The organism is Streptomyces sp. NPDC055103 (assembly GCF_053607625.1).
In genome coordinates, this window is the sequence record NZ_JBSGTX010000008.1 from 60,314 (window position 1) to 117,108 (window position 56,795).

Annotated in this window: 49 protein-coding genes and 1 pseudogene; 25 read left to right on the forward strand and 25 right to left on the reverse strand. The window is 72.7% G+C overall.

All coding sequences use genetic code 11. The annotated features are described in order from the left end of the window. The 3 genes and pseudogenes from ACWFR1_RS07855 to ACWFR1_RS07865 all read right to left on the reverse strand — a co-directional run. Nucleotides 1-434: pseudogene (locus tag ACWFR1_RS07855) on the reverse strand (transporter); the annotation flags it as partial. Further along, nucleotides 431-1,327 carry an ABC transporter ATP-binding protein gene (locus tag ACWFR1_RS07860; protein ID WP_453547740.1) on the reverse strand — a complete coding sequence of 299 codons (897 nt, stop codon included), beginning with the start codon at nucleotides 1,325-1,327 and terminating at the stop codon, nucleotides 431-433. The pseudogene ACWFR1_RS07855 and the gene ACWFR1_RS07860, both read right to left, overlap by 4 nt. Further along, nucleotides 1,324-1,728: a GntR family transcriptional regulator gene (locus ACWFR1_RS07865; RefSeq protein WP_453547742.1), complete on the reverse strand. Its 405-nt coding sequence runs from the start codon at nucleotides 1,726-1,728 to the stop codon at nucleotides 1,324-1,326. Before ACWFR1_RS07865 ends, ACWFR1_RS07860 begins: the two co-directional genes overlap by 4 nt. 188 nt (nucleotides 1,729-1,916) lie before the next feature. Between ACWFR1_RS07865 and arfA the strand changes: the two genes are divergently transcribed. The 7 genes from arfA (at nucleotide 1,917) to ACWFR1_RS07900 (ending at nucleotide 11,490) form a co-directional block, all read left to right on the forward strand. Continuing rightward, a complete protein-coding gene (arfA, locus tag ACWFR1_RS07870; protein ID WP_453547744.1) occupies nucleotides 1,917-3,440 on the forward strand; it encodes an arabinosylfuranosidase ArfA in 1,524 nt (507 codons plus the stop codon). A 195-nt stretch (nucleotides 3,441-3,635) separates the two neighbouring features. Further along, a complete protein-coding gene (locus tag ACWFR1_RS07875; RefSeq protein WP_453547747.1) occupies nucleotides 3,636-4,886 on the forward strand; it encodes an ABC transporter substrate-binding protein in 1,251 nt (416 codons plus the stop codon). Continuing rightward, the gene (locus tag ACWFR1_RS07880) at nucleotides 4,886-5,914 is read left to right on the forward strand and encodes a carbohydrate ABC transporter permease (protein WP_453547749.1); all 1,029 of its coding nucleotides are present in this window, start codon (nucleotides 4,886-4,888) and stop codon (nucleotides 5,912-5,914) included. The genes ACWFR1_RS07875 and ACWFR1_RS07880 overlap by 1 nt, the downstream gene beginning before the upstream one ends. Continuing rightward, complete coding sequence (locus tag ACWFR1_RS07885) at nucleotides 5,911-6,822, forward strand: carbohydrate ABC transporter permease (protein WP_453547751.1); 912 nt, start codon at nucleotides 5,911-5,913, stop codon at nucleotides 6,820-6,822. Before ACWFR1_RS07880 ends, ACWFR1_RS07885 begins: the two co-directional genes overlap by 4 nt. Continuing rightward, entirely contained in the window at nucleotides 6,819-7,409 is a 591-nt protein-coding gene (locus ACWFR1_RS07890) for a hypothetical protein (RefSeq protein ID WP_453547754.1), read from the forward strand. Before ACWFR1_RS07885 ends, ACWFR1_RS07890 begins: the two co-directional genes overlap by 4 nt. A gap of 251 nt (nucleotides 7,410-7,660) precedes the next feature. After that, entirely contained in the window at nucleotides 7,661-10,417 is a 2,757-nt protein-coding gene (locus ACWFR1_RS07895) for an exo-rhamnogalacturonan lyase family protein (protein ID WP_453547757.1), read from the forward strand. Between the two features lie 20 nt (nucleotides 10,418-10,437). After that, on the forward strand, nucleotides 10,438-11,490 hold the full coding sequence (locus ACWFR1_RS07900) for a rhamnogalacturonan acetylesterase (protein WP_453547759.1): 1,053 nt from the start codon (nucleotides 10,438-10,440) through the stop codon (nucleotides 11,488-11,490). On the opposite strand, the gene ACWFR1_RS07905 is transcribed toward ACWFR1_RS07900, so the two are convergent. Beyond that, complete coding sequence (locus ACWFR1_RS07905; RefSeq protein ID WP_453547761.1) at nucleotides 11,487-14,420, reverse strand: glycoside hydrolase family 2 TIM barrel-domain containing protein; 2,934 nt, start codon at nucleotides 14,418-14,420, stop codon at nucleotides 11,487-11,489. The two genes, ACWFR1_RS07900 and ACWFR1_RS07905, sit on opposite strands and share 4 nt — an antisense overlap. A 269-nt stretch (nucleotides 14,421-14,689) precedes the next feature. Here ACWFR1_RS07905 and ACWFR1_RS07910 point away from each other — a divergent pair, with 269 nt between their 5' ends. The 3 genes from ACWFR1_RS07910 to ACWFR1_RS07920 are packed head-to-tail and all read left to right on the forward strand — an operon-like array spanning nucleotide 14,690 to nucleotide 17,056. Then, a complete protein-coding gene (locus ACWFR1_RS07910) occupies nucleotides 14,690-15,829 on the forward strand; it encodes a LacI family DNA-binding transcriptional regulator (RefSeq protein WP_453547763.1) in 1,140 nt (379 codons plus the stop codon). After that, nucleotides 15,819-16,355, forward strand: a complete 537-nt coding sequence (locus ACWFR1_RS07915; RefSeq protein ID WP_453547766.1) for a SigE family RNA polymerase sigma factor — start codon at nucleotides 15,819-15,821, stop codon at nucleotides 16,353-16,355. Before ACWFR1_RS07910 ends, ACWFR1_RS07915 begins: the two co-directional genes overlap by 11 nt. Further along, entirely contained in the window at nucleotides 16,355-17,056 is a 702-nt protein-coding gene (locus tag ACWFR1_RS07920) for a hypothetical protein (protein WP_453547768.1), read from the forward strand. Before ACWFR1_RS07915 ends, ACWFR1_RS07920 begins: the two co-directional genes overlap by 1 nt. Before the next feature lie 44 nt (nucleotides 17,057-17,100). On the opposite strand, the gene ACWFR1_RS07925 is transcribed toward ACWFR1_RS07920, so the two are convergent. Continuing rightward, on the reverse strand, nucleotides 17,101-17,580 hold the full coding sequence (locus ACWFR1_RS07925) for a hypothetical protein (protein WP_453547770.1): 480 nt from the start codon (nucleotides 17,578-17,580) through the stop codon (nucleotides 17,101-17,103). Nucleotides 17,581-17,679: 99 nt separating this feature from the next. On the opposite strand from ACWFR1_RS07925, the gene ACWFR1_RS07930 reads away from it, so the two are divergent. The 3 genes from ACWFR1_RS07930 (at nucleotide 17,680) to ACWFR1_RS07940 (ending at nucleotide 20,543) form a co-directional block, all read left to right on the forward strand. Beyond that, a complete protein-coding gene (locus tag ACWFR1_RS07930; protein ID WP_453547772.1) occupies nucleotides 17,680-18,024 on the forward strand; it encodes a PadR family transcriptional regulator in 345 nt (114 codons plus the stop codon). After that, nucleotides 18,021-18,749 carry a permease prefix domain 1-containing protein gene (locus ACWFR1_RS07935; protein WP_453547774.1) on the forward strand — a complete coding sequence of 243 codons (729 nt, stop codon included), beginning with the start codon at nucleotides 18,021-18,023 and terminating at the stop codon, nucleotides 18,747-18,749. The genes ACWFR1_RS07930 and ACWFR1_RS07935 overlap by 4 nt, the downstream gene beginning before the upstream one ends. Before the next feature lie 99 nt (nucleotides 18,750-18,848). Further along, nucleotides 18,849-20,543 (forward strand): rhamnogalacturonan lyase B N-terminal domain-containing protein, encoded by a 1,695-nt coding sequence (locus ACWFR1_RS07940; protein ID WP_453547776.1) that lies wholly within the window; start codon nucleotides 18,849-18,851, stop codon nucleotides 20,541-20,543. Here the strand turns inward: ACWFR1_RS07940 and ACWFR1_RS07945 are convergent. From ACWFR1_RS07945 to ACWFR1_RS08010, 14 genes are all read right to left on the reverse strand, one after another. Then, the gene (locus tag ACWFR1_RS07945) at nucleotides 20,536-21,669 is read right to left on the reverse strand and encodes a pectinesterase family protein (protein ID WP_453547778.1); all 1,134 of its coding nucleotides are present in this window, start codon (nucleotides 21,667-21,669) and stop codon (nucleotides 20,536-20,538) included. The two genes, ACWFR1_RS07940 and ACWFR1_RS07945, sit on opposite strands and share 8 nt — an antisense overlap. Nucleotides 21,670-21,768: 99 nt before the next feature. Further along, a complete protein-coding gene (locus ACWFR1_RS07950) occupies nucleotides 21,769-23,064 on the reverse strand; it encodes a pectate lyase family protein (protein ID WP_453547780.1) in 1,296 nt (431 codons plus the stop codon). After that, complete coding sequence (locus ACWFR1_RS07955) at nucleotides 23,061-23,903, reverse strand: rhamnogalacturonan acetylesterase (protein ID WP_453547782.1); 843 nt, start codon at nucleotides 23,901-23,903, stop codon at nucleotides 23,061-23,063. The genes ACWFR1_RS07950 and ACWFR1_RS07955 overlap by 4 nt, the downstream gene beginning before the upstream one ends. Next, nucleotides 23,900-25,240 carry an ABC transporter substrate-binding protein gene (locus ACWFR1_RS07960; RefSeq protein WP_453547785.1) on the reverse strand — a complete coding sequence of 447 codons (1,341 nt, stop codon included), beginning with the start codon at nucleotides 25,238-25,240 and terminating at the stop codon, nucleotides 23,900-23,902. Before ACWFR1_RS07960 ends, ACWFR1_RS07955 begins: the two co-directional genes overlap by 4 nt. Before the next feature lie 117 nt (nucleotides 25,241-25,357). Further along, nucleotides 25,358-26,938 carry a family 43 glycosylhydrolase gene (locus ACWFR1_RS07965; protein ID WP_453547788.1) on the reverse strand — a complete coding sequence of 527 codons (1,581 nt, stop codon included), beginning with the start codon at nucleotides 26,936-26,938 and terminating at the stop codon, nucleotides 25,358-25,360. Beyond that, the gene (locus ACWFR1_RS07970) at nucleotides 26,935-27,780 is read right to left on the reverse strand and encodes a DUF6807 domain-containing protein (protein ID WP_453547790.1); all 846 of its coding nucleotides are present in this window, start codon (nucleotides 27,778-27,780) and stop codon (nucleotides 26,935-26,937) included. The genes ACWFR1_RS07965 and ACWFR1_RS07970 overlap by 4 nt, the downstream gene beginning before the upstream one ends. Further along, complete coding sequence (locus ACWFR1_RS07975) at nucleotides 27,777-28,976, reverse strand: Gfo/Idh/MocA family protein (RefSeq protein WP_453547792.1); 1,200 nt, start codon at nucleotides 28,974-28,976, stop codon at nucleotides 27,777-27,779. The genes ACWFR1_RS07970 and ACWFR1_RS07975 overlap by 4 nt, the downstream gene beginning before the upstream one ends. Next, nucleotides 28,973-29,890: a carbohydrate ABC transporter permease gene (locus ACWFR1_RS07980; RefSeq protein WP_453547795.1), complete on the reverse strand. Its 918-nt coding sequence runs from the start codon at nucleotides 29,888-29,890 to the stop codon at nucleotides 28,973-28,975. Before ACWFR1_RS07980 ends, ACWFR1_RS07975 begins: the two co-directional genes overlap by 4 nt. Beyond that, nucleotides 29,887-30,825: a carbohydrate ABC transporter permease gene (locus ACWFR1_RS07985; RefSeq protein WP_453547797.1), complete on the reverse strand. Its 939-nt coding sequence runs from the start codon at nucleotides 30,823-30,825 to the stop codon at nucleotides 29,887-29,889. Before ACWFR1_RS07985 ends, ACWFR1_RS07980 begins: the two co-directional genes overlap by 4 nt. Before the next feature lie 122 nt (nucleotides 30,826-30,947). Continuing rightward, nucleotides 30,948-32,729 carry an L-arabinonate dehydratase gene (gene araD, locus ACWFR1_RS07990; protein WP_453547947.1) on the reverse strand — a complete coding sequence of 594 codons (1,782 nt, stop codon included), beginning with the start codon at nucleotides 32,727-32,729 and terminating at the stop codon, nucleotides 30,948-30,950. Nucleotides 32,730-32,806: 77 nt separating this feature from the next. Beyond that, complete coding sequence (locus ACWFR1_RS07995) at nucleotides 32,807-33,709, reverse strand: dihydrodipicolinate synthase family protein (RefSeq protein ID WP_453547800.1); 903 nt, start codon at nucleotides 33,707-33,709, stop codon at nucleotides 32,807-32,809. A 17-nt stretch (nucleotides 33,710-33,726) separates the two neighbouring features. Continuing rightward, entirely contained in the window at nucleotides 33,727-34,377 is a 651-nt protein-coding gene (locus ACWFR1_RS08000) for a GntR family transcriptional regulator (RefSeq protein ID WP_453547802.1), read from the reverse strand. Nucleotides 34,378-34,516: 139 nt separating this feature from the next. Continuing rightward, nucleotides 34,517-34,774, reverse strand: coding sequence for a hypothetical protein (locus ACWFR1_RS08005; protein ID WP_453547804.1), 258 nt, complete (start codon nucleotides 34,772-34,774; stop codon nucleotides 34,517-34,519). Continuing rightward, entirely contained in the window at nucleotides 34,771-35,229 is a 459-nt protein-coding gene (locus ACWFR1_RS08010; RefSeq protein WP_453547806.1) for a hypothetical protein, read from the reverse strand. Before ACWFR1_RS08010 ends, ACWFR1_RS08005 begins: the two co-directional genes overlap by 4 nt. Nucleotides 35,230-35,323: 94 nt before the next feature. On the opposite strand from ACWFR1_RS08010, the gene ACWFR1_RS08015 reads away from it, so the two are divergent. Further along, nucleotides 35,324-36,163 carry a helix-turn-helix domain-containing protein gene (locus ACWFR1_RS08015; RefSeq protein ID WP_453547808.1) on the forward strand — a complete coding sequence of 280 codons (840 nt, stop codon included), beginning with the start codon at nucleotides 35,324-35,326 and terminating at the stop codon, nucleotides 36,161-36,163. Further along, complete coding sequence (locus ACWFR1_RS08020; protein ID WP_453547809.1) at nucleotides 36,160-36,366, forward strand: DUF397 domain-containing protein; 207 nt, start codon at nucleotides 36,160-36,162, stop codon at nucleotides 36,364-36,366. The genes ACWFR1_RS08015 and ACWFR1_RS08020 overlap by 4 nt, the downstream gene beginning before the upstream one ends. A gap of 33 nt (nucleotides 36,367-36,399) precedes the next feature. Here the strand turns inward: ACWFR1_RS08020 and ACWFR1_RS08025 are convergent, their stop codons facing one another. Then, a complete protein-coding gene (locus ACWFR1_RS08025) occupies nucleotides 36,400-36,837 on the reverse strand; it encodes a hypothetical protein (RefSeq protein ID WP_453547812.1) in 438 nt (145 codons plus the stop codon). A 96-nt stretch (nucleotides 36,838-36,933) separates the two neighbouring features. Next, nucleotides 36,934-39,837 carry a glycoside hydrolase family 3 C-terminal domain-containing protein gene (locus tag ACWFR1_RS08030; protein ID WP_453547814.1) on the reverse strand — a complete coding sequence of 968 codons (2,904 nt, stop codon included), beginning with the start codon at nucleotides 39,835-39,837 and terminating at the stop codon, nucleotides 36,934-36,936. Between the two features lie 312 nt (nucleotides 39,838-40,149). Between ACWFR1_RS08030 and ACWFR1_RS08035 the strand changes: the two genes are divergently transcribed. The 4 genes from ACWFR1_RS08035 (at nucleotide 40,150) to ACWFR1_RS08050 (ending at nucleotide 46,167) form a co-directional block, all read left to right on the forward strand. Continuing rightward, nucleotides 40,150-41,850, forward strand: coding sequence for a Tat pathway signal sequence domain protein (locus ACWFR1_RS08035; protein ID WP_453547817.1), 1,701 nt, complete (start codon nucleotides 40,150-40,152; stop codon nucleotides 41,848-41,850). A gap of 2 nt (nucleotides 41,851-41,852) precedes the next feature. After that, complete coding sequence (locus ACWFR1_RS08040; protein WP_453547819.1) at nucleotides 41,853-42,908, forward strand: ABC transporter permease; 1,056 nt, start codon at nucleotides 41,853-41,855, stop codon at nucleotides 42,906-42,908. Continuing rightward, nucleotides 42,905-43,843 carry a carbohydrate ABC transporter permease gene (locus ACWFR1_RS08045; RefSeq protein ID WP_453547821.1) on the forward strand — a complete coding sequence of 313 codons (939 nt, stop codon included), beginning with the start codon at nucleotides 42,905-42,907 and terminating at the stop codon, nucleotides 43,841-43,843. The genes ACWFR1_RS08040 and ACWFR1_RS08045 overlap by 4 nt, the downstream gene beginning before the upstream one ends. Nucleotides 43,844-43,965: 122 nt before the next feature. Next, on the forward strand, nucleotides 43,966-46,167 hold the full coding sequence (locus ACWFR1_RS08050) for a glycosyl hydrolase family 95 catalytic domain-containing protein (RefSeq protein WP_453547823.1): 2,202 nt from the start codon (nucleotides 43,966-43,968) through the stop codon (nucleotides 46,165-46,167). Here the strand turns inward: ACWFR1_RS08050 and ACWFR1_RS08055 are convergent. The 3 genes from ACWFR1_RS08055 to ACWFR1_RS08065 all read right to left on the reverse strand — a co-directional run bounded on the left by ACWFR1_RS08055 (nucleotide 46,157) and on the right by ACWFR1_RS08065 (nucleotide 49,576). Next, on the reverse strand, nucleotides 46,157-47,227 hold the full coding sequence (locus tag ACWFR1_RS08055; protein ID WP_453547825.1) for a LacI family DNA-binding transcriptional regulator: 1,071 nt from the start codon (nucleotides 47,225-47,227) through the stop codon (nucleotides 46,157-46,159). The genes ACWFR1_RS08050 and ACWFR1_RS08055 overlap by 11 nt on opposite strands. Before the next feature lie 166 nt (nucleotides 47,228-47,393). Next, nucleotides 47,394-48,425 (reverse strand): zinc-dependent alcohol dehydrogenase, encoded by a 1,032-nt coding sequence (locus ACWFR1_RS08060; RefSeq protein WP_453547829.1) that lies wholly within the window; start codon nucleotides 48,423-48,425, stop codon nucleotides 47,394-47,396. Further along, nucleotides 48,422-49,576, reverse strand: a complete 1,155-nt coding sequence (locus ACWFR1_RS08065; protein WP_453547831.1) for a mandelate racemase/muconate lactonizing enzyme family protein — start codon at nucleotides 49,574-49,576, stop codon at nucleotides 48,422-48,424. The genes ACWFR1_RS08060 and ACWFR1_RS08065 overlap by 4 nt, the downstream gene beginning before the upstream one ends. A 160-nt stretch (nucleotides 49,577-49,736) precedes the next feature. On the opposite strand from ACWFR1_RS08065, the gene ACWFR1_RS08070 reads away from it, so the two are divergent. Continuing rightward, complete coding sequence (locus ACWFR1_RS08070; RefSeq protein WP_453547833.1) at nucleotides 49,737-50,522, forward strand: IclR family transcriptional regulator; 786 nt, start codon at nucleotides 49,737-49,739, stop codon at nucleotides 50,520-50,522. Between the two features lie 22 nt (nucleotides 50,523-50,544). Here ACWFR1_RS08070 and ACWFR1_RS08075 read toward each other — a convergent pair whose 3' ends face one another. Further along, the gene (locus tag ACWFR1_RS08075; RefSeq protein WP_453547835.1) at nucleotides 50,545-51,822 is read right to left on the reverse strand and encodes an ROK family protein; all 1,278 of its coding nucleotides are present in this window, start codon (nucleotides 51,820-51,822) and stop codon (nucleotides 50,545-50,547) included. 130 nt (nucleotides 51,823-51,952) lie between these two features. On the opposite strand from ACWFR1_RS08075, the gene ACWFR1_RS08080 reads away from it, so the two are divergent. The 5 genes from ACWFR1_RS08080 (at nucleotide 51,953) to dgoD (ending at nucleotide 56,700) form a co-directional block, all read left to right on the forward strand. Continuing rightward, complete coding sequence (locus tag ACWFR1_RS08080; protein WP_453547837.1) at nucleotides 51,953-52,858, forward strand: SMP-30/gluconolactonase/LRE family protein; 906 nt, start codon at nucleotides 51,953-51,955, stop codon at nucleotides 52,856-52,858. Nucleotides 52,859-53,097: 239 nt separating this feature from the next. Then, nucleotides 53,098-53,763, forward strand: coding sequence for a bifunctional 4-hydroxy-2-oxoglutarate aldolase/2-dehydro-3-deoxy-phosphogluconate aldolase (locus ACWFR1_RS08085; RefSeq protein ID WP_453547840.1), 666 nt, complete (start codon nucleotides 53,098-53,100; stop codon nucleotides 53,761-53,763). Beyond that, a complete protein-coding gene (locus ACWFR1_RS08090) occupies nucleotides 53,760-54,743 on the forward strand; it encodes a sugar kinase (RefSeq protein WP_453547842.1) in 984 nt (327 codons plus the stop codon). Before ACWFR1_RS08085 ends, ACWFR1_RS08090 begins: the two co-directional genes overlap by 4 nt. A 62-nt stretch (nucleotides 54,744-54,805) precedes the next feature. Then, nucleotides 54,806-55,558 (forward strand): SDR family NAD(P)-dependent oxidoreductase, encoded by a 753-nt coding sequence (locus ACWFR1_RS08095; protein ID WP_453547844.1) that lies wholly within the window; start codon nucleotides 54,806-54,808, stop codon nucleotides 55,556-55,558. Beyond that, nucleotides 55,555-56,700 carry a galactonate dehydratase gene (dgoD, locus tag ACWFR1_RS08100; protein ID WP_453547846.1) on the forward strand — a complete coding sequence of 382 codons (1,146 nt, stop codon included), beginning with the start codon at nucleotides 55,555-55,557 and terminating at the stop codon, nucleotides 56,698-56,700. The genes ACWFR1_RS08095 and dgoD overlap by 4 nt, the downstream gene beginning before the upstream one ends. Nucleotides 56,701-56,795 lie beyond the last annotated feature (95 nt).

Genomic DNA, 56,795 nt, shown 5'->3' on the forward strand with positions numbered 1-56,795 from the left:
TCGGGGCCCGTCGCGCCCCCGCCGTTGCCGGCCGGGTCGTGGGGGCTGCTCCCCATGCTCACCGCGTGGGAGACCTGGCGGGGGGCCGCCTGGGCGCCCGCCGCACCGAGGCCCAGCTTGGTCGTCAGCCAGCGCGTTCGGGTGACGCCCTGGTTCCACGCGAGGTAGTGGGTGCCGGTCTCCAGTTCGCGGGCGATCAGCGGTGCGCCCCAGAACATTCCGATGACCGCGGGCACGCCGAGCACGGTCAGCAGTCCGGTGTAGTAGAGGGACTTGTCCGTACTGGAGACCTGGTCCACCAGGCTGCTGCCGACCGTTCGGTAGAACTCCGCCAGCTGCGGGCCGGTGACCGCGAGGGCGGCGGCGAGCGCGGCCACCGCGGCGAACATCACGGCGGCCTGGGTGCGGAACTGGCGCCAGGTCAGCCAGATCATCGGAGTACCTCCAGAGCGGGCCGGGTGTCGCGCACCGTATCGGCGGGCCGGGCCATGTAGGCCAGGACGATGTCTTCCAGACCGAGCGGGCTGACGGTCCAGGACGGATCGTGGACCGCCGTGTCGGTGCGCACCAGGAGGGTGGTCTGCCGGTCGGTGTGGCTGGCGGTGATGACGTGCTGACCGGACGGGAGCGTGGCCGGGTCCCGGCGCGGTCCGGTGAGCCGGTAGTGGCAGGCGACCAGGTCGTCGATGTCGCCGGCCACCTGCACCCGGGAGTCGACCAGGACGATGACGTAGTCGCAGGTCCGCTCCACGTCGGAGACCAGGTGGGAGGAGAGCACGACGCTCAGCTCGTGCTCGGCGACGGCCTCCATCAGGTCCTGCATGAACTCCCGTCGGGCGAGCGGGTCCAGGGCCGCGACCGGCTCGTCCAGGATGAGCAGTTCCGGGCTTTTGGCGATGCCCAGGGTGAGGGCGAGTTGCGCGCGCTGGCCGCCGGACAGCTTGCCTGCCCGCTGCTTGGGGTCCAGTCCGAGGCGACGGATCCGGTCGCGCGCCAGGGCGTCGTCCCAGTTCGGGTTGAGACGCCGGCCGAGGTCGAGGTGGTCGGCGACGCTCAGCGCGGAGTAGGTCGGGGTGTCCTGGGCGACGAAGCCGACCTTGGCCAGCTGTTCCACACCCTCGGCGGGACGGCCACCGCACACCTCGATGGTGCCGGCCGTCGGGGTCAGCATGCCGGAGGCCAGTTTCAGCAAGGTCGACTTGCCGGCGCCGTTGGGTCCGACCAGGCCGACCACCCGGCCGGCGGGGACGTCCAGGTCGCAGTTCTGCAGCGCCCAGCGCTGCTTGTACTTCTTGCCCAGGCCCTGGGCTCGCAAGACCGTGCTCACGCTACGTCCTCTCCGGCGGCGTTGCGAAACGTGTTGAGGAACAGCGCCTCGATGCTCTCTTCGTCGAGCCCTGCCAGGCGGGCCTTGGTCAGCCAGCGCTGCAGGTCCTTCTGGAGCGGACCGTGCGCGGCGAGAGAGGCGTCGGCCAGCGTCCGGGTCACGAACGTCCCGACGCCGGGACGAGCGGACACCAGACCGTCGTGCTCCAGCTCCCGGTACGCCTTGAGCACGGTGTTCGGGTTGACCGCCATCTGCTTCGCCACCTCCTTGACCGTCGGCAGCCGGTCGCCCTCCTTCAGCAGGCCCAGGCGCAGCGCGTGCCGCACCTGCTGGACCAGCTGTTGGTACGGGGACAGGCCGGACCGGCTGTTCAGATGGAACTCAATCACCGGTTCCTCCATTTAGCTAGTTGTCTAGCACTATAGGTCTCTGAGTTAGCGGTTTGGCAAGGTGCGCGCTGCGGACTCCCCGCCGTCTCCGCTTGCCGCCGCGGAGGTTCATTGACGCGCGCGAGCTCCGCTCCTACGTTCTCGTTCGGACATACGGCCGTTGGTCGGTATCTCGAACAACCCGAACGAGAGGGAATCGCGTGTCGCACACCGAACGCACCACCCGCACCGCCCGCTTCACCCTCGACCCCGACTTCACCATCGCCCCCGTCGCCCCCCGCCTCTTCGGCTCCTTCGTGGAGCACCTCGGGCGCTGCGTCTACACCGGCATCCACGAGCCCGGTCATCCGGCCGCCGACGAGGACGGTCTGCGCACCGACGTCCTGGACCTCGTCCGCGAGCTGGGCGTCACCGCGATCCGCTACCCCGGCGGCAACTTCGTCTCCGGCTACCGCTGGGAGGACGGCGTCGGCCCGGTCGAGGAGCGGCCGCGCCGGCTCGACGTCGCCTGGCGGTCCACCGAGACCAACCGCTTCGGCCTCAGCGAGTTCATGACCTTCCTGCGGAAGGCAGGCGCCGAGGCCGAGCCGATGATGGCGCTCAACCTCGGCACCCGCGGCATCGCCGAGGCCATGGACCTCGTCGAGTACGCCAACCACCCCGGCGGCACCGAGCTCTCCGACCGCCGCGTCGCCCATGGCGACAAGGACCCCTTCGGCATCCGCCTGTGGTGCCTGGGCAACGAGATGGACGGCCCCTGGCAGACCGGCCAGAAGACCGCCGAGGAGTACGGCAGGCTCGCCGCGCAGACCGCGCGCGCCCTGCGGAGCGTCGATCCCGGGCTCGAACTCGTCGCCTGCGGCAGCTCCGGGCGCGGGCTCCCGACCTTCGCCGCCTGGGAGGCGACGGTCCTCGCGGAGACGTACGAAGTCGTCGACCACGTCTCGCTGCACGCCTACTACGAGGAGGTGGACGGCGACCGGGACTCCTTCCTCGCCTCCGCCGTCGACATGGAGGCCTTCATCGAGGAGGTCGTCGCCACCTGCGACCACGTCGGCGCCCGGCTGAAGTCGTCGAAGAAGCTCACCCTCTCCTTCGACGAGTGGAACGTCTGGTACCAGCGCCGGCCCAACCCGCATCCGGTGGAGGACTGGCAGGAGGCCCCGCGTCTCCTGGAGGACGTCTACACCGTCACCGACGCCGTCGTCTTCGGCAGCCTCGTGATCACGCTGCTGCGTCATGCCGACCGGATCGCGGTGGCCTGTCTCGCCCAGCTCGTCAACGTGATCGCCCCGATCATGACCGAGCCCGGCGGCCCCGCCTGGCGCCAGACCACCTTCTTTCCCTTCGCCCAGGCCTCCCGGTACGGCCGCGGCACCGTCCTCGATGTCCGCGTCGACTCGCCCGTCCACCCCACGGCGGCGTACGGGGAGGTGCCCCTGCTGCACGCCACGGCCGTACGCGCCGAGGACGGGACCGTGACCGTCTTCGCCGTCAACCGCGACCGGCATGGCGCCCTGCCGCTGGAGGTGACCCTGCGCGGCCTCGGTCTCGACCGGGTCGTCGAGCACAGCGCGCTCGCCGACGCGGACCCCGAGGCCCGCAACACGCTGGACGAGCCGGAGCGGGTCCTGCCCCATCCGGTGGACGGGACGACGCTCGACGACGGGCGGCTGCGGGCGGTCCTGGAGCCGATGTCCTGGAACGTCATCCGGCTGGCCTGACCGGCCTGTTGTTGAATCCTTTCACCGGGACCCTTCCAGCGCGCGGTTCGAAGCGCTTCGAAAGATCCCGGTCCGAAGCGTTGACGTGGCTGGCCGACGACCCTACCTTGTCCCAGCAAGCGCTTTCCTGAAACGTTCCATTAACGCGCGGAGGACGAAACTGTGCGTACTCACGGCACTGTTGACCGGCGGAGCATGCTGAAGGTCGCCGGCGGCTCCCTTGCGGCTCTCGGCCTGACCGCGGCGGGCTGCGGATCCGGCTCGGGCTCCGGAGACGGCACCGTCACCATTCGGTACACGTGGTGGGGTTCCGACGACCGGGCCAAGCGGATCAACCAGTCGATCGCCCTCTTCGAGAAGAAGTTCCCGAAGATCAAGGTCAAGACCGACTTCCAGCCCTACGCCGACTTCTGGAAGAAGTTCAACACCCAGGCGTCGGGCGGAAACGCGCCGGACGTCTTCCAGAACGCCATCGGCTTCCTGCGCAAGTACGACGCGAAGAACGTCCTCCTGGACCTGCGCGAGCAGGCCGAGGCGGGGAACCTCCGCCTCGACGGCTTCCGGGCCGGTCTGGAGAAGTTCGGCGAGGTCGACGGCAAACTGCTCGGCGTCCCCGTCGGCAGCAACTCGATGGCCCTCGTCGTCGACCGGACCGTCTTCACCAAGGCCGGCGTCACCCCGAAGCCGGGCTGGACCTGGGACGAGTACCACGCGGCCCTCGCCAAGGTCCGGGAGACCCAGGGCCGGGCCGGCGACGCGGGCCCGTACGGGATCATGTACCTGTACGACCTCTACCTGCGCCAGCACGGCAAGGCCTTCTTCACCACCTCCGGACTCGGCTTCACCGAGGCGGACCTGACGGACTGGTGGACCAAGGCGTTCGAGCGGGTGAAGTCGGGCGTCTACGCCGACCCGCGGAAGACCATCCAGGCGAAGCCCAAGTCCGCGGTCACCGCCGAACTCGCCGGCTCCGAGTTCACCTGGGACAACTTCGCCGTCCGCTACACCTCCGAGGGCAAGAGCCAGTACGGCCTCGCCCCCATACCCACCACCGACGGCCGCAAGACCGGCCAGTACCTCGGCTCCCTCATGCTCAGCGCCTCCAAGCGCACCAAGCACCCCAAGGAGGCAGCCCAGTTCATCGACTTCATGGTGCACGACCCCGAGGTCGGGAAGATCATGGGGTACGACCGGGGCGTCCCGGCCACCGAGGCCCAGTACCAGGCCTACGTGCCGGCCGACGAGGTCGGCAAGCAGATCGCCGCCTACGAGAAGCAGCTCGTCGAGTCCCGCGTCCTGGAGCCGATCACCCCGCACCCGGCCGGCGCAGACGTCTGCGAGGCCGCCTTCCTGCGGCTCTCCGAGGAGATGTCCCTGGGCGAGCGACCGGTCGCGGACGCGGTGAAGCAGTACTTCACCGAGGCGAAGACGGCGCTCTCCTCCTGATGGGCGCCGCCGTGACCTCCGCACCGACTCCCGCACAACCCGCGCGGGCCGGCCGCCAGGACGGGGAGACCGCACCCGCGGGCTCCCCGCCCGGCGGCGGGCGCCCGCCCCGGACGGCGGGCCGCTCCCGCCCTCGCGGGGCCCGCCGCGAGAACCTCGCCGGCTACCTCTTCATGTCCCCCTGGATCGCGGGCTTCCTCCTGCTGACCGCGGGGCCCATGGTGGCCTCCCTCTACTTCGCCTTCACCGACTACAACCTCTTCGACGCCCCGCGCTGGATCGGCCTCGACAACTTCACCGAGATGTTCGGCGACCCCCGCTGGCGCACCTCGGTCGAGATCACCGGCTGGTACGTGGTGATCGGCACCCCGCTGAAACTGGCCGCCGCGCTCGGCGTCGCCCTGCTCCTCAACCAGAGCAGGCGCGGCCAGGGCTTCTACCGGGCAGCGTTCTACGCGCCCTCCCTCATCGGGGCCAGCGTCTCGATCGCCATCGTCTGGCGCGCGATCTTCTCCGACGGCGCCGCCGTCGACCGCACGCAGCAGCTCTTCGGCATGGACGCCGGAGGCTGGATCGGCGACCCCGACCGCATCATCTACGCCCTGGTCGCCCTGACCGTCTGGCAGTTCGGCGCGCCGATGGTCATCTTCCTCGCCGGACTCAAGCAGGTCCCACGGGAGTTGTACGAGGCGGCCGAGGTCGACGGGGCGAGCCCGTGGCGGCGGTTCTGGCACATCACGCTGCCGATGATCTCCCCGGTGCTCTTCTTCAACGTGCTCCTGGAGACCATCCACTCCTTCCAGATCTTCGGCTCCGCCTACATCATCGGCAGCCAGGGCAACGCCTGCGGGCCGGCCGACGGCACGCTCGTCTACACCTGCTACCTCTACATCCAGGGCTTCGAGAACAGTCGCATGGGTCTCGCCTCGGCGATGGCCTGGATGCTGCTGCTCGCCGTCGGCCTGGTCACGGCGGTGCTGTTCTGGTCCCAGCGACGCTGGGTGCACTACGAGGAGGGAGGCCGATGAGCCTCGTACGCACCGGCAGGGGCCCGAGGGGCCTCGCACGCACCGGGACACGCACCGGGACACGGACCGGCAGGCCGCGCACGGCGGGCTCCATCGCCTGGCACCTGGGTTCCCTGGCCGTGCTCGCCGTCATCCTCTACCCCGTGGTGTGGGTGATCGGCGGCTCCTTCAAGCCGAACGACGAGATCGTCGGCAGCCTGACCCTCTTCCCCACCGACCCCATCACCGACAACTACCGGCGCCTCGCCGACGGCATCGCCGACATCCCCATCTCCACCTTCTTCGGCAACTCCCTCTTCCTGGCCGTCGGTTCGGTGGTGGGCGTGCTGATCTCCAGCTCGCTCTCCGCATACGCCTTCGCCAAGATCGGCTTCGCCGGGCGCGGTGTGCTCTTCACCCTGATGATCGGCACCCTGCTCCTGCCGTACCACGTCCTGCTCATCCCGCAGTACGTGCTCTTCCAGAAGCTCGAACTGATCAACACCTACACGCCGTTGCTCCTCGGCAAATACCTGGCGACCGACGCCTTCTTCGTCTTCCTGATGCTCCAGTTCATGCGCGGTCTGCCGAAGGAACTTGACGAGGCCGCCCGCCTCGACGGCTGCGGGCACCTGCGGACGTACTGGTCGATCGTGCTGCCGCTCTGCCGGCCCGCCCTCATCACCAGCGCGATCTTCACCTTCATCAACGCCTGGAACGACTTCATGGGTCCGCTGATCTACCTCAACGAACCCGAGAAGTACACGGTCTCGCTCGGCCTGAAGATGTTCGTCGACCAGGACGGCGTCGCCAACTACGGCGGGATGATCGCCATGTCGCTCGTGGCACTGCTCCCGGTGGTCGCCTTCTTCCTCGCCTTCCAGCGGTACCTCATCGACGGCATGGCCACGTCGGGCCTCAAGGGATGAGCGCGCCTCCGCGGGGCCGGTTCCTGGCGGCGTTCGGGGTCTTCGCCGAGTGTCTCCTGGTGGGGGTGTGGATCGCCGTCGCCGCGCTGCCCCTGGTGACGCTGCCCGCGGCGCTGGCCGCCGGCGCGGCGCACCTGCGGCGCTGGACCGGCGACGAGCAGGCCGGCCTGCGGTTCTTCGCGGCCGACCTCCGCGCCGCCCTCCGGGGCGGGGGCTGGTCGGCGGGGATCGCCTACGCGGCCGCGCTCGCCCTGGTGGCCGCCGACCTCGCTCTCGTACGGGCGCTGCCGGTGCCCGGCGGGCGCGCGACCGGGGTCCTCGCGATCCTGGCGGCGCTCTGGCTCACGGTCACCGTCCTGCGGGCGGCCACGGACTGGCGTCCGGACCTGCGCTGGCGGGCCCTCGCGGGCTCGGCGGCCCGCCGGGCGCTGCGCGACCCCGCGGGCTCCCTCCTCGTCGTCTGCGGTCTGGCGGTGATCGCCGCGTCGGCCTGGTTCTCGGCCCCGCTGGCCCTGCCGGCCCTCGGCATCCTCGTCGCCTCCGCCCTGGCGGCCGAACACCGCCTGGCGGTACCGGCGGCCGCCTGATCCACTCCCGGGGCCGCGGCCGTCCACGGTCGCGCCACGCCCGCGGCCCCGGGGCTCCACCCGCCGAGCCGGCCGGGCCCCCCGCCGGGGCCTCAGCGGTGCCCACCCCTGTGTGGGCCATCGTCCTGCCGGGCCGGGGGTCCCCCTCTGGGGAGGTGCTCGGCCCCATCCTGCGGCGCCGCCGTCCCCTGCCCCACCGCACCTTCCGCTTCCGCAGGCATGCCGTTGGCATGCGCATGAAAGGAGTTCCCGTGACATCCCTCCCTCGCCGCTCGCTCCTCAAGGCCGCCGCCGTCGCCGGTGCCGCCGCACAGTTCAGCTGGGTCCTCGGACGCGGGGACGCCCAAGCCGCCGCGCCCGCCGAGACCCTGGCGGCCGACCGGCCCTCCACCGTCACCTGGCTGGAGCCCGGCGGGCTCGGTGCCGCCGCGGGATCGACCTTCGGCGCCGCCTGGCCCCAGGGCGTCCACCCCGCCGACCAGGCCTTCGCGCTCACCGGCGCCGACGGCGCGAACGTCCCCGTACAGACCTGGACCACCGCCCGCTGGCCCGACGGCTCCCTCAAGTGGACCGCGCACGCCGTCGGACCCGAGGCCGCCGGAGCCGCCGGGGCCGAGGGTTTCACGCTCGCTCCCGGGACTCCCGCCACCGCCGCGACCACCGTCTCCGTCACCGAGACCGGCCGCCGGATCACCGTCGACACCGGCACGGTCCGCGCCGTGATCGGGAAGGACGGCGGGAAGCTCGTCGAGTCCGTCACCCGCGGCGGAGTGAAGATCGCCACCGACGGCCGGCTCGTCCTGCTCCGGCAGAGCGACCTCGACGACGGAGACCAGGGCAACGCCAAGTGGGAGCGGTTCGACGGCGAGATCTCCGGCGCCGTCGTCGAACAGGCGGGCCCGGTCCGGGCCGTGGTCCGCATCGACGGCAAGCACCGCAAGGGCAGCCGCAGTTGGCTGCCGTTCTCCGTGCGTCTCTACTTCTACGCGGGCTCCGAGTCCTTCCGCATGGTCCACACCATCACCTACGACGGCGACCAGGCTGCCGGTCAGAGTCAAGGGGACTTCATCCGCGGCCTCGGCGTCCGCTTCACCGTCCCGATGCACGACGCCGCCTACGACCGGCACGTCCGGATCGCCGGCGAGGGCGCCGGCTTCCTCACCGAGGCCGTCCAGGGCGTCACCGGACTGCGCCGCGACCCCGGCGCCGCCGTCCGTACCGCCCAGGTCAAGGGTGAGAAGCTGCCCGACCCCGCCACCTGGGACCAGCGCGTCACGACCCGGATGCAGTACGTCCCGACCTGGGGCGACTACACCCTCTCCCAGCTCTCCGCCGACGGCTTCGCCCTGCGCAAGCGCACCAAGCCCGGCCACGGCTGGATCCCGGCCGGCGGCGGCCGGCGCGCGAGCGGATTCGGCTACGTCGGCGGTGTGACCGGCGGACTCTCCTTCGGTCTCAGGGACTTCTGGCAGAAGCACCCGGCCCAGCTCGACATCAGGAACGCCGCCGGCGACGAGGCCGAGGTCACCCTCTGGCTCTGGTCGCCCGAGGCCCAGCCGATGGACCTGCGCTTCTACCACGACGGCATGGGCCAGGACGCCTTCCCTGAGCAGCTCGAAGGCCTCAACATCACCTACGAGGACTACGAACCCGGCTTCGGCACCCCCTACGGCATCGCCCGCACCAGCGAGCTGATGTTCTGGGCCAACGCCGCCACCCCCACCGCCGCCGCCCTCGTCGAACAGTCCGCCGCCGTCCGCACCCCGCCGCAGCTCGCCGTCAGCCCCGAAGACCTCGTACGCGCCCGGGTGTTCGGCGGACTGTTCTCGCCCGTCGACCGCTCCACCCCCGCCAAGGCGAAGATCGAGGACCACCTCGACTACCTCTTCACCTACTACAAGGACCAGGCGGAGCAGCGTCGTTGGTACGGCTTCTGGGACTACGGCGACATCATGCACACCTACGACGAGGACCGTCACCAGTGGCGGTACGACGTCGGCGGCTACGCCTGGGACAACTCCGAGCTCTCGCCCGACCTGTGGCTCTGGTACGCCTACCTGCGCTCCGGCCGCGCCGACGTCTTCCGCTTCGCCGAGGCCATGACCCGCCACACCGGCGAGGTCGACGTCTACCACCTCGGCCAGTGGGCCGGGCTCGGCACCCGCCACGGCGTCCAGCACTTCGCGTGCAGCGCCAAGCAGCAGCGCATCTCCACCGCCGTCTACCGCAGGCCCTACTACTTCCTCACCGCCGACGAACGCGTCGGCGACCTCATGCACGACCTCGTCGACTCCGACGAGACCTTCCTCGTCCTCGACCCCATCCGCAAGATCCGCACCGAGCCCTACACCCCCGACCGCCACGCGCTCTCCATCGGCTTCGGCACCGACTGGAGCGGCCTCGCCGCCGCCTGGCTCACCGAGTGGGAACGCGGCGGCCCCAAGGCGGCCAAGGCCGAGGCCCGGCTCCGCTCCACCATGGAGACCATCGCCGCCCAGCCCAACGGCTTCGTGCAGGGCACCGGCCTCTACGACCTCGACACCGGCCGCTTCGCCGTCGCGACCGAACCCGTCGTCGGCGTCTCCCACCTCTCCGCCATGTTCGGCCTGGTCGAGATGTGCGCCGAGCTCATCGACCTCGTCGACATGCCGCGGTTCAAGGAGGCCTGGCTCGACTACTGCCGCTACTTCAACGCCTCCAAGACCGAACAGGCCGCCCGCTACGGCAAGAACTTCGGCACCCTCCTCCTCTTCCAGGGCCACTCCCGCCAGGACGCCTACGCCGCGGCCCAGTCGGGCGACGCCAAGCTCGCCCAGCGCGCCTGGGCCAAGTTCGACAAGAGCGACGGCTACACGGCGGCCATGGTCTGGGACAAGACCCCCGTCCAAGGCTCCGCCGCCCTCGAACCCGGCTACGAGCACCTGTGGATCAGCACCAACACCACCGCCCTGTACGGTTTGGCCGCCATCCAGAACCTCGCCCTGGTCGGCGACCACCTCCCCGCGTGAGAACCGAGAGGATCAGGACCATGCGCACGACCACGCTCCTCCTCGCCGCCGCGGCCGCCTTCCTCGGGTCGCTCGCCGCGGCCCCCGCCGCCCACGCCGACGGCCCGTACGGCCAGGGCATCGACCACTGCACCGCCACCGCCACCGGCGGACTCGCCTGTCACTTCGACGTCGCCCCCGGCACGTACGACGTCACCCTCACCCTCGGCGGCGAGACCGCCGCCTCCACCGCCATCACCGGCGAGACCCGGCGGGCCCTGCTCGCCGAGACCGCCACCGCGGCGGGGGAGACCGTCCGGCGTTCGTTCACCGTCGACGTCCGCGAGCCCGAGGGCGAACCCACCGGACCCGCCGGCAGCCCCGGCCTCGACCTGGTCGTCGACGGCGCCGCACCCCGCGTCGCCGCGCTCCGGGTCACCCCGGCCCCCGCCGCCCTGCGCCTCTTCGTCGTGGGCGACTCCACCGCCTGTGACCAGCCGGGCGACCCGTACACCGGCTGGGGCCAGCGGCTCCCCGTCCATCTCGGGCGCGGGATCGCGGTCGCCAACCACGCCGACTCGGGCGAGAGCACCGTCACCGTCCTGGCGAACCCGGCGCTCTTCGACACCGTCGAGGCGGCGATCCGCCCCGGCGACCCCGTCCTGATCCAGCTCGCCCACAACGACAAGCAGACGGACGCTGCCACCTACCGGGCCAACCTGACGAGCATGGTCGAGCGGGTACGGGCGCGGGGCGGCGAACCCGTCCTGCTCACCCCGATCGTCCGCCGCTGGTTCAACGCCGACGGCACCCTGGACAACGGCATCGCCCTGCTCGTCAACGGCCTCGGCGTGGATCACCCGGCCGAGGTCCGCGCCCTCGCCGGCTCCCTCGGGACCCCGCTGATCGACCTCACCGCCCTCACGAAGGCGCGGGTCGAACAGCTGGGGCCCGAGGCCTCCAAGGCGCTCTACCTGACGACCGAGAAGCGGGACAACACCCACACCTCGGTCCGCGGGGCCACGGAGTACGCGGCCCTCGTCGCGCGGGAGCTGCGGGCCCGGGCCATCGTCCCGGACCGACTGCTCCGCTAGACGGCTTCCGCTGGTCGGCCTCCCCTGCACGGCTTCCGCTGCACGACCCCCACCGGGGTGAACGTGAGGGAGAACGAGGCCGGGGCCGTGTCCAGCCGGTACGCGGGCAGCACGCCCGGTCCGCAGGACTGGGAGCCGATGCCGTGCTGGGCGTGGTCCAGGTGCAGCCAGAGCGTGTCGCCCGGCACCAGATCGGTGCGGTGGGCGGCGGCGTCCAGCCGCTCCGTCGTCCAGGGGCGGGCCGTGAACGAGAAGGCCGGGTCCCCGTCCACCCGTACGCCCTCCGTCGAGGACGTCAGTTCCACCCAACGGGTGTCGATCCTGGCCCCGTTCTCCTGCGGCCGCAGGTACGGGGTCCGGAGCGCGTCCACCGTGGCCTCCCAGCGGCCGAGCCGTGCCGCGGCCCGGGTGTCGGGATACGCCTCGCCGGGTCCCGCGCCGTACCAGACAGCCCGGTCCAGGGCGGCCGGCAGACCGAGCCGGACCCCCAGCCGGGGCAGCGGCACCCGCCACTCGCCCTCGGGGACGACCTCGACGCCGAGCCGCAGGGCCGTGCCGTCCGAGGTCCAGCGGTATGTCGTACGCAGGCCGACGTCCCGGGCGGCGGGCGCCACCCGCGTCCGTACGGTCAAGGAGTCGTCCTCCAGGGTGACCGCGTCGATCCGGTGCCGCATCCGGTGCAGGCCGAGAGCGCGCCAGAGCGTCCCGTGGCGCTCGTCGGGCTGCCAGGGCGCGCCCTCGTCGTTGTCCGTGGGCGCCCGCCAGACGTCGAGGCGCAGACCGGTGACGGGGAGGGAGCCGAGGGCGAGGGGCTCACCGGTGCGGGCGTCGAAGGTGCCGGGGCCGAGGGTGATCCGGCCGGCCGCGCGGACGGGTCGCGCGCCGGTCACCGCGCGCGGCGTGGGGGCCGGTGCGGATGCCGGGATCTGCCCCCAGGCCACCTCGTGCCCGGCGGGCGCCCAGGCCGTGTCGTGTGCCAGCAACGCCCGTACCGTCCACAGGGTTTCGGCGCCGGCCGGATGCGCGGGCGGGGCGGGCAGGACCACCCGCGCGTGCGCCCCGGCGGCGAGCGGGGGGACGTCGAGAGGGCCGGAGGCGAGCGTCTCGCCGTCGGCCAGGAAGGACCAGGTGAAGGCGAGATGCGCCAGATCGACGACATCGTGACCGTTGCCCACCAGGACCGAGCCCGGACCGTCGGGTGCGATCCGCACCGGCTCGATCACCTTCTTGTATTCCAGGAGCCCCGGCGACGGCGTCCGGTCGGGGAAGAGCAGCCCGTCGCAGACGAAGTTCCCGTCGTGCACCTCCTCCCCGAAGTCACCGCCGTAGCCGTGCCCGTGCAGCGGGTGGACGAGGCCGTGGTCGATCCACTCCCAGACGAACCCGCCCTGGCAGCGCTCGTACGTCTCGAACAGCCGCTGGTACTCGGAGAGTCCGCCCGGCCCGTTGCCCATGGCGTGCGCGTACTCGCAGAGGATGAAGGGCAGTTCGCGCCGTGCCTCCGGTCCTCCGTCGGCGCGGCGGCCGATCTCGTCGACCTCGGCGTGCGGCGGGTACATCCGCGAGTAGACGTCGGTGTCGGCGCAGGAGCGGTCGCCCTCGTAGTGGACGAGCCGGGACGGGTCGCGGTCGCGGATCCACCGGGCCATGGCGGTGAGACCGGCACCGGTGCCGCACTCGTTGCCGAGCGACCAGATGACCACCGAGGGGTGGTTCTTGTCCCGCTCGACGAGCCGGGCGGCCCGGTCGAGCAGGGCCGGGGTCCAGCGCTCGTCGTCGACCGGGTTGCCTCGCCAGTCCAGGTCCTCGAAGCCGTGCGTCTCCAGGTCGCCCTCGTCGATCACCCACAGTCCGTACGTGTCGCAGAGGTCGAGGAAGGCGGGGTGCGGCGGGTAGTGGGAGGTGCGGACGGCGTTGATGTTGTGCCGCTTCATCAGCTCCACGTCCTCGCGCATCGTCGCGAGGTCCAGGCTCCGGCCGTGCTCCGGGTGGAACTCGTGGCGGTTCACGCCGCGGAAGAGGATCCGGCGGCCGTTCACCGTGAGGACCCCGTTCTCGACGGCCACGGTCCGGAAGCCGATCCGCAGCGGGATCCGCTCGCCGCCGGCCGTGAGCACCCCCTCGTACAGCCGGGGCGTCTCGGCGCTCCACGGTTCGACCGCCACCGTCGCCGACTCCCCGGTGGCGAGGTCGAGGCCGAGCTCGGGCACGGTGACCCGGCCGGGCACGTCGCAGTCGACGCGCAGGGTGCCGGCGCCGGTGCCGCCGTCGGCGGTGTGGTCGTACGTGGCGTGCGTGAAGAAGTCGCCGGGGGCGCCCTCCGGCCGGTGCAGCAGGGTCACGTCACGGAAGACGCCGGGCAGCCACCACTGGTCCTGGTCCTCCAGGTAGGAGCCGGAGGACCACTGGTGGACGCGGAGCGCGAGGACGTTGTCCCGTGCCGTGAGGAGGTGGCCGACGGTGAACTCGTGGGCGAGGCGCGACCCCTTGAAGTCGCCGAGCTCCGTGCCGTTGAGCCAGACCCGGGCACAGGACTCGACCCCGTCGAAGCGGAGGACGGCCCCGCCGTCCGCCGGCCAGTCGGCGGGCAGGTCGAAGCGGCGCAGATGGTCGCCGGTCGGGTTCTCGGTGGGGACGCGGGGCGGGTCGACGGGGAACGGGTACTGGACGTTGGTGTAGGCGGGACCGCCGTACTCCCTCTCCTTGCCCTGGAGCACCCAGTGGCCCGGGACCGTGATCGCGTCCCAGCCGCCCGCGTCGAAGCCGGGGGAGGCGAAGGAGTCGTCCTCGGTGTCGGCGGTGGGGGAGAGGCGGAAGCCCCAGGAGCCGTTCAGGGAGAGGACGGCGGCGTCGGAGCGGGCGTACCAGGCGCGGGGCGGGAGCGTGCCGCGACCGGGGGAGAGGTCTTCGTACCAGGGGAGGGCGGACATGGTCCTCCTGACGGAGTGAGGGGGAGGAAGAGGAAGGGGGGGCCGGAGCCGAATGAGGGGGGAGGAAGAGGGGCCGGAGCCGAGTGAGCGCCATGTGCCCCGTGAGGGCGAAAGCGCTTTCCGCCCGGTGTTCATCCCATCGCTCCGGAGCGTCCCGCACAACCCCGCGCGACCACCGGACCCTTGGACTCTTCCCCGCCGACCTGGACAGCTCGTCGAGCGGCCGCTTAGGGTCGGGGTCCGTATCAAGATTGCCGAGGAGCGCGCACGTGGTCACCCTCGCCGATGTCGCCCGTCACGCCGGGGTGTCGGCCAGCACGGTCAGCTACGTGCTCAGCGGCAAACGCTCCATCTCCGCTCCCACGCGCGAGCGGATCCAGCACAGCATCGACGCCCTCGGCTACCGGCCGCACGCCGGCGCCCGCGCGCTCGCCAGCAGCCGGACCGACATCCTCGCCCTGATGATGCCGCTCCGCACCGGCCTCTACGTCCCGGTGATGATGGAGATCGCGATGGCCGTCACCACCACCGCCCGCTCCCACGGCTACGACGTGCTGCTGCTCACCGGCGAGGAGGGCCCCGAGGCCGTCCGCCGTGTCGAGGGCAGCGCCATCGCCGACGGCATGATCGTCATGGACGTCGAGCTCGACGACCCCCGGCTGCCCTGTCTCCAGGAGGCGGAACGGCCCGCCGTCCTCATCGGACTGCCCACCGGGACGGACGGGACAGCGGCCTCCGCCGAGTCGGCCGCGTCCGTCGCCGAGTCGGCCGCGTCCGTCGCGGCCGCCGACGCCGCCCCTGCCCCCGCCCCCGCCGTCCTCGATTGCGTCGACCTCGACTTCGAGGCCGCCGGGGCGCGCTGCGTCGAGCACCTCGTGGGCCTCGGGCACACCCGGATCGCCGCCCTCGGAGAGCCGCCCGCCGTCTACGCGCGGGGCACCGGCTACGCCGCCCGTACGCTCGCCGGGCTGCGCGGCGCGGCCGACGCGCACGGCGTCGGCCTGCTCCACCGGCCCGTCGAGGGCACGTACGCGGCCGTCGCCGCCGCCGTGACCCGCGTCTTCGAGGAACGCCCCGGCACCACGGCCCTCGTCGTCCAGAACGAGGCCGCCGTCGAACCGCTCCTCGCGCTCCTGCGCCACCAGGGCCGCGCGGTCCCCGAGGACGTCTCCGTCGTCGCCATCTGCCCCGACCAGGTCGCCGCCCACGCCTCCGTACCGCTCACCGCCGTCTCCGTGCCCGTCCACGAGATGGGCCGGCTCGCGGTGGAGCGGCTCGTCGCGCGCCTCGGGGGAGGGGCCGTGCGCGGTGCGGAGCTGATCGCTCCCCGGCTGACCGAGCGCGCGAGCACGGGACCGGCGGCCGGAGCCTCGCCCACCGAGGGCCGTCGTGGTCGCGGTGGACACTGAAGCCGACGACAGCGCGACGGAGTTCCGGGCGTTCTTCGCGCGCCACTACGCCGAACTCGCCCGCCTCGCACACCTGCTGACCGGCGAGACCGACGCGGCCGACGACCTCGCGGCCGACGCCATGCTCGCCCTCTGGCACCGCTGGGACCGGGTCCGCGCCGCCGACCACCCCGCCGCCTACGCCCGCGGCGTCGTCGCCAACCTCGTCCGCAGCCGGATCCGGGGCACCGTGCGCGAGCGCCGCAGGATCGCCGCCTTCTGGGACCGGCGCCCGGACCACGTCGAGGACCCCGACGTCCCGGCCGTCCTCGACGTACGGACGGCGCTGCGCGCCCTGCCCTTCCGTAAACGCGCCTGCGTCGTGCTCCGGCACGCCTTCGACCTCTCCGAACGCGACACCGCGCTCGCCCTGGGGATCTCGGTCGGTACGGTCAAGAGCCAGACCGCCAAGGGGATGGCGGAGCTCCAGCGCCTCCTGGGCGACCGGGCCGCCGGCGAACTCGTCGCGGGGAGCGGGAGACGTTGATGCACGAGGCACAGCTGCGCCGCGAGCTGCGCGAGGCCGGGCTCGCCCACCGGCCCGACCACGCCCGCATGCTCGCCCGGGTGGAACGCGGCCTCGCCGCCCCGCCGCGGGCGTCCCGCCGGGCCCGCGCGGGCCGCCCGGGGGCGTTCGCCTGGACCGGCAGGCGCTGGACGGCGGCCGTGGCCGTGGCGGTGGCCGTCGCCGGGGTCGTCGGCGTCGGCGGCCTCGCCGTGACCACGCTGGACCGGGGGCCGGCCGCGCCCGCGTCGCGGCCGCCCGCACCGGGACCGCTGACGCGGGGACCGGCGGCCGTGGCGGCCGGCACCCTCGACCCCGGCGGCAACCGCTGGTGGGCGCAGGGAGATCTCACCGTGACGACGGAGACGCCGGTGTCGGGTCTCGTCGTCGACGTGCGGGTCGCCCGCACGGCCGGCGTCGCGAGCACGGGCCACTGGCGCACGCGCCCGGCCGAGGACTTCACCGTCACGGTCACCGAGGAGCCGGGGGTGCTCCACTACCGCTGGGCCCTCAAACCGGGCCGTACGGTCCCGCCGGGCCGGCATGTCTTCGCGGTCCAGTACAGCCATGCCGAGGGGGTACGGGACGCCTCGGCCGACACGTACACCGTCGTCCTCACGGGCGGCGACGGCGGCCGGTCCACCCTCCGGGGCGGCTTCGGCGTGGCGACCCCCGCGACCTGACGGACCGGCCGGGGCGCCGGCGAGGGCCCGTCCGCCACCAGGGGTCACACGCCCGTCGTGGAGCCGGGGCGGACGATCATCAGGACGACGACGACCGCCCAGAGGACGTTGAAGATCCCGGTCGCCATGGCCAGCCGGGCCGCCACGGGCCGTGCTTCCTCCGCGGTGTCCGCGCCCCCGGCCAGGGCGAGCAGGCGCCGCTGGCCGGGCAGGACGGCGAGCCCGAGGACGACGGCGGCGAGCACGGTCAGGACGATCGACACGATCAGCCAGGCATCGGTCAGGACGCCGAGCTGGGCGCCGGTCGCCACCCCGAAGACCGGGACGCCGACACCGGCGACGGCGTACCCGGTGCAGACGCGGTGGAGGACCGCGGCCGTCCCGGTCCCTCCGGCCGGGGCGTCCCCCTCCCCGGCGCCGCAGGCCCGTAGGGCGACGCGGGGGAACATCGAGGCGGCCACGGTGATCGCTCCGACCGTGACGATCGCCACCAGGACGTGGACGGACAACAGGAATTCGGTCACGGCGCATGCCTCCGCGTCAGTACTCGGTCGATTGGCTGCCAATATGTCGGCAGCCAATACATACACTGCCTACCGATCCTTTGGGTAGGCTGCCTACCTATGAAGGCGGATGCGGTACGAGGGCACCTGGACGGACTGCTGCTCGCGGTGCTCGAACAGGGCCCGCTGCACGGGTACGCGATCATCGCCGCGGTCCAGCAGCGCAGCGGAGGCGTGCTCGAACTCCGTACGGGCACGGTCTATCCGGCGCTCCAGCGGCTGGAACGGCTCGGGCTCCTGAGCAGCAGCTGGCAGTCCTCCGGCGAACGCCGCCGACGCTGCTACGAGCTCACCGACACGGGCCGGCACACGCTGGCGGGCGAGCGGACCGCGTGGAGCGAGTTCACCGCCGCGATCGGCTCGGTCCTGAACCCGACCACGCCACCGCCCGGACTCGCCACGTGAACGCCCCCGGCCCCGAGCCTCTTGCCGCCCCCGGCGCCGATCGACCCGACGCCCCCAGCGCCGATCCCCTCGACACGTACGCCGCCGAGCTCGCCGCCGCCCTGCACGGACCGGCCCGTGCCAAGGCCCGGCTGGTCGAGGAGGTCCGCGGCGGACTCGCCGACACGACGGACGCCCATGCCGACGAGGGCCGCCCGTACCCGGACGCGATCCGCGCGGCGGTGCGGGAGTTCGGGACCGTCGAGGAGCTCGTACCGAGCTGCCAGCGGGAACTGACCCTCGCCCAGGCACGTCACACCGCCCGGGCCGTCGCGCTCACCGCCCCCTTCCTCGTCGTCTGCTGGTACCTCACCGGCCCCGCCGCCGGCCCGGCGGCACCCGTCCCTCGTACCGCCCAGCTCCTCGCCGCGCACCTGGCCGGCGTGGCGATCGCCGCCGCGCTGCTCGCCGCCGCGACCCTCGCCGTCACCGGCACCCTCGGCCGCCGGCTGCCCACCCCGCCCCGGCTGCCGCTCGTCGTCGCCTGGACCGGGACCACCGCGGGCGTCGCCATGGCGGTGACGACGCTCGCGCTCGCCGTCGCCGCGGCCCTCGCCACCGACTGGCCGCTGCTCGCCTGCGCGGGAGCCCTCGCCGCCGCCGCGCACGCGGTCGTGGCGACCTCGGCCCGGGCCTGCCGCCGCTGCGCCCGCCTGCCGGTGACCAGGACACCGCGGCTCGGCTGACGCGGGGGCGAAGGGGGGGCAACCCTTCCGCGGCCGGTGGCGACCTAGGAACAACCGGGAGCCGCCCCGTACCCCCCGTACCGAAGGAGCCGCACGCCGATGCGCTCGTACGACGACACCACCGCGACCATCACCCAGCGCCCCCTCCGCCGCCGCACCCTCCTCGGCGCCGCCGCGGCCGGTACGGCCCTCGCCGCCACCGCCGGTCTCGCGCCAGGCACCGCGGCCGCCGCCGGCTTCGGCTGGAGCGACGACGGCACGCAGTACGTCGTCGACACCGGCGCCGGACTCGTGTTCAAGGTCTCGAAGGCGACCGGGGACCTCACCTCCCTCGTCTACAAGGGCACGGAGTACGAGGGATACGGCGGGAAGCACTCGCACGTCGAGTCCGGCCTCGGCGCCTCCACCGTCACCCTCGCCCAGACCGGTTCCACCGTCCTCGTCACCGTCGTCCACGGCACGCTCCGCCACTACCTCGCGGCCCGCGCCGGCCTGAACAACGTCTACCTGTGGACCGACAAGGCCGACACGTCCTTCACCGCCACCCGCTTCATCGCCCGCCTCAAGCCCGGGATCTTCCCGAACGAGGGCCCCGACTCCTGGGTCGAGGGCGCCGACACCGTCATCGAGGCCGGGGACGTCTGGCAGCGCGCCGACGGACACACCCGCTCCAAGCACTACTCGGGCGTCCGCGTCATGGATTACGACCACGTCGGCTACACCACGGGGTCGGTCGGTCTCTGGATGATCCGCTCCAACCACGAGAAGGCCTCCGGCGGCCCGTTCTACCGCTCCCTGCTCCGCCACTCGAACGAGCTGGGCGTCGGGCTGTACGAGATCCTCCACTACAACCAGTCCCAGACGGAGGCCATGCGCTTCGGCCTCCAGGGCCCCTACCTGCTCGCCTTCACCGGCGGCGGGACGCCCTCCCCGGCGCTCTTCGCCGCGAACCACGACACCACGTGGGTCGACGGCCTCGGCATCCCCGGCTGGGTCGGCGCGGCGGGTCGCGGCCGGGTCGCCGGCGTCGGCCTCGCCGGCATGGACGCGGACCACCCGTACACCGTCGGCTTCGCCAATGCCGACGCCCAGTACTGGACCCGCGCCACCGCCGGCACCGGCGCCTTCTCCTGCCGGAACATGCTCCCCGGCACGTACACCCTCACCGTCTACAAGGGCGAACTCGCCGTCCACACCGGCACGGTGACGGTCACGGCCGGCGCCGCGACCGCCCTGCACACCCTCACCCTCACCAACGACCCGTCCACCGCACCCGCGATCTGGCGGATCGGCGACTGGGACGGCACGCCGGGCGCGTTCAAGAACGCCGCCCTCATGACCTACGCCCACCCCGCCGACGTGCGCGCCGCGTCGTGGACGGGGAACGTCGTGCTCGGCGCGGGCGACGTCTCCGCCTCCTTCCCCTGCTACCTGTGGAAGGACGTCAACGACGGCGTCCTCGTGTACTTCAGGCTCACCGCCGCCCAGGCCGCCGCCGCGCACACCCTCCGGATCGGCGTCACCACCGCGTTCCTCAACGGACGGCCCCAGGTCACCGTCAACGACTGGGTCTCCGCGATCCCCTCGCCGCCGGCGCAGCCCTCGACGCGCTCGCTGACCAACGGCTCGTACCGGGGCAACAACCACACCTTCACGTACGTCGTCCCGGCGAGCGCCTGGAAGACCGACCCGAGTCAGTACAACGTGCTCAGACTGAACGTCGTCAGCGGCTCCACCGGGACCGGCTTCCTCAGCCCCGCCACGTCGATCGACTGTCTCGACCTGCTCAACTGACCGGTCCGGGCGTCCAGTCACGGAGATACGTCGCCCGGCTCGCGCCCGCCGCCTCGGCCGGCGCGAGCTGGGGACGGTTCTCCGGGACGGTGATCGCGGCTCCCGGGCCGGTGTTGCGGTACTCCGCGAAGCGCTGCGCCTGCCACGGGTGGGCGTCGCGCATGTTCGCGTACGGGGCGACGGCGTCGATCCCGGGGCCGAGGACGCTGTCCCGGACAACGAGCGACGGCCGGGCGGTCAGGTCCGAGCTCGGCACCCAGGGCCTGGCCAGCTTGTAGTAGCCGTCGGGCGCCTCGCTGGTGATCCGGCAGCGGGACGCCAGGAAGCCGTACGGATTGGCGCCCGCCGTCGACGGGGCGAACACGAAGCCGTACGGGGCGCCCGCCAGATCGGTGCGGACGAGCGTACGGAAGTGGCAGTGCTCGAAGACCGCCGTGGCCCGGCCGAAGACGAAGTCGACGTCCCCCTCGACGTGGCAGTGCGCGAAGTACTGCCGCGCGAAGGCCGACAGGGACGTCGAGTCCGCGTAGAGCGTGTCCTGGTGGCCGAGGAAACGGCAGTGGAAGAACGCCGAGCGGTCGCCCTGCGCCTTCAGCGCGACGGCCTGCGTGCCGGGGTTCCCGGGGAGGTCGGTGCGGAGGAAGTCATTGGCGAAGGTGACCCCCTGGGCGGTGAAACCGTCCGCCTGGACGGTGGTGGTCGCCGAACCGCTCGTGCCGTAGGTGCCGCCCTCGGGGCGGGGTGTACCAGCCGCGTTGTCGTACACGACGACCACGTCCCGGGGGTCGCCACTCGCCCCGATCCAGGTCATGTCCGTACGGGCGGCGCTCACCGTGACCGTCTCCCGGTACGTCCCGGGGGCGAGCACCAGCGTCCAGCCGGCGCCGCTCGCGGCGGAGACGGCGGCCCGCACGGTGGTGTGGTCGCCGAGACCGCCGGGGTGCACGTACAGCGTCCGCCCGGTGAGCCGGGCGGCGGGCGAACCGAACCGGCCGAAGGGGCCCGTCGGCAGGGTGGTGGCGCTCGCCTTCGTGGCGGGCAGCGCGAGCGCGAGGGCCGCGCCGGCACCTGCGGTGAGGAGTGAGCGGCGGCCGAGGGCGGCGGTTCCGAGGTGGTGCGAGGGCATGCGGGTGCTCCTTCGCTGGTCGGGGGGAAAGAGAGGGAACGGAGGCCGGGGGAGCAAGGGAACGGAGGCCGGGGGTACCCGGCCTCCTGTCGAGCGGGCTCAGCGCAGGCGGCCGGCGCCCGCGCGGTGGTCGACGAGGGCCGGGACGGCCTTCGGGTGGTCGACGCGGGTGCGCAGGACGGGCGTCCAGCCGGCGTCCGCGCGCAGGAGCTCCCCGGGGTACTGCTCGTTGTGGACGGCGAGGAGGTCGACCGGGCCGCCGTTGACGTAGTTGCCGGTGGTCGTGACCGGCGCGTCCTTCCACTTCTTCAGGATCTTCCCGGCCGGTACGTCCGCGGCGACCGTGAAAGCGTTCTTCTCGGCGAAGAGCTGCGACTCCAGGCCGATGCCCAGGCTGTACACGTAGGACGGACCCGCCACCACGAAGTGGTTGTTGTACGCGTCGACCTGCCCGAAGCGCACCCGGGGCGCCCGCTCCACGACCTTGTCGAAGAGGTTGTGGTGCAGGGTGACACGGAGCTTCCCCCGGTCGGTGGCGCCCGCGCTGTCGCTGTTGCCGATCATCAGGGTCTTGTCGTGGTCCGTGAAGACGTTCCAGGAGGCCGTGACGAGGTCCGCGCCGCGGACGACGTCCAGCTCTCCGTCGTGCTGCTGGTAGACCTCCCCGTAGTAGGAGGGCAGCGAACTGTCCGGGTGGGCCCCGTCGGTGAAGGTGTTGTGGTCGATCCAGACGTGGGTGGAGCCGTACACGACGAGGCTGTCGTACTCGGAGTTCCAGGCCCCGGTCGCGCCGTCCGTCGGGTCCCACTGGGGGAAGCAGTCGAGCGGGCTCTCCAGGGCGAGGTTGCGGATGATGACGTTGTCCACGCCCTGCACCTGGAGGCTGCCGCCAGTGATCCCCGCGTGGCGCCCGACACCCACGATGGTGGTGTTGGCCGGCACCCGCACCTTGATGGCCTTGCCCTGGGCCGTGGCGGAGGCCGCCCGCAGCTCCTCCTGGGGACCGCTGACCTCGTTCTCGTACCCCCAGACCGCCGGGTCGTAGTCGGCGAGGTAGCGGGCGAAGTCGTAGCCGGGCGCCTCGAAGGCGGCGCAGCCGTCGGCGGTGGCGTTCAGCGTGCCCACCACCTTGACGATCCGGGGCTCCGTGCCGGGTGCTTCGAGAGCGGCCCGGAACTCCTCCCAGGTGGTGACGGTGGTGACGCGGGAGGCGTCGGCGGCGGAGCCGCCGGTGGTGCCGGCGCCCTCGGACGCCCAGCCGTCGCCGGCCGGCAGCGTCGCCCTGGCCGGGTCGGCGCCGGGGCGGTGACCGGTGTGGGCACCGGCGGTGGGTGCGGTGACCGTCAGCGCGAGCGCGGTCGCGGCCACGACTCCCAGCTTCTTGTGTCGGTTCACGGTCGGCTCTCCTCGGAAAGGGGCACGGAAACAGGGGCGGAAACAGGCGTGGAAGCGGGCCAGGTGATCCGGTCGGTGGGGATCTCGTCGTCCAGGCGGCGCGTCTCGCGCGGCGCGAGGACATGGGTACGGAGCAGCTCGGCGGCGACGAGACGTGCCACCTCGATCGCGCCGGGCGGGTTGAAGTGGGTGTTGTCCTGCTCGGTCGCGGTCCAGTTGAAGTACGTCTTCGTGGCCTCGGGACCGAGCTCCTGCCACAGCGCCAGGGACAGTGCCTCGATGTCGAGGAGCGGGACGTCCGACTCCAGGGCGGTCTCCCGCATCGCCGCCGGGTACGCGCCGTGGGTGCGCAGGGCCGTGCCGTCGGCGGCGAACTTCCGCCGCTCGACGGAGGTGGCGAGCACGGGGAGGGCGCCCCGGGACCGCGCGCCTTCGACGAAGACCCGCAGGTTGTCCTGGTAGGTGGTCCACGGCTCGGTGTAGCGGGTGGGGTCGGCGCTCTTCTGGTCGTTGTGGCCGAACTGGATGAGGAGCAGGTCGCCGGGGCGGATCGCGCCGAGGATCGCGTCGAGCCTGCCCTCGTCGAGGAAGCTCTTGGTGCTGCGTCCGTTGACCGCGTGGTTGGCGACGGTCAGCCCTTGGTGCAGGAAGAAGGGGAGCGCCATGCCCCACCCGGTCTCGGGTGCGGCGTCGGCGTACTTCTGGGCGGCGGTGGAGTCGCCCGCGACGAAGACGGTGCGCATACGGGGGTGTCCTTTGCCATGGGCGGCGGACGCCCCGGCCAGGGCGAGCGCGAGGCCCGCCCCGGCCGTGACGACCGCGCGGCGGCCGACGCTCACTTCTGCTGCTGCTTCCACTCGGCCTGCGCCGCGTTCAGCTGCCCGGCGAAGGCGTCGAGGAACTCCTTGGCCGTGGCCTTGCCGAGGAGGACCTTCTGGAACTCGGCCTCGTTGTCGGCCTTGGAGAGCGTGTTCCAGTCGGGCAGGTAGTACGGCAGCTGCACGATCGTGGCCTTGCCGCTGAAGAGGACGCCGGCGGCGAGCCTGGTCGGCTCGGCCTCCTGGATCCACGGGTCCTGCGCGGCCTCCGTGTTGGCGGGGATGGCGCCGGCCGACTTGTTCCACTTGCTGTTGGACTCGTGCGCGGCCGCGAACTCGATGAACTTCCAGGCGGCGGCCTTGTTCTTGCTGGACGAGAAGAGCCCGAGGCCGTCGACCGGGTTGGAGACCTGCACCCGGGTGCCGTCGTCCAGGGTCGGGTTCGGGATGCCCCGGAACTTCTCCGTGCCGAGCGCCTTCACGTGGTCCTGGTAGGAGCCGAGGTTGTGGTTGAGCATGCCGATCTGGCCGCTGTCCCACTGCGCGACCATCTTGGTGAAGTCGTTGTTGACGTCGGCTGCCGGGGTGGTCCTCTTGAACAGACCGGCGTACTTCTCCAGCGCGGCCACGTTCTTCGGGTCGTTGACGGTGGTCTTGTCGCCGTTCCAGAAGGCGGCGATGCCGCTCTGGCCGTACATGGCGTCGAGCGCCTGCGCGATGGAGCCCGCGCCGCCGCGGATCGTGTAGCCGAAGCGGTTCTTGTCCTTCGCGGTCAGCTTCTCGGCCGCCGTGTAGAACGCCGACCAGGTGGTGGGCTCGGCGAGGCCGGCCGCCTTGAACAGGTCGGTGCGGTAGTAGAGGACGCCGTTGCTGGCGGAGGTGGGGACGGTGAACAGCTTGCCCTGGCCGCCGGCGGCCTTGACGCTGTCGACCATCCCGGTGTTCAGCTTGCCCTTGAGCGCGCTGCCCTCGACCCGGGCGTCCAGCGGCTCCAGGGCGTTCTGCGCGGCGATCCCGGCGAGCATGGCCGCGCCGACGCCACCGACGTCCGGCAGGCCGCCGCCCTGGATGGCGGTGTCGTACTTGGACTGCACCTCCTTGGAGGCCACACCGACGTACTCGACGTCGATGTCGGGGTTGGCCTTCTCGAAGTCGGCGATGATCTCCTTCCAGATGTCGGTACGGACACCGCCGTTGTTGTCCCAGAAGGTGATCTTGCCCTTGCCCGATCCCTCCGTGCCCTTGTCGCCGCCCGCGCCGCTGCCGTCGTCACCGCAGGCGGTGGCGGTCAGGGCGAGGACTCCGGTCAGGGCGAGGGCGAGGGCGGCTCTGCGCCGTCCGCCGGGGAAGATGGTCATCGTCGGCTCTCTTCTCTCGGGGTCTTGCGGGGGTGGGGTGGGGATGTCGGGGAACTCAGGGAGCTCGGGGAGCTCAGGGGGGCCAGGGCTCAGGGGGAGCCCAGGAGGCATTGGTGGTCAGTCGGTGACGCGGAAGGCGGAGAACACGGCCGTCCCCGCGTGCCCCGTGCCTTCCGGCGCCCCGGCGAACAGGCCGAGGAGCGCGCCGACCCAGCGCCAGGGCGTGGCGGCGAACTCCGGCCCGAGAGGGACCGGACCTCCGGCGCCTCCGTCGGCCCCGGTGTCGGCCCCGGCGTCGTCGGAGGTGTACGAGAAGCGGCAGCGCGCGTCCGCCGTGACCTCGATCCGCAGCAGGACCCGGTCCCCGGCCACGGGCCGGGAGCGGGCCGCGTCGCGTTCGCGGTCGGCGTTGGCCGGGGCGAAGCGGTGCGTCAGCCGGACCGTGCCGTCCGGGGCCCGTTCCAGGCCGATCCAGGCGTACGCGTCGCCGAGGACGACAAGCCCGGCCCGGGCTCCCGCCGCCTCGCTGTCGAGCCGCAGCCCGACCTCGACCACGCACGCCCCGGCCGGCAGCCGCTGCGTCAGGACGTGCGGCACGCTCCGCAGGTCGTCGAGGCGATCCGTACGGACACAGCCGAGGCGCAGACCGTCGCCCGTGTGCTGGGTCGCCCAGCCCTCGTCCGGGTTGGCGGTCCACTGCCACTGGCGGCCGAACCGCCCGCCGGGGAAGGTGTCGTCGACGGCCGGCCGCGAGGGCGGCTGCTCCGGGAGGTCCGGCTTGCGGTGGACCCGGACGGGCGCGCCGCCGTCACCGAGGACCGGCCAGCCGTCCGTGTCCCAGCGCATCGGCTGGAGGTGGACGAGCCGGCCGTGCGCGCCCGACTGCTGGAAGTGCAGGAACCAGTCCTCGCCGTGCTGGGTGCGCACCCAGCCCCCCTGGTGGGGGCCGTTGACGTCGGTGTCGCCCTGGGCGAGGACGGTCCGCTCCTCGTACGGGCCGTGGAACGACCGTGACCGGAAGGCGCCCTGCCAGCCGGTGGCCACGCCCCCGGCCGGGGCGAGGATCCAGAACCAGCCGTCGTGCCGGTACAGCTTCGGGCCCTCCAGGGTGAACCAGCCCGGGATCAGGTCGGCGTCCACGAGGACCCGGCCCTCGTCGAGGACCTTCGTGCCGTCGGGGCTCATCCGGTGGCCGGTGAGCCGGTTGTTGAACCCGGCGCGGGACTTCGCCCACCCGTGGACGAGGTACGCCTCGCCCGACTCCTCGTCCCACAGCGGGCAGGCGTCGATCAGGCCGAGGCCCGACTTCACCAGGTGCGGGGCTGTCCACGGGCCGCGTACCGAAGGGGAGTTGACCTGGTAGATCCCGTGGTCGGGGTCGCCCCAGAAGATCCAGAACCGGCCGTCGTGCCGGCGCAGGGACGGGGCCCAGACCCCGCGGTCGTGCCGGGGCGTCGTGAACGCGGCGGCCGGTTCGAGCCGCTCCAGGGCGTGGCCCACGATCGTCCAGTTGACGAGGTCCCGCGAGTGCAGCAGCGGAAGGCCGGGGGCGCGGCCGAAGCTGGACGCCGTCAGGTAGTAGTCCTCGCCGACCCGGACGACGTCCGGGTCGGACCAGTCGGCGGCGAGGACCGGGTTGCGGTACGTACCGTCGCCCAGGTCGCCCGTGGGGGCTCCGGCCACGGGCGCCCCGCTCACGAGGTCACCGCCTTGCGGGCCAGGGCGGCGGCGCTGGACCGGTCGAGCCGGCCGTCGGCGACGACGGTGACCACCCGCCGTACGAAGGTCTGCCCGGCCGGAACCGGCAGCCGGCCGGCGTGAGCGAGGGACGAACCCACGCCCGGGTACTCGGCGGCCCGCACGAACCACGGGTCGCGCCGGGTCGTCTCCGTCGCCCCCGCGAAGACCAGGGTCCAGTCCTCGCCCGCGAGCGCCACCCAGTCGGAGCGGGCTCCGTGCACGGCCGCCTCGCCGTCGGCGTCCGCCCCGAACACCACGGGAGCCGCCGCCTCCTTGGGCGCGCGCCAGAAGAAGCCGCCGTACGCCGCCCCCGGCCGTCCGTTCGTCGCGGGGCTGCCGATCGACAGGTCCCGCCCCGACACGTTCACGAGGGAGAAGGTGAGGTCGAGCGCCCAGGCGGAGTCCGTGAGGGCGGTCGCCGCCACGGTCCGGTGCTCGCGCAGCAGCCGCTCGCCCCCCGCCCACCAGGTCAGCTCCTCGACGAAGCCGTCCGGGTCGCACAACTTGAACCCGTCGTGCCGCTGGACGCCGTGGTTGTCGAGCTCGACCGAACCGCGGTCGCGGACGAAGGTGCGCCCGCCCCAGAAGTTGTGGCCGGCGACGTCGGGGACGGCGACCCCCGCCCCCAGGTGGTGCGGGTGGTCCTCGGGCGCGGTCTCGGTCACCACCCGCCCGGCGAGCGTCGTCACAGGGTGCAGATAGGGCCGGGGCGCGTGGTCGAGGGCCAGCGGGGGCCGGGTGGTGTAGCGGGCGACGGTGCGGCCCGCGCACTGCAGGAGGATGGGCGGCTCGGCGGTCATCGGGCCTCCGCCCGGGTCGACGGCGCCCAGGCGGCGCCCAGTTCGGAGAAGAGACGCAGCTCCTCGGCGCTCGCCTCGACCAGGGCGTCGATCCCGTCGACGACCCGGCGCGGCGCGCTCTCGCCGGGCTCGGTGTGCCAGTGCCCGGCGGGTATCCCGCGCGGGTCCGGAGCCGTACGGACCGCCTCGACGACCCGCATGAAGGCACCGGTCTCCGCCGGGGGCACCCACAGCGGCTCGCCGTCCGTCACATGGGCGACGAGGTTCTCCAGGAGGTCGGTCCGCCCGTACTCGGTCTCGACCGGTCCGTGCCCGGCCCGCTGCACGAGCACTCGGTCCTGCCGGTACCAGAAGGTGACGCGGCCCTGGCTGCCGTGGACGACGACGTACGGCTCCGAGGACTTCTCGGCGCAGAGCGTCGCCGCCACGGTCACCGGGGTGCCGGACGAGGTGACGACCCGTACGCAGGACGTGTCGTCGGACTCGATGGCGTGCGCGTGGAGCAGCTCGGTCTCGATGTGCTCGACGTCCTCGGCGCGGGTGGATCCGGAGAGCGCGAGCGCGGTGGCGACGGCGTGTGCCAGGGGGTTGGTCAGCGCGCCGTCGACGACGTCGACGCCGCCGAGCCGCCGGTGGCCCGCCCAGGGCGCGCGCCGGAAGTAGGCCTCGTCACGGACCCAGGCCCCGGCCGCGCCGACGCCCAGGAGCTCGCCGATCGCGCCCTCCTCGACCAGCCGGCGGATCGCGGGCACCGCGTGCGAACCGAGCGACTGGAAGCCGATCTGACAGGCCACCCCGGCCGCCTCGACGCCGTCGGCCATCCTGCGGAACTCCGCGAACGACGGGGCGGGCGGCTTCTCCAGAAGGATGTGCGCGCCGTGCCGGGCGGCGGCGAGCGTCATGTCGGTGTGCGTCTGGATGGGGGTGCTGAGCACGGCGATCCGGGCGCCGGTCGAGGCGAGGAGCGCCTCGAAGTCGGCGGACTGCTCCGGGTCCCCGATGCCGTCCAGCTCGGCCGCGTCCAGCGGGCGCAGCTCGCAGACCCCGGCGAGGCGGACGAGCCCGCGCTCCTCCAGACGGCGGATGTTGAGGAGGTGGCTGCGGCCGTGACCGCGGGCGCCGGCCAGGACGACGGGCAGCGGCGTACGGGTGGGTGCGGTGTTCATGTCTTCCTCGTGCGGGTGGTGGATGCTCATCCCTTCACCGCCCCGGCGCTGAAGCCGGTGACCAGCCACTTCTGGATGAAGGCGAAGACGATGACGACGGGGACGGCGGCGATGACGCCGCCCGCCGCGAGCGCGCCGAGGTCGACGCTGTCGGCGCCCATGAGGGTGTTGAGGCCGACCGGGATCGTCTGCTTGTCCTGGCTGCTGAGGAACATCAGGGCGAAGAGGAAGTGGTTCCAGGCGTGGACGAAGGCGAAGGAGCCGACGGCGACCAGGCCGGGCCGCAGCAGGGGCAGGACCACGATCCGGAAGGCGCTGAAGCGGTTGCAGCCGTCGACCCAGGCGGCCTCCTCCAGGGAGTACGGCACGTTCCTGATGAAGCCGCTGATGAGGATCATCGACAGCGGGAGCTGGAAGACGGTCTCGGCGATGATGACCGAGCCGAGGGAGTTGATCATCCGCAGCTCGGCGAAGATCTGGAACAGCGGGACGAGCAGCAGGGCGCCGGGCACGAACTGCGAGCAGAGCAGGGCCAGCATGAAGCCCTTCTTGATCCGGAAGTCGAAGCGGGCGAGCGCGTATCCGCCGGCCAGCGCGACGACCGTGGTCATCACGAGCACCGCGACGCCGATGAGCAGGCTGTTCTGGAAGAAGACGCCGAAGCTGCGCTCCGTCCACACCTTCTCGAAGTGCTCGGTGGTCATCGGCCAGGGCAGGAGCGAGGTGGAACCGGTCGGCCGCACCGCGAACAGCAGGATCCAGTAGAAGGGGACCAGGGTGAAGACCAGATAGATCCCGAGGGGCAGATAGATCTGCCAGCGGGGGACCTCGTCCCAGGCCGGGCGGCGCTTGCGGCCGGCGGCCGGCGGCGTACGGCCGGGGGGCGGTGGGGCCTGCGCGGTTCCCGGGGCGGGGACGGCGGTCAGGGTGGACTCGGCTGTCACTTGCCGTCGCCTCCGAACTTGCTCAGGCGCAGATAGACCATCGAGCAGAAGAGAAGGATCACGAACGCCACCGTGGTGAGGGCGGAGGCGTATCCGAAGTTGTGGGCGTCGACGCTGGTGTGGGCGATGTACAGCGGGAGGGTGGTCGTCTCGCCCGCGGGGCCGCCGCCGGTCAGCGTGTAGAGCAGGTCGACGTTGTTGAACTCCCACACCGCGCGCAGCAGCGTGGACAGCACGATCGCGTCCCGGATGTGGGGGAGCGTGATGTGCAGGAACTGGCGGATCCGGCCCGCCCCGTCGACCTCGGCCGCCTCGTACAGGTCCTTCGGTACGGACTGGAGGTCGGCGAGGATGAGGATGGCGAAGAAGGGCACCCCGCGCCAGAGGTCGGCGACGATCGCCGCGGAGAAGACGGTCGAGGTGTCGGAGAGCAGGGACGTCCCGTACTCGCCGATGCCCAGGTCCGCGAGGTATCGCGTGATGCCGGTCTGGGAGTTGTAGAGCAGGACCCAGATCGCGGAGGTGAGGACGCCCGAGACGGCCCACGGCGAGAAGACGAGGGCCCGGCCCAGGGCGCGGCCCACGAAGGTCTGGTTCACGATCAGGGCGAGGGCCAGGCCGAAGAGCAGTTGGAGGGTCACCTCGACCACGACCCACTTCAGGCTGAAGGACAGCGTCCCCCAGAACTGCGGGTCGTCGGTGAAGATCCGGGTGAAGTTGTCCAGGCCGGCGAAGCCGTTCCGCCAGGGCTTGGTGGGGTTGTAGTGCTGGAGGCTGTAGTAGAAGACGCTGAGCACCGGGTAGGCGATGAAGCCCAGCATCAGCAGTCCGGCGGGGGCGATCAGGAGATACGGCAGTCGGCGGGGGGCCGCTCCCGTGCGGCGGCGCCTCCGTGCCGGGTCGGCCTGGGGCGGTGAGGTCACAGCTGAGGCCATGACGGCGGCTCCGTTCTCGGTGAAGCGCTTCGCGAACGACGTTCGAGATGTCGGACAGGTGGGCCGGAGAGGGTTCTCGGGCGCGCGGGTGGTGCGGGGCGGTGTGTTCGGGGCGGGCGGACTCAGCCCGCGTACGGATCGGGGGTGGTTCCCGGCCTGGCCAGGAACGCGAAGTCGCAGCCGGTGTCGGCCTGGGAGATCTGCTCCATGTAGAGCGCGCCGTAGCCGCGCTCGTACCGGGCCGGCGGAGGTGTCCACGCGGCCCTGCGGCGGTCCAGCTCCTCGTCCGTGACGTGCAGATGCAGGGAGCGCGCCGCGACGTCGAGGGTGATCGTATCGCCCGTACGGACGAGGGCAAGGGGTCCGCCGACATGGGACTCGGGCGCCACGTGCAGCACACACGCCCCGTAACTCGTCCCGCTCATCCTGGCGTCGGAGATCCGGACCATGTCCTTCACCCCCTGCTCCAGGAGGTACGAGGGGATCGGCAGCATCCCGTACTCCGGCATCCCGGGCCCGCCCTTGGGGCCCGCGCCGCGCAGCACGAGCACGTGGTCGGCGGTGATGCCGAGCGCCGGGTCGTCGATGGTCCGCTGCATGGTCCGGTAGTCGTCGAAGACGACGGCGGGACCGGTGTGCTTCAGCAGCCGCGGCTCGGCCGCGATGTGCTTGATGACCGAACCGTCCGGACAGAGGTTGCCGCGCAGGACCGCCACCCCGCCCTCGGCGGCCAGCGGCCTCGACCGGTCACGGATCACGTCCTCGTCGTGGACGAGGGCCCCCGCGAGCTGCTCGCGCAGCGTGTTGTGCGAGACCGTCGGGCGGTCCAGGTGCAGCACGTCCGTGAGCCGCGACAGGAAGCCCGGCATCCCGCCGGCGAAGTGGAAGTCCTCCATGAGGAACCGCCCACCCGGCCGCAGGTTCGCGAGGACCGGGACGGTCCGCGCGATCCGGTCGAAGTCGTCGAGCGTGAGCGTCACCCCGGAGCGCCCGGCCATCGCGATCAGATGGATCACCGCGTTGGTCGAGCCGCCGAGCGCCAGGACGGCGGCGACCGCGTCCTCGTACGCCTCCCGGGTCAGCAGCCGTGACAGCCGCAGGTCCTGGTGGACGAGCTCCACGATCCGCAGCCCCGAGGCCGCGGCCATCCGGTCGTGGCCCGAGTCCACCGCCGGCACCGACGAGGCACCCGGCACGGTCACGCCCAGCGTCTCGGCGGCGGCGGTGAGCGTGGAGGCCGTCCCCATCGTCATGCAGTGCCCGGGGGAGCGGGCCAGACCGCTCTCCAGCTCGGCCATCTCGCAGTCGCCGATCCGCCCGGCCCGCTTCTCGTCCCAGTACTTCCACATGTCCGTACCGGAGCCGAGGGTCTCCCCGCGCCAGTGGCCGGGCAGCATCGGACCGGCCGGCACGAAGACGGTCGGCAGGTCGACGGAGGCGGCGCCCATCAGCAGCGCCGGGGTCGTCTTGTCGCAGCCGCCCATCAGGACCGCCCCGTCCACCGGGTACGAGCGCAGCAACTCCTCCGTCTCCATGGCGAGGAGGTTGCGGTAGAGCATCGGCGTCGGCTTCTGGAACGTCTCCGACAGGGTGGAGACCGGGAACTCCAGCGGGAACCCGCCGGCCTGCCACACCCCCCGCTTCACGGCCTGCGCGCGGTCCCGGAGGTGGACGTGGCAGGGATTGATGTCGGACCAGGTGTTGAGGATCGCGATGACCGGCTTGCCGAGGTGCTCCTCGGGCAGATAGCCGAGCTGGCGCGTGCGGGCGCGATGGCTGAACGAACGGAGCCCGTCCGTGCCGTACCACTGGTGACTGCGGAGGTCCTCGGGGCGACGCCTGCCGGTGCTCGGACCGGCGCTCTCGCCCGCGCTCCCGCCGTCGGTCTCGCTGGTGGTGCTCATGCCGTCGCTCTCGGCGGTGGTGCTCATGCCGTTGCTCTCGGCGGTGGTGCTCATGCCCCTGCTCTCGGCGGTGGTGTTCATGCCGGCCAGCCGGCGGCTATCGCGGCGACCTCGGCCCGCTCGCTCTCCGGGAGTTCACGGATCGGCGGCCGGATGTCGCGGCGGCACAGGCCGAGGGAGGCGAGGGCCTCCTTGACCACGCTCACGTTGTCGGCGCTGGAGTTGGCCGCCCGGAGCTCCTCGAAACGGCGGATCCGCTCCCAGACCTTCATCGCGGCCGGGTAGTCGCCGGCCCGCAGCGCGCCCAGCATCTCCAGGGAGAGCGTGGGGGCGACGTTGACGAGCCCGGAGGTGAAGCCGGTGGCGCCGCTCGCGAAGTACGAGGGGGCGTACGGCTCGGCCAGACCCGCCACCCACACGAAGCGGTCGAGGCCCGCGTCCCGGGCGAAGCCGGCGAACCGGGACGCGTCCGGGACGGCGTACTTCACCCCGACGACGTTGGGGCAGGCGTCGGCCAGCTCGGCGAGCCGGGCCCCGCTCAGCAGCGGGTTGCGGATGTAGGGGACGACCCCGAGCTCCGGCACGGCCTCGGCGATGGCCCGGTGATAGTCGACCCAGCCGCTCTCGGAGACGTACGGATGGACGGGCTGGTGGACCATCACCATCTGGGCGCCGGTGGCCCGGGCGTGCCGGGCGGCCTCGACAGCGGTCGGTACGTCGTGACCGACGCCGACCAGGATCACCGCGCGGTCGCCCGCCTCCTCGACGGTCGTCTCCGTGACGAGGCGGCGCTCCTCGGGGGTGAGGGCGTAGAACTCCCCGGTGTTGCCGTTCGGCGTGAGGGTCCGTACGCCTCCGTCGAGCAGCCGGCGCAACAGCGCGCGGTACGCGGGGGTGTCCACGGAACCGTCCTCGGCGAACGGCGTGACCGGGATGGCCACGACGTCGGCGAGGGCGGCCTTCAGGGTCTCGGATTCCATGCTCACTCGGTGCTCGCTCACTCGCTGTTCAGGGCGGACTGGGGGAAGGCGCGCTCGACGAACGAGGCGATGTGGTCGTGTACGGCCCGGCCGGCGCCGTCGACGTCGCCCGCGGCGGCGAGCCGCAGGATCTCCTCGTGCTCGGCGGCCTCGCGCTCCCAGGAGGGGACGGCGGCCCAGGCGACCGTGGACACCAGGGCGGCCTGGTCGCGGACCTCGTCGAGCATCCGGCCGAGCAGCGGATTGCCGCAGGGCAGGTAGAGCGCGCGGTGGAAGTCCCGGTTGGCCAGGGACCGTTCGGCCGGGTCCTCGGCCCCGGCGGCCCGGCGCAGCGCCTCCTGTGCCGCGTCGAGCGGTGCGGCGGAGGCGACGGCACGGCGGACCGCCTCGGGCTCCAGGAGCAGACGCACGTCGTAGACGGCCCGGGCCATGTCCGCGTCGACCATCCGGACCGTGACGCCCTTGTACTGGCTCATCACCACGAGTCCACTGCCCGCGAGGGTCTTGAGCGCCTCGCGCACCGGAGTCTTCGACACCCCGAAGCGCGCGGCGAGTTCGGTCTCCACGAGCGCCTGCCCGGGTCTGAGCCCTCCGGTGAGGATGTCGTGCTTGATCGCTTCCAGGACGTACTGGGTGCGGGACGGTATGGGGCTGGGGGCGAAGGCCATGGAGCACTCTCAGATCTCATGTATCGCGTCTCATATATGACGTACGAAGTGCAACGGGCATGAAGCTATGGCGGCGTTCGTGTTTCGTCAATGCTTCGCGCAAGCGCTTTCTGTCTTCGCGGCCGTCGGCGAGAGCGACTCAGCCAGTGCCTTCCCCGCCCGCGGCCTCGGTGGTCACGAGCGCGATGTACTCCAGGCGGACGGCGAACGTGGTGTGCCCCGTGGCCGCGGTGTGCGACTCGCACCCGCCCGCGCCACTCCCCGGCGGCGATGTCGGCTCCGACTCCCAGGCGCACCCACCGTCCATGCAGCGCGCGGTCATGGTGAGCTCGGACTCCGGTCCGGGGTGCCGGTCCATGCGGTAGATCGTCACCGCCGTCACCGCCGAAGTGCTCACGGCCGCTCCAGGGGCAGCGTCAACTTCGGCTCGTCGTGGGGGTGGTTGCGGATCTCGACCCGGAAGTCCGCCGCCGCCGAATGGTCCTGCGTCCGGAGATGCTCCCGCTCCCGCTCGGCCGCGAACGCGCAGGTGGCGCAGCCCGGAGCGGGCACGGCGGGCGGCAGGGGATCCACCGAGAGCACCACCGGGGGCTCCGGGGAGGTCTGCCGTACGCGGGGCGCCGCCGGGACCGGGGTGGTGAGCACGCGGATCAGCGCGCGCTCGTCCTCGGTCGGCCGGCGCAACTCGGCCGGAGCCGCCGTCCATACGGTTCCCCCGCCAGGTCGTTGCAGGTGGACGGACTCGCCGTCCCAGGCGGTCACCTTCCCGAGGCGGGGCTTTCCCTCGGGTGTGTCTGCCGCCATGAACGTCCCGAGATCGGGGACCGGTGTCGGGCGGGCACTGTCGGGCATGATCGCTCCTCTCTGTAGTGAATCCACTACCAGGAGGCATCAGCGTGACCTACAGTCGATATGCCTTCAACGTACGAGTGATGGAGGGAGAGTTGTGGTCAATCGCAAGGTGCTGGAGCCGGAAAGCGGGCCCATGGCCGCGTACGGGGCGCGTGTGCGCAGGCTGCGCGAGGAGCGGGGCTGGACGCAGGAGGAGCTGGCCACCCGGACGAGGTACTCCAGCAAGCACATCTCCGCCGTCGAAACTGGTGGCCGACCCGCAACTCTCAAATTCTCGGGGGCTCTCGATGCGGCGTTCGGGCTGACGGGAACGGATCAGTCGTTCGGTCGCGAGTGCCAGCAGGTACGGCACGGTGCGCTACTGGAGGGCTTCCCGGAGTACGTGCATCAGGAGCGGCGAGCCGTTGAGATCCGCGTGTTCGACATCGGGATCATCCCGGGACTCCTGCAGACGCCTGAGTACGCGGAGGTTCTTGCGGCCGGTTCCGTCATGCGCGGAACCATCACGGCGGAGCAGGCTATGGAGCGCGTGGCGTTCCTGGCCGAGCGTCAACAGGTTCTGCGGCAGCAGCCACCGCCGATGGTCTTCGTCGTCATGGACGAGAGCTGCATCCGCCGCCTGGTTGGTGGCCGTGACGTCATGGCGGCCCAGCTCGACCGACTGGTGGAGTTGGCGGCAAGCCCCTGCACGGTGCTCCAAGTGGCCCCGTTTGTCATAGGGGAGAGGCGTGCTCTGAACCTTCCCGTGAACCTGCTGACCCTGCCCGACCGGTCCGTGCTCTCCTACGCCGAATCGCAGGCCCAGGGCCACTTGGAGCGGGAGAGCGGAGCCGTGTCGTCCATGCTCAGGGTCTACCATCAACTCGCAGCGGAATCGCTGTCCCAGGCGGACACCGTGGCCGTGATCAAGGAAGTACGAAAGGGCATGCTGTGACGACCGAGTCCCCCCGCTGGTTCAAGTCCTCCTACAGCGACAACGGCGGCACCTGCGTGGAGGTCGCCCACAACCTCGTGCCCACCCTCGGAGTCGTCCCCGTCCGTGACTCGAAGGTTCCGGCCGGTCCGGCCTTCGCCGTCTCCGTCGCCGCGTTCGCGACCTTCGTCGACTCGGTCAAGGTGCGGCGGACCGGCGTCTGAGGGGCGAGGGCGGGGCGAGCCCGGTCGCCCTGGTCAGCGGTAGTCGTCCGGGTGGCCCTGCATCCACGTGTTGATGAAGTCGCGGGTGCCGACGATCAGTTTCTCGTGCTTCTTCAGGTTCCCGGGGGAACTGTCGCCGCCCAGCGTCTCGTTGAGCTCGGCGATCTTCTGGATCGGCTCGGGGAAGTGTCCCGGGCCCTTGGGGTCGGCCTTCATCGCCCCGTCCAGCTTCCGGAGTTCGCTGTGGACGCGACCGAGGAAGTAGGCGCAGTCGTTCGCGCAGGAGTCGTAGAGGGTGGCCTGCAGGGTGGCGAACGCGTCACGGACCTTCACCGGTGCGGCGGTCGTGGCCGCCGTCCCCGGGCCCGCCGCCTGACGGTCGGGCTCGGGGGTCGTGCCGCAGGAGACGGCCACGGCCGCCAGCGCGGCTGCGGCCAGCGCGGCGCGTCGTACGGACGTCTTGTCGATCACGTGGAGCCCTCCCCGGTGTCATGAACTGGGCGAGCCTATCCCGCCCGTGATCGGGGGAGTCGCCCGGCGTGCGAGGCGGGACGGGCCGCCCCCGGCTCAGCCGGTGAAGGCCATATGGGCCAGGCGCAGGGGGCCGTGGAGGGTGACGTGGAAATCCGTCACGTCCGCGGCGAGCAGCGGGGTGGCGAGGGTGCGGTAGGCGTACGGGCCGCCCGTGTCCGGGACCTCGACGCGGGCCAGGAGGGTGCCGTCCGCACGGGTCAGGTCGAGCGAGCCCTCTCCCGCGACCGTGACGGCCACCTCGCCCGCTCCGGTCGCGAAGTCGCAGTCCCCGTAGGTGAGATGGCCGGGCACCGACGGATCCGCAGGCGTCACCGCGTCGCCCCGGACCTTCGTGCGGTCCACGATCACCGTGCCCGACTGCTCGTCGTAGTCCGCCGCCGCGAGGCCGGCCACGAGGACCGGGCGCGGGCCCGGGGCCTTGCCCGCCACCTCGATCCGGACCGTGCGGCGCACATCCGCGCTGGAAGCGCCCACCTGGATCTCGTACGCGCCGGGCGCCACCGCCCACCGCCCGTGCGCCACGTCCCAGTACCCGAGCGCCTCCAGCGGCACCGCGAAGTGGAGCGTGGCCGACGCGCCGGGCGTGAGATGGACGCGCTCGTGCGCGACGAGTTCGCGGTGCGGACGCGGCACGGAGGGCGCCACCGTCCGCGCGTACACCTGGACCACCTCGTCCGAGGCGACGGCGCCGGAGTTGACGACCGTACAGCCGACCCGCACCGTCGCCCCGTCGACGGCCGCCGACAGCTCCTCGTACCCGAAGGTCGTGTACGACAGGCCGTGGCCGAAGGGGTAGAGCGGGGTGCCGTCGAAGTAGAGATACGTCTGGCGGCCGCCGATCACGTCGTAGTCGAGCATCTCCGGCAGGTCGGCGTCCGCCGCGTACCAGGTCTGCGGGAGCCGGCCGGCCGGGGAGACGTCGCCGGCCAGTACCCGGGCGAGCGCCGCGCCCGCCGCCTGGCCGCCGTGCGCGGTCCACAGCAGGGCCGGGAGCGTCCCGGCCGCCTCCGGGACCGCGTACGGGTAGGAGGAGACGAGGACGAGCGCGGTCCGGGGGTTCGCGGCGTGCGCGGCCCGCCACAGCCGGTCCTGGTGCGCGGGCAGGGCCAGCGTCGTACGGTCCTCTGTCTCCCGGCCGTTGATGTGCGGGTCGTTCCCCGCGACCACGATCACGAGGTCCGCGCCGGCCGCCGCCCGGGCGACCGCCTCGTCCCCTCGCTCGACCGTCTCGAGGGTGAACGCCTCGGCTGATGCGCGGTCGGCGGCAACCTTCACGCCCTCGGCGGCGACAGAGACGTAGCCACCCGTCCCGAGGTGCCGAAGGAGGTGTCCGCCCCCGTGCCCGTCCCCGTGCCCGCCTCCGTGTCCGCCCCCGCACCCGTCTTCCCGGGCTTCGAGCCGGAACGTCTCCTGGACGACCCAGCCGCCCGGTGCGTCCGCCGACGCGCGGACGAACCCGTCCTCGGCGACCGAGAGGTACCGGCCGTCGGGGGCGCGCAGGGTCAGCACCCCGTCGCCCCAGTCGATCAGGTCCAGCACGGAGCCCTCCGCGTCGGCGGTCAGCGGCGGCAGGTCGGTGCGGCCGGGAAGCAGGGCCGGGTCGAGCGCGGCTTCCGCGTCCCTCGCGCCGGCCTCCGCGTCGCCCTCCGGCACCCGCAGCCACATGCCCGACGCGGTACGCAGCCGGATCCGGTCCACCCCCTCGGCGAAGGTCACCCGCTCCGGCCCGAACCGTTCCCGCAGCCCGGCGAGCGGGGTGGAGCGGTGGAGCGGCGAACCGCTGTACCAGTCCAGCTTGGAGGCGTCGGAGAGGAGACCGACGACGGCGATCCGGGCGCCTTGGGCGAGCGGAAGCAGCGGTCCGTCCTCGCCCACCGGCTCGTTCCTGAGGAGCACGACCGCCGCCTCGGCCGCCTCGCGGGCCAGCTCCCGGTGCTCGGGGGTGTCGAAGCGGCTCTCGTCCGCGTACGGATCGAGCTCCGGGTCGAACTCGCCGAGGAGGAACCGTACGGTCAACTGCCGCCGTACCGACCGGTCCACGTCCGCCCCGTCGATCAGCCCCCGCTCCAGGGCCTTCCGCAGCCGCCCCAGGATGACCGAGGCGTCCGTCCCGTGGTCGGTGAAGGAGTCCACCCCGGCGCGCACCGCCGCCGCCACGGCCTCCTCGTGCGTGGCGAAGTACCCCTGGGAGTCCACCAGGTTCGACGGGGCTCCGGCGTCGGAGCACACGAGCAGCTCCTGGTCCGTCCAGCTCCGCAACTCCTCCTCCAGATACGGGGAGAGGTGGTTCGGCCGCCCGTTGACCAGGTTGTACGCGGGCATCACCCCGGCCACCGCGCCCGCCTCGACGGCGCCGCGGAACGCCCGCAGGTCGTACTCGTGGAGGACGCGGGGACGTACGGAAGCGGAAGAAGTGTCGCGCGCCGCCTCGTTGTTGTGGGCCAGCCAGTGCTTGAGGACCGGGGCGGTACGCCAGTACAGCGGATGGTCGCCGCGCAGCCCTCGGGTGAACGCCGTCGCGATCGCGGAGGTGAGGGCCGGGTCCTCCGCGTACCCCTCCTCGCCGCGTCCCCACAGGGGGTTGCGCAGCAGGTTGACCGTCGGCGCCCAGACGTTGAGGCCGACCCGCTCGTCCTTGGCGCGCATCGCCCGCGCCTCGCGGGACACCGCCTCGCCGACCCGGCGCACCAGCTCCGGGTGCCAGCTCGCCCCGAGCCCCACCGCCTGCGGGAACACGGTCGCGGGGCCCATCCAGGCGACACCGTGGAGGGCTTCCTGCCCGGTGCGGAAGGCGGCGAGCCCCAGCCGCTCGACGCCGGGCGTGAACTGGTGCAGCAGGGCGAGGCGTTCGTCGGCGGTGAGCCGGTCGAGCAGATCCTCGACGCGCCGGGCGACGGGGAGGGCCGGGTCACGGAAGGGCGGCCGGTGTGCGGTCACGTGCGAGTCCCTTGGCAGAGAAGGAGCGAGAGGCGTTCGAAGCGCTTCGATGCTCCGGGTGCGCGGAGTGGGTGTCAAGGGTGCGAAGCCGCCCACTTCCATGCCCCGCAAGGGCGCTCGGCGGGTCACCCTGTCGTTGTGGCGGCCGAGAATCTCGATGCCGACTCTTGCCGCGCCTGTGACGGTCACTTAACCTCGCAGCAACATCGAAGCGCTTCGACTCGACATCACCTCCACCTCCGCCATCACCGCGGCCGGCCGGCGCCCCTCGGGTGCCGCATGTCCTGGCGCGTGCCATGAAGGGTTGACGCAATGACGCCGAACGCCGTCTCCACGGGCTCCCGGAGATCCACCCCGAGCCGGAGGAGCTTCCTCGCCTCCACCGCCGTCGCCGCCGCGGCGGTGGCCGGCGGCGTCCCGCTGCTCACGGCCTGCGGCGGCGGCTCGGACACCGGGAAGAAGGACGGCACCACGACCGGCAAGGACGCGGTGAAGCTCCTCCCCACCTTCGTGGCGGGCGTCACCGTCGCTCCCGACGTCGCGCCGAAGAACGGTTCGGCCGCGGGCTTCACCCGCGCCATCCCGAGCGCCGAGCTCAAGGTGTCGGTCGCCGCCAAGAAGGGCAAGGGCGGCGCCCTGACCGTCATGGCGCCGTTCTGGGGGCCGCCGCCCGCCCCCGACAACCCGTACTACCAGGCCATGAACGAGGCCGTCGGCGTCCGGGCCACCTGGCAGAACCAGGACGGCAACGTCTACGACCAGAAGCTCGGCGCCGTCCTCGCCTCCAGCGAGATACCCGACATCGTGGTCGTCCCCGGGTGGAACCTCGGCGGCAAGCTCCCCAGCGCGATCAACGCCAAGTTCGAGGACCTCGGCCCGTACCTCTCCGGCGACAAGGTGAAGGCCTACCCCAACCTCGCGGCCATCCCCACCGACGCCTGGCAGCGCTCCCTCTTCGGCGGCAGACTGCGCGGCCTGCCCATGCCCGCCTCGTACGTCACGAACATCGCGCCCTTCTACCGCAAGGACCTCTTCGACGCGAAGGGCTGGCAACTCCCCAAGAGCGCCGACGAGTTCCTGGCGCTCGCCAAGGAGATCACCAGCGCCAGGGCGAAGGTGTGGGCGTGCGGCGACATGACCTGGACCGCCTACAACATGTTCGGCGTGCTCTCCGGCAGCGACAAGGCCCTCGGCTGGCACCTCGTCGACGGCAAGCTGGTCAACCGCATCGAGACCCCCGAGTACCTCGAAGCCCTGGAATGGACCCGCAAGCTCTACGACGCCGGTGTCGTCCACCCCGACGAGAAGACCCAGAACCAGGGCGACACCAGCCTCCGCTTCACCGCGGGCCAGTGCCTCATCTACAACAACGACCTCTCCCACTGGTACGCCAAGACGTCCGAACAGGCGGCGCAGAACCCGGCCTTCGCCATGGCCGCCATGGACATCCCCGGTCACGCGGGCGGCGCCCCGAAGCTGTGGGCCACCAACCCCGCCAACATCTGGGCCTTCGTGCGGAAGGGCAGCTCCAAGGCCGTCGTCGAGGACGCCCTCGCCATGGCCGACTTCGCTGCCGCGCCCTACGGCACCAAGGAGCGGATGCTCACCGACTACGGCGTCGAGGGCGTCCACCACACCGTCAAGGACGGGCTGCCGGTCAAGACCGACAAGGGCAACCAGGAGGTCAGCAGCGCCTGGCTGTTCGTCGCGGGCCCCGCCCCCTTCGTGGCGCACCCCGACACCCCCGAGGTCACCCGGGCCATGGTCGAGTGGCAGCAGCGCATGGGGGCCGTGACCTCCAAGTCCTCCTTCTACGGGATGACCGTCCACGAGCCGGCCGAGTGGACCGGACTCATGAACGACTTCGAGCAGCTGGAGAAGGACGTCGTCCGCGGCCGCAAGAAGGTGTCCGACATGCAGCAGGCCGTCTCCGAGTGGAAGACCAAGGGCGGGGACCAGCTGCGCGACTGGTACCGGAAGATCCTCGACACCACCGGCTCCGCGGCGGGCTGACCGTGAGCACACTCGACACCGAGACGGCGGACCCGGCCGCGCGGGCCCCCGCGGACGATGCCCGTCGCGGCGACGCCGATCGCGGCGACGCCCGTCGGACCGGACGCCGACGCCGGCCCCGGGCGGACGGGCACGTCCCGCTCGCCCGGCGGTTCCGGCGCGACCGGACCCTCCTCCTCATGACCGTGCCGGCGTTCGCCCTCGTCCTGGTCTTCCACTACGTCCCGATCCTGGGGAACGTCGTCGCCTTCCAGGACTACGACCCGTACGTCTCCACCAACGGCGTCACCGCCATGCTCGAAAGCCCCTGGGTCGGCCTCGCCCAGTTCGAACGGGTCTTCTCCGACCCGTCGTTCTGGCACGCCGTCGAGAACACCTTCGTCCTCTTCCTGCTCCAGCTGGTGCTCTTCTTCCCGGTGCCCATCGCGCTCGCCCTGCTCGTCAACAGCGTGCTGCGGCCCCGGGTCCGGGCCCTCGTCCAGGCCGTCCTGTACCTGCCGCACTTCTTCTCCTGGGTGCTCGTCATCACGGTCTTCCAGCAGATCCTGGGCGGCGCCGGCATCATCGCCCAGACCCTCCGGCAGCACGGCCACGAGGGCTTCGACCTCATGACCGACCCGGGCGTCTTCGCGTTCCTCGTCACCGCCGAGGGCATCTGGAAGGACGCGGGCTGGGGCGTCATCGTCTTCCTCGCCGCGCTCGCCGCCGTCAACCAGGACCTGTACGAGGCCGCCGCCATGGACGGCGCGAACCGCTGGCGCCGCATGTGGCACGTCACCCTGCCCGCGCTGCGGCCCGTGATCGCGCTGCTGCTCGTCCTGCGCGTCGGCGACGCGCTCACCGTCGGCTTCGAGCAGCTGCTTCTGCAGCGCGACGCCGTCGGGCCCGGGGCCGCCGAGGTCCTCGACACCTTCGTGTGGTGGACCGGCCTGCGCAGCCAGGACTTCAGCTACGCGGCCGCCGCCGGGCTGATCAAGGGAGCCGTCGGCCTCGTGCTGGTGCTCTCCGCGAACAAGGTCGCCCATCTCATGGGCGAGCAGGGGGTGTACCGGAGATGACCGCCGTCCTGTCGAAGACGTCCAGGCGCCGCACCGCGCGGTGGGCGGCGCCCGCCCGGCCTGTCTGGGAGGAGCCGCCCGGCAGGGCCGGCCTCGCGGCGAAGGGCGTGCTCCTCGCCGGGGCCTGCCTCGCCGTCCTCGTACCGCTGTGGATCGTCGTGGTCACCAGCCTCTCGTCCAAGAAGACGATCACCGAGGTGGGCGGCCTGGTGGTCGTCCCGAGGGACCTCACCTTCATCGCCTACCAGGAGCTGCTGAGCGGCGGCCAGGTCACCCGGGCGGCGATCGTCAGCGTCCTCGTGACCCTGACCGGGACCCTGTTCTCGATGACCGTGTCGATCCTCTGCGCGTACGGGCTCTCCCGCCCCGGCTCGCTCGGCCACCGCTTCCTCCTGCTCGCGCTGATGGCCACCATGTTCTTCGGCGCCGGGCTCATCCCCACGTATCTGCTCGTTCAGACCCTCGGTCTCACGGACACCTATCTGGCGCTGATCCTGCCGAGCGCCGTCAGCGTCTTCAACATCCTCGTCCTGCGCGGCTTCTTCATGGGCATCTCGCCCGAACTCACCGACAGCGCGCGGATCGACGGCGCCGGGGACCTGCGGATCCTCTGGCAGATCGTGATGCCGCTCTCCCGGGCGGTGATCGCCGTCATCACCCTGTTCTACGCGGTCGGTTACTGGAGCGCCTGGTTCAACGCCTCCCTCTACCTCAGCGACCAGAACATGATGCCGCTGCAGAACGTCCTCATCCAGCTCGTCCAGAAACAGGAGATCCCGGTCGGCCTCGGCCAGGCGGTCCGGGCCGGTGACCTCTCCGGGCTCGCCGTCCAGATGGCCGTCATGGTCCTCGCCCTGCTGCCGGTCGCCGTCCTCTCGCCCTTCGTCCAGAAGCACTTCAGGAAGGGCATGCTGACCGGCGCGGTCAAGGGCTGACCCCATCGCCGCCGAGGGCCGCCCCTTCCGCACCCCACCCCCACATGGAGAGACCGCCCCATGCCTCCCAGCCTCGACGACGTCCGACCCATCCCCGGTGCCGCGCCGGAGGAGGAGCGCCCGTGATCCACGGCACCTGGGAGCCCGCGCCCGCCGCCCGCTGGGAGGACGCCTTCCTGACCGGGAACGGCCGGCACGGCGCGCTCGTTTTCGGCGACCCCGACGACGACCGGGTGATCGTCACCCACCACACCCTCGTACGGCCGAACAACGCCCCCGCCGACACCGCACCGCCCCGGCTCGCCGCCGCGCTTCCCGCCCTCCAGGACGCCCTGCTCGCCGGGGACACGACCGCCGCCGAACGCTTCACCGACGATCGGCCGCTGCGCTGGGTCCGGCCCTTCCACCCCGCGTTCCGGACCCGCGTCCGGCGCGCATCCGTCACCCCGGCCCCGGCCACGCGCCGGTCCGTCGACTTCACCACCGGGGTCGTCACCGGCGTGTGCGGGGAGCGGCGCGGCGAGGTCTTCGTCTCGCGCGCCGACGACGTCCTCGTCCAGTACGTCTCCGCACCGGGCCCGGTGGTCGAGATCGACCTCGACCACCGGCTGCCCGGCGTGCCCGCCGCCCTCGTGACGGGACGCGGCATCGCCACCGGCCGCCGCGAGACCGTCCTCACCCTGCGGGCCCGCTACCCGGACAGCCCCCGCGGCTACACGGGCCTCACCCTCCTCCTCAGCGACGCCGGGCGCACCACGGTCACGGCCTCGGGCGTACGGATCGAAGGCGCCCGGCAGCTGCTCCTGCTCACCCGGGTACGGCGGGACGAGGAGGGCAGCGAGACGAACACGTCCCGGGAGACCCGGCCCCTGCGCGCCCTCGCCGGTACCGGCGACGACCTCGCCGCCACGTACGCCCGTCTCCTCGCCCGGCACACCGCGCTCCACGGCCCCGCCTACGCACGCGTCGCCCTCGACCTCGGCGCCGACGCGACCGACCGGTCCCTCCCCGGCTCCGCCCTCCTCGCCCGCCCCGACAGCACCGCCCTCCTGGAACGCCTCTTCGCCGCGGGCCGCTACCACCTGCTCTCCTCCTCCGGCCTTCTGCCGCCCCGGCTCACCGGACTGTGGACCGGCGACTGGGACACCGCCTGGTCGGGGGCGTTCACCACCAACGCCAACCTCAACCTCCAGACCGCCTCCGCGGTCGCCGCCGACCTGCCCGAGGTGACCGAGGCCCACAGGGCCCTCGTCAAAGGCCAGTTGGCGGACTGGCGGGACAACGCCCGGGAGATCTTCGGCACCCGGGGCGTCGTCGCCCCCACCCACACGGACGGCACCTCGGGGCACACGTACCACTTCAGCCGCGAGTACCCCCTTCACCTGTGGACCGCCGGAGCCGACTGGCTGCTCGTCCCGCTCCTCGCGCACGAGGAGGCGAGTGGTCGCCGCGACCCGCTCGTCACCGAGGTCCTCGGTGAACTCGCCGCCTTCTACGAGGACTTCCTCACCCACACTGGGCCCGGCGGCCGGATCGTGATCGTCCCCTCCTACTCCCCGGAGAACCGCCCCCGCGGCGGAAGCCGGGGCGCGATCGACGCCACCATGGACATCGCCGCCGCCCGGCACGCCCTGCGCACCGCCGCCGACCGTGCCCCGGACCCGGACGCCACCCGGCTCCGGGCGCTCGCCGACCGGCTCCCGCCGTACCGGGTCAACGACGAAGGGGCGCTGGCCGAATGGGCCCGTCCCGGCCTCGGCGACCGCTACGACCACCGGCACCTCAGTCACCTCTACCCCGTCTGGCCGCTGGAGGAGATCAACCCGCACGACACTCCCGACCTCGCCCGGGCGGCTCACCGCGCACTCGAACTCCGGGGCAGCGAGAACGAATCGGCCCACGGTCATCTCCATCGCGGCCTGATCGCCGCCCGGTTGGGGGACGCTACCCGGACCGAGGAGGCACTGGCCCGCGTTCTCACGGGGGACTACTTCCACGACTCCCTCATGAGCGCGCACTATCCGGCCCGCGACGTCTACAACGCGGATGCCGCGCACACCCTGCCCGCTCTTCTGATCGAAGCCCTCGTGCAGTCGACACCCGGGCGGCTCGTGCTCCTGCCCGCGCCGCCCGCCCGCTGCCCGCGCGGCCGGCTCACGGGCGTCCGGACCCGGTTCGGCGCGCGAGTCGACCTGGAGTGGTCACCGGGGGAGTGCCACGCGGTCGTCCGTCCTGACCGGGACGCGGAGATCGAGCTGAGGTCGCCGGCCGGGGCGACCCGGCTCGTCCTGCGCGCGGGTGAGGAGCGGGTCGTCAGCTCCTGACCGCCCGCGCCGGCGGGGGGCCGGAGCTGTCCCTGACCGTCAGGACCGGCGGGGGGCCGGAGCTGTCCCTGACCGTCAGGACCGGGGTGAGCAGCTCGACGCCGACGGTCCCGTCACCGCCGGGCCGCCCGGAGAGGACCGTGATCAGCCGCTCCACCGCCCGGCGGCCCAGCTCCTGCGCGGGGATCGACACCGAGGTGAGCGCCACCGAGGCCTGCGCGGCGATCGGCTCCGGGCAGACGGCGGCCACCGACACGTCCTCCGGCACGGCCCGGCCCGAGCGCCGCAGCAGCGCGAGCAGCGGTTCGACGGCCGTCTCGTTCTGTACGACGAAGGCGCTGACCCCGGGCCGCTCGTCGAAGATCCGGGCGAGGATCCCCGCGACCGCGTCATGACCCCCCTCGCAGGGCCGGTGCAGCAGCCCGACGCCGAGCTCGGACGCCCGGTCCCGCAGGCCGCGCAGGGTCCGCTCGGCGAAGCCGGTGTGCCGGGCGTAGACGCCGGGGGCCTCCCCGATCACGGCGATCTCCCGGTGCCCGAGCCCGGCGAGATGCTCCACGCAGAGCGCCCCGGCCGCCGTGAAGTCCAGGTCGACACAGTCCAGCCCGGCGGGGTCGGCGGGCAGCCCGACCAGGACGGCGGGCGGTCCCGCCGCACGCAGCACCGGCAGCCGCTCGTCGTCGAGCTGGACGTCCATGAGGATCACCGCCTCGGCCAGACCGCTGCCGGTGACCCGGCGCAGCGCCGAGGGGCCCTCCTCGCCGGTGAGCAGCAGCACGTCGTAGCCGTGCGCCCGGGCGCCGGTGGCGACGGCGACCGCGATCTCCAGCATCACCGGCACGTACATGTCGGTCCGCAGGGGCACCATCAGCGCGATGATCCGTGACCGGCTGCTGGCCAACGCCCGTGCCCCGGCGTGGGGTTGGTAGCCGAGCTGTTCGATGCTGGCCCGCACCCGCCGCCGGATCGGGTCGGAGATGGGACGCTTGCCGCTGAGCACATAGCTGACCGTGCTCGCCGACACACCGGCGTGCCGGGCGACCTCGACAAGGGTGACCATCCTTCTCCCGCGGCCCGTGGCTGTGGTGAAACGCTTCGACGGGCATCGGTAAGTGATCGTTTCGACGGCCCAGCGCGACCGTAACCCGCCCTTGACAGCGTGTCCAGAGCCGAGGAGTCAGAGATCGAAGCGCTTCGACTTGCGGAGGCAGGGCGGGGTGAGGTGCTCAGGGGAGCAGGAGGACCTTGCCGGTCCCCGGGGCGCTGCCGCCCACCAGCGCGAGCGCCTCGCCGAACCGCTCCAGCGGGAACGTGTGGGTGACGAGCGGCGCCGGGTCGAGCAGTCCGGCCGAGAAGGCGCGCACCGCGTCCGCCCAGGCGGCGGAGGAGGCGCCGAAGACGGAGCGGAGTTCCAGCTGGCTCACCGACAGATGGACCGGGTCGATGCCGGTGGCGCCCGCCGTGAACATCCCCGTCAGCACCACCCGGCCGCCCCGCCGCGCCAGCAGGCAGGAGGAGGCGGCCGTGGTGGGCGCCCCGGCGGTCTCCACGACCAGGTCGTAGCGCCCGGACACACCCTCCGCCTCCTCGGGGGAGAGGGCCCGGCCGGCGCCGAACGTGAGGGCCCGCGCGGCCCGTTCCGTACGGGGGTCGAGGACGGCGAGCTCGGCGGGGGAGGAGGCGGCGAGCCACTGGACGGCGAGCAGACCGAGCGTCCCGGCGCCGACGACGGCGACCCGCTCGCCCGGGCGCGGCCGCCCGCAGCGTACCGCCGCGGCGACGACGGCGGCGGGTTCGAGGAGGGCGGCCGCCCGCAGGTCCACGCCGTGGGGGAGCGGGTGCAGCAGGCGCGCGGGGATCACCAGGTGGTCGGCGAAGGCACCCGGCTCGGTGAAGCCGGTCTCCGCGTACCCGCTGGTGCAGAGGCTGGTCTCCCCGCACCGGCACCGCTCGCACGACCCGCAGGACCGGAAGCCCTCGGCGACGCACGGGCGGCCCACGAGCGCGGGGTCGACCCCGGCGCCGACGGCCTCCACCGTGCCGGACCACTCGTGTCCGGGGATCACCGGGTAGCGGACGTATCCCGGGGCGCGGTGGCCGTCGTACAGCTCGCGGTCGCTCAGGCAGATCCCGGCGGCGGCGACCCGCACCCGGACCTCGCCCGGTCCGGGCTCCGGCAACTCCCTCGCGATGAGCCGGTGCTGTCCGGGCGTTTCGACGACGATCGCACGGCTGGGGCGAGGTCGTCCGTCACTCACCGGGGCTTCCTCTTCTCCCAGCCCTCGGCCCACAGGTCGAAGCGGGCGCGCTGCTGCGGGAATTCGGCCGCCGCGTCCACGTCCAGCTCGACGCCGAGGCCCGGCGCGTGCGAGACCGTGAAGCAGCCGGTCGCCGGGTCGACCTCCGGGGCCCCGCGCACCACGTTCTTGATCTCGGCGTCCGCGAAGTCGTTGAAGTGCTCCAGGACCTTGAAGTTCGGGGTGCAGGCGGCGAGCTGGAGGGAGGCGGCGGTGAGGACGGATCCCCCGACGTTGTGCGGGGCGACCAGCACGTAGTGGGTCTCGGCGGTCGCGGCGAGCTTCCTCGCCTCCAGGATGCCGCCGATGTGCCCGACGTCCGGCTGGACGATGTCGGCGGCCTGCGACTCGAAGAGCTCCCGGAACTCGATCCGGTCGTGGATCCGCTCCCCGGTCGCGATCGGCAGGTCGACCTTGTCGGCCACCTTCCGCAGTGCCTTGAGGTTCTCCGGCGGCACCGGCTCCTCCAGCCACGCGGGCCGGAACGGTGCCAGTTCACGGGCGAGCCGGACCGCCGTCGACGGGGAGAAGCGGCCGTGCATCTCCACCATCAGCTCGGTGTCCGGGCCGATCGCGTCCCGCACGGCCTCGATGAGGGAGACCGCGTACCGCGAACGCTCGGCGTCCAGCTCGAACCGGCCGTTGCCGAACGGGTCGATCTTCAGCGCCCGGTAGCCACGGGCCACGACCTCACGGGCCGCCGCGTGGTAGGCCTCCGGGGTGCGCTCGGTGGTGTACCAGCCGTTCGCGTACGCCGGCACCCGGTCCGTCACCTGCCCGCCGAGCAGCTGCCACACGGGCACGCCGAGCGCCTTGCCCTTGATGTCCCAGCAGGCCATCTCCACGACGGCGATCCCCGACATCACGATCTCCCCGGCCCGCCCGAAGTCCCCGTACTTCATGCGGCGTACGAGATCCTCGACCGCGAACGGGTCGGAGCCGGTCAGGTGGTTGGCCTCCGCCTCACGGAGATAGCCGATCAGGGCGTCGGTGTGCCCCAGCATCCGGGTCTCGCCGACGCCGGTCAGGCCCTCGTCGGTGTGGACCAGGACGTAGGTCAGATCGCGCCAGGGCGTTCCGACGACATGCGTGGTGATTCCCGTGATGCGCACGGTGGTTGCTCCCGGGGGCGCTGGCGTGATGTTCGAGATGTCGAATACTGTTCGGTGGACCGGCGCGACCGTAGGCAGCGGCCCGCCGAGGTGTCAATGGGAGCGCGTCCATACGGACGCCGACCGGAATCGTGAACCAGCGGAAGTAGGGGTGGGCCTCGTGGGACGACTCGTTCCGGCGGTGACCAGGGCGTTCGACATAATGGAGCTCTTCCTGGAGGGCGAAGCGACACTGTCCGCACCCGAGATCACCCGGAGGCTCCAGCTGCCGCGCACGACCACGCACGAGCTGGTCGCCACCCTGACCGCCCGCAACTACCTCGTCCCGGTGCCGGAACAGCCCGGCCGCTACCGGCTCGGCGTCCGCACGTACCAGCTCGGCAGCCGGTACGCGGAACAGCTCGACCTCGCGGCCGAGGGCCACCAGGTCGCCCGCGAGGTCGCCGACACCTGCGGCGAGACCGTCCATGTGGCCCTCCTGGAGGACATGGACGTCATCTACATCGCCAAGGTCGACTCCACGCACGCGGTACGGATGGTCTCCGCGACCGGCCGCCGGCTCCCCGCCCACTGCACCGCCGTCGGCAAGATGCTCCTCGCCTCCCTGCCCGCGGCCGAGCTGGAGGAACGCCTCGAAGCGCGCCTCGAAGAGGGGCCGTTGGAGACCATGACGGCGAACAGCCTCAGTGACCCGGACGTGCTGCGGGCCGCGCTCGCCGAGATCCGGATCCTCGGTGTCGCCGTCGAAGTCCAGGAGTCCAACCCGGACGTCAGCTGCGTCGCCGCGCCCGTACGGGACCGGTCCGGCCGGGTCGTCGCGGCGCTGTCCGTCTCGGTCCCGGTCCACCGCTGGAGCGAGGACCGGGAGAACGCGCTCACCGCCCTCGCCACGCGGGGCGCCGACGACCTCTCGGAGCGCCTGGGGCACCGGGGCGCGCGCCGCTGAGCCACGGCGCGCGCCGGCCCTGTCAGGCCTCCGCATCGGAGGACCCGGCGCGGCGGCCGTCGCGGCGCTCCCGGGGCTGACGCATCCGGCTGACCGGCCCGAAGACCTCCCGGTCGTTGAGGAAGCCCTCCAGGGCGAAGGTGGCCGCCCCCCGGGTCACCGCGTTGTGCGGGACCGCGCTGCGCCGCAGCGTCGCGGCCCGGTGCGGCAGCGGCAGCGCGTGCCGCGTCACCGCCTCGTACGTGGCGGCCAGCAGCGGCTCCCCGAGCAGGTCGACGACCTGGTTGCCGAGGACGAGCACCCGGGGGTTGAGCAGATTGACCAGATTGGCCACCGCCGCGCCGAGGTAACGCCCGGTCCTGTCGATCACGGCGGTGGCCGCCGGATCCCGCTCCGCCGCCGCGCGCGCCAGGGCCGCCACCGTGACCGCGTCGTCCGTGCCCGCCGCCCGCTCGTCGCCGGGAGCGAGCTCGCGCCAGGTCTGCGCGATCCCCCTGGTGCTCACGTACGCCTCCACACAGCCGCGGTTGCCGCAGGTGCACAGACGGCCGTCCACGGCGAGGCACGTGTGGCCCCACTCGCCCGCGCTGTTGGTGAAGCCCCGGTAGAGCTGTCCGCCGATCGCGATCCCGGCGCCGACACCGGCCCGCAGGGTCAGCACCACCAGGTCGTCCACCTCCCGCCCGGCGCCGAACCACAGCTCGGCGACCGTACTGGCCCGCAGCGGGTTGTCGAGCCACAGGGGCAGCCCGAGGCGCTCGTCGAGCAGGGCGCGCAGGGGCACCTCGTGCCAGGACCAGTACGGCGAGAAGGACGAGACGCCGCCCTCGCGCTCCACCATGCCCGGCACGCTCACCCCCGCACCGAGCACCCGCTCCCGGGGCACCTCCGAGACGCGCAGCAGCTCCTCCACGCAGTCGGCGAGGACGTCGACGACGTCGGCGGGGCGGACGTCGCCCGGCGGGAGCGGGCGCTCGACGGAGTGCCGGACTTCCAGGGCCAGGTCGAAGAGCTCGGCGTGCACCGAGGTCTCGGCGATGTCGACGCCGATCAGCGCGCCCCGCTCGGCGTTGACGGCGAGGCGCGCCCGGGGGCGGCCGCCGCTGGAGTCCTCGTGGCCGGCCTCGACGAGGACACCGGCCTCCAGGAGTTCGGCGGTGAGGTTGGCGACGGTGGCGAAGGAGAGCCCGGTCGCCGCCGCGATGTCCTGGCGGCTCATCGCGCCGGGGCCCGCGTAGACGCGCCGCAGGACCTCGAAGCGGTTGAGGCGTCGGATGTCCTGCGACGTCCGCTTGATCACTCTGCTGCCCTCCGACGATGGATCGCACTCTCGGGGGATCTTATTCGAAGGGTTGGAAGAACTGGCGGCAGGGTTATTTACAACCGTTAGACGAAGCCCTAGTTTTTGAGGGGTCAACCGAGGAGGACAGATGCTGCACCTCAGGGCCGTGCCCTGCTCACCCCTGCCCGGACGCCTCACCGAAGGCCCCCTGTGGGACGACCGGCGTCACGAAGTGCTCTGGGTGGACATCCTGGACGGGCTGGTCCACCGGGCCGGCCTCACCGACGGAGAAGAAGGGCCGGACCTCGCGCCCGTCTCCACGCTCCGTCTCGACCAGCCTGTCGGCGCTGTCGCCCTCTGCGCCTCCGGAGCCCTCCTCGCCGCCGTCGGCACCTCCTTCCTCCGCCTGGATGAGGGCCGCCCGGTCGCCGAGGCCGTCGCACTCGCCGCGCTCGCCCTCCCCGACGACGGCCTGCCGCGCCGTCTGAACGACGCCGCAGTCGACCCCGCCGGCCGGCTCCTCGCCGGAACCATGGCGTACGACGAGAGCCCCGGCGCCGGCGCCCTCTACCGCCTCGACGGCGATGGTCTCCGCACCCTGCTCGACTCCGTCACCATCTCCAACGGCCTCGGCTGGAGCCCCGACGGCAGCCGCCTCTACTACGCCGACAGCCCCACCGGCCGCGTCGACGTCTTCGCCTACGACCCGGAGAGCGGCGCCCTGACCGACCGGCGCCCCTTCGCCGTCCTCGACCGGGGCGTCCCCGACGGGCTCACCGTCGACAGCGAGGGACGGGTCTGGGTCGCCGTCTGGGGCGGCGGCGAAGTCCTCGCCTTCGCGGCAGACGGCACCCTCCACGCACGCGTGCAGGTGCCCGCCTCGCACGTCACGAGCTGCGCCTTCGCCGGCCCCGCGCTCGACGTCCTGATCATCACCACCGCCACTGAGGGCCTCGACGAGGAGCAGGCGCGGGCGGAGCCCGACGCCGGCCGTCTCTTCGTCTGCCGCCCGGGCGCCACCGGCCGGCCCACGCCCCGGTACGCCGACCGCTGACCCGGTGCGCGGGCGGCCTGCCCGCACGCCGACGGCTGCTCCCGCACGCCGACGGCTGCTCCCGTACGCCGGCGGGTGCTCCCGCATGCCGACGGCTGCTTCCGCACGCCACTCCGGACGCCGGCTCACATCCCGTACGCCGACGGCTGCTCCCGTACGCCGCCCCGTACGCCGACCCCCGCCCCGCACGTCGACGGCTGCCCCGTACCCCGCCCCGACCAGCAAGGACGCACCGCGCCATGCCCACCTCGCACGAGACATCCACCCCGAGCGCCGCCCACGAGGGCCTGCGGGCCGCGCTGGCCGCCGCGCCCGTCATCGCGATCCTCCGCTCCTCATCCGCCACCCGGTTCGCCGAGGTCACCGACACGCTACGGGCCTCCGGCGTCCGGGCCGCCGAGTTCACGCTCACCACCCCCGGCGTCCTCCACGCCCTGCGCGAGTACGCCGCCGACGCCCCGCCCGGTCTCGCGCTCGGCGCCGGCACGGTGACCACGCCCGCCGAGGCGCGGGCCGCCGTCGAGGCCGGAGCCACCTACCTCATCACCCCGACCACCTCCACCGAGGTCATCGCCGAGGCCGTCCGGCTCGACGTCCCGGTGCTCCCGGGCGCGTACACCCCCACCGAGATCCTCACCGCCTGGCGCGCGGGCGCGACCATGGTGAAGCTCTTCCCCGCCGCGACCGGTGGACCGGAGTACCTCCGCGCCGTCCGCGCCCCGCTGCCCGACATCCCCCTCGTCCCGACCGGCGGCATCGGCGCCGCCGACGCCCCCGCCTACCTCGCTGCCGGGGCCACCGCGCTCGGCGTCGGCGGTCCCCTCGTCGGGGACGCCTGCGAGGGCGGCTCCCTCGCGGCCCTCGCCGACCGCGCGGCCGCCTTCCTCGACGGGATACGCCGATGACGCCGCCAGGTACGGCCACGCCGGCGCCGGCGCCCGAACTCGTCACCCTCGGCGAGGTCATGGCGGTCGCCGCCGCCACCGCGCCCGGGCCGTTCGCCACGGGAGCGCCCCTGCGCCTCGGCTGGGCGGGCGCCGAGGCGACCGTCGCCATCGGGGTCAGCCGCCTCGGCCACAGCTCCGCCTGGACCGGCCGCGTCGGGGACGACGCGACGGGCGTGATGGTCCTCGCCGGACTCCGCGCCGAGGGCGTCGACGTCTCGGGCGCCCGTACGGACCCGGCGGCCCCCACCGGTCTGATGCTCCGCGAGCGCCGCACCGCCGACCGGCTCCGCGTCACCTACTACCGCGCCGGACTCGCCGGCTCCCGGCTCGCCCCCGAGGACCTGGACGAGGCGCGGATCTCCGGCGCCCGGATCCTCCATGTCACCGGCATCACACCGGCGTTGAGCCCCACGGCCCGTGCCGCCGTCGAGCGCGCCGTCACGGTCGCCCGCGCCGCGGGCGTCACCGTCTCCTTCGACGTCAACCACCGCGCACGCCTCTGGAGCCGCGCCGAGGCCGCCGAGGTGCTCGCCCGCCTCCTCCCGCACGCGGACATCGTCTTCGCCGGACCCGAGGAGGCCTCCCTCTTCGTGCCCGGGGTGTCCGAGGACGAGCCGGAGCGCCTGGCCCGGGCCCTCACCGGGCTCGGCCCGACGCAGGCCGTGCTCAAGCTCGGAGCCGACGGAGCTCTCGCGATCGCCGGCGACACGCTCCACGTCCAGCACGCCGTGCCGGTCACCGCCGTCGACCCCGTCGGCGCGGGCGACGCCTTCGTCTCCGGCTACCTCGCCGCCGTCCTCGACGGCTCCACCGTCCCGGAACGCCTCCGCCTCGCCGCACTCTGCGGAGCCTTCGCGGTGTCCGTCCCCGGCGACTGGGAGGGCCTCCCGCGCCCTGCCGAACTCGGCCTGCTCGCCGCGCGGGACATCAGCCGCTGAGCGTCCCCGAGTCCCGAGCCGTGCCCCGTCTCCGTACCGCTACAGCACAGGAACCCACCACTATGAACCGCTTCTCCGGACAGACCGCCGTCGTCACGGGCGCGGCCTCGGGCATCGGCGCCGCCAGCGCCGCCCGACTCGCCGCCGAGGGCGCCTCGGTCCTGGTCTCCGACATCGCCGACGAGGCGGGCGAGGCCGTCGCCGCCGCGATCCGCGCCGACGGCGGCCGAGCGGCGTACGTACGCTGCGACGTCTCCTCGGAGGACGACTGGACCGCGCTGCGGGAGGAGGCCCACGCCCGCTTCGGCCCGGTCGGCATCCTCCACAGCAACGCCTTCACCCACACCACGGCCGCCGCGCACGAACTGCCCGTCGCGGTCTGGGACCGTGAGATGGCCGTCAACCTCCGGGCCCTCTACCTCGCCACCCGCACCTTCCTCGACGACCTGCGCGCCGAGGGCGGCAGCGTCGTCGCGACCTCCAGCGTCCACGCCGACTTCGGGCTGCCCGGCTACCCCGCCTACGCCGCAGCGAAGGGCGGAATGTGCGCGCTGGTACGGCAGTTCGCCGTCGAGTACGGGCCGGACGTGCGCTTCAACTCCGTGCTGCCCGGCCCGATCCTCACCGACGTGTGGAACGACGTCGACGAGGAGGGCAGGCGGATCTCCGCCGACGCCACCGCGCTCGCCCGGCTCGGCCGCCCCGAGGAGGTGGCGTCCGCCGTCGCCTTCCTCGCCTCCGCCGACGCCACCTACATCACCGGAACGAACCTGGTCGTCGACGGCGGCTGGACCGTGAAGAAGGACTCCAAGTGAAGATCACCTCCCTGCGTACGTACCTCGTCGCCCCCCGCTGGTGCTTCCTGCGCGTCGAGACCGACGAAGGCATCACGGGCTGGGGCGAGCCCGTCGTCGAGGGGCGCGCGCACACCGTCGCCGCGGCCGTCGAGGAGCTCTCCGACTACCTCGTGGGCCGGGACCCGATGAAGATCGAGGACCACTGGCAGGTCCTCACCAAGGGCGGCTTCTACCGCGGCGGCCCGGTCCTCTCCAGCGCCGTCGCCGGCATCGACCAGGCCCTCTGGGACATCACCGGCAAGGCCCTCGGCGTCCCCGTCTGGCAGCTCCTCGGCGGCAACGTCCGCGACCGCGCCCGGGTCTACAGCTGGATCGGCGGCGACCGGCCCGACGAGGTCGCCTCGGAGGCGCTCGCGCGGAAGAACGAGGGCTTCACCGCGATCAAGATGAACGCCTCGGCGCAGCTGCGGCTCATCGACACCCCGGCGGCCGTGCACGGCATCGTCGAGCGCGTCGCCTCCATCCGCGAGGCCGTCGGGGACGACTTCGACATCGCGATCGACTTCCACGGCCGGCTCACCGCGCCCATGGCCCGCCGGGTCCTGCCCCTCCTGGAGCCGTATCTGCCCTTCTTCGTGGAGGAGCCGGTCGTCCCGGAGATGAGCGACCACATCGGCGACATCGTGCGCTCCACCTCCATCCCCATCGCGACGGGCGAACGGCTGTATTCCCGCTGGGACTTCAAGAAGGTCCTCGACCAGGGCATCGCCGTCGCGCAGCCGGACCTCTCGCACGCGGGCGGCATCTCGGAGGTGCGCAGGATCGCCGCGATGGCCGAGGCGTACGACGTCTCCCTCGCCCCGCACTGCCCGCTGGGTCCGATCGCCCTCGCCTCCTGCCTCCAGGTCGGCTTCGCCGCGCCGAACCTGCTGATCCAGGAGCAGAGCCTCGGCATCCACTACAACACCGGCTCCGACCTGCTCGACTACCTCGTCGACCCGTCGGTCTTCCGGTACGAGGACGGGCACGTGGCCCTGCCGGCCGGGCCGGGGCTCGGCATCGAGGTCGACGAGAAGGCCGTCGAGCGGGCGGCCGAGGTCGGGCACCGCTGGCGCAACCCGGCCTGGCGCCGGGACGACGGCTCGCTCGCCGAGTGGTAGGCGGCAGGGCATGACGAGGGGGGGGGGCCCGGGAACGGGCCCCCCCCACCGCCCCGGTGGGGGTTGAACGGGGGTGGGGGCACCACCCCCCCCCC

Coding starts and splice junctions, on each gene's coding strand:
- ACWFR1_RS07920 (WP_453547768.1), top strand. CDS start 16,355: ATGCACGAGGCACAGCTGCGCCGCGAGCTGCGCGAGGCCGGGCTCGCC.
- ACWFR1_RS07885 (WP_453547751.1), top strand. CDS start 5,911: ATGAGCCTCGTACGCACCGGCAGGGGCCCGAGGGGCCTCGCACGCACC.
- ACWFR1_RS07940 (WP_453547776.1), top strand. CDS start 18,849: ATGCGCTCGTACGACGACACCACCGCGACCATCACCCAGCGCCCCCTC.
- ACWFR1_RS07960 (WP_453547785.1), bottom strand. CDS start 25,240: ATGACCATCTTCCCCGGCGGACGGCGCAGAGCCGCCCTCGCCCTCGCC.
- ACWFR1_RS08055 (WP_453547825.1), bottom strand. CDS start 47,227: ATGGTCACCCTTGTCGAGGTCGCCCGGCACGCCGGTGTGTCGGCGAGC.
- ACWFR1_RS08010 (WP_453547806.1), bottom strand. CDS start 35,229: ATGCCCGACAGTGCCCGCCCGACACCGGTCCCCGATCTCGGGACGTTC.
- araD (WP_453547947.1), bottom strand. CDS start 32,729: ATGAGCACCACCAGCGAGACCGACGGCGGGAGCGCGGGCGAGAGCGCC.
- ACWFR1_RS07975 (WP_453547792.1), bottom strand. CDS start 28,976: ATGAGCATCCACCACCCGCACGAGGAAGACATGAACACCGCACCCACC.
- ACWFR1_RS08045 (WP_453547821.1), top strand. CDS start 42,905: ATGACCGCCGTCCTGTCGAAGACGTCCAGGCGCCGCACCGCGCGGTGG.
- ACWFR1_RS07995 (WP_453547800.1), bottom strand. CDS start 33,709: ATGGAATCCGAGACCCTGAAGGCCGCCCTCGCCGACGTCGTGGCCATC.
- ACWFR1_RS07890 (WP_453547754.1), top strand. CDS start 6,819: ATGAGCGCGCCTCCGCGGGGCCGGTTCCTGGCGGCGTTCGGGGTCTTC.
- ACWFR1_RS08000 (WP_453547802.1), bottom strand. CDS start 34,377: ATGGCCTTCGCCCCCAGCCCCATACCGTCCCGCACCCAGTACGTCCTG.
- ACWFR1_RS07970 (WP_453547790.1), bottom strand. CDS start 27,780: ATGACCGCCGAGCCGCCCATCCTCCTGCAGTGCGCGGGCCGCACCGTC.
- ACWFR1_RS07930 (WP_453547772.1), top strand. CDS start 17,680: ATGAAGGCGGATGCGGTACGAGGGCACCTGGACGGACTGCTGCTCGCG.
- ACWFR1_RS07985 (WP_453547797.1), bottom strand. CDS start 30,825: ATGGCCTCAGCTGTGACCTCACCGCCCCAGGCCGACCCGGCACGGAGG.
- ACWFR1_RS08090 (WP_453547842.1), top strand. CDS start 53,760: ATGACGCCGCCAGGTACGGCCACGCCGGCGCCGGCGCCCGAACTCGTC.
- ACWFR1_RS07945 (WP_453547778.1), bottom strand. CDS start 21,669: ATGCCCTCGCACCACCTCGGAACCGCCGCCCTCGGCCGCCGCTCACTC.
- ACWFR1_RS07880 (WP_453547749.1), top strand. CDS start 4,886: ATGGGCGCCGCCGTGACCTCCGCACCGACTCCCGCACAACCCGCGCGG.
- ACWFR1_RS07905 (WP_453547761.1), bottom strand. CDS start 14,420: ATGTCCGCCCTCCCCTGGTACGAAGACCTCTCCCCCGGTCGCGGCACG.
- ACWFR1_RS08095 (WP_453547844.1), top strand. CDS start 54,806: ATGAACCGCTTCTCCGGACAGACCGCCGTCGTCACGGGCGCGGCCTCG.
- ACWFR1_RS07900 (WP_453547759.1), top strand. CDS start 10,438: ATGCGCACGACCACGCTCCTCCTCGCCGCCGCGGCCGCCTTCCTCGGG.
- ACWFR1_RS08085 (WP_453547840.1), top strand. CDS start 53,098: ATGCCCACCTCGCACGAGACATCCACCCCGAGCGCCGCCCACGAGGGC.
- ACWFR1_RS07875 (WP_453547747.1), top strand. CDS start 3,636: ATGCTGAAGGTCGCCGGCGGCTCCCTTGCGGCTCTCGGCCTGACCGCG.
- ACWFR1_RS08035 (WP_453547817.1), top strand. CDS start 40,150: ATGACGCCGAACGCCGTCTCCACGGGCTCCCGGAGATCCACCCCGAGC.
- ACWFR1_RS07865 (WP_453547742.1), bottom strand. CDS start 1,728: ATGGAGGAACCGGTGATTGAGTTCCATCTGAACAGCCGGTCCGGCCTG.
- ACWFR1_RS08080 (WP_453547837.1), top strand. CDS start 51,953: ATGCTGCACCTCAGGGCCGTGCCCTGCTCACCCCTGCCCGGACGCCTC.